General features: G+C 67.7%; 48 protein-coding genes and 4 pseudogenes (1 of these 52 only partly in view). 21 read left to right on the forward strand and 31 right to left on the reverse strand.

Annotated features, from left to right (window positions below; translation table 11 throughout):
• Positions 1-413, forward strand: partial view of a TetR/AcrR family transcriptional regulator gene (locus tag OZ403_RS10885; RefSeq protein ID WP_140789308.1) — the 3' portion only. The gene continues 139 nt to the left of window position 1, outside the view; only the last 413 of its 552 coding nucleotides appear in the window; its start codon lies off the left edge, out of view; the stop codon is at positions 411-413.
• Positions 414-718: 305 nt separating this feature from the next.
• On the opposite strand, the gene OZ403_RS10890 is transcribed toward OZ403_RS10885, so the two are convergent.
• Both OZ403_RS10890 and OZ403_RS10895 read right to left on the reverse strand, forming a co-directional pair.
• Positions 719-1,069 (reverse strand): BP74-related protein, encoded by a 351-nt coding sequence (locus OZ403_RS10890; protein WP_140789310.1) that lies wholly within the window; start codon positions 1,067-1,069, stop codon positions 719-721.
• Between the two features lie 294 nt (positions 1,070-1,363).
• On the reverse strand, positions 1,364-2,893 hold the full coding sequence (locus OZ403_RS10895; protein ID WP_268784142.1) for an ELWxxDGT repeat protein: 1,530 nt from the start codon (positions 2,891-2,893) through the stop codon (positions 1,364-1,366).
• 423 nt (positions 2,894-3,316) lie between these two features.
• Between OZ403_RS10895 and OZ403_RS10900 the strand changes: the two genes are divergently transcribed.
• The gene (locus OZ403_RS10900; RefSeq protein WP_268784143.1) at positions 3,317-5,986 is read left to right on the forward strand and encodes a DEAD/DEAH box helicase; all 2,670 of its coding nucleotides are present in this window, start codon (positions 3,317-3,319) and stop codon (positions 5,984-5,986) included.
• A 132-nt stretch (positions 5,987-6,118) separates the two neighbouring features.
• On the opposite strand, the gene OZ403_RS10905 is transcribed toward OZ403_RS10900, so the two are convergent.
• A complete protein-coding gene (locus OZ403_RS10905) occupies positions 6,119-7,093 on the reverse strand; it encodes an AraC family transcriptional regulator (protein WP_268784144.1) in 975 nt (324 codons plus the stop codon).
• Positions 7,094-7,152: 59 nt separating this feature from the next.
• Here OZ403_RS10905 and OZ403_RS10910 point away from each other — a divergent pair, with 59 nt between their 5' ends.
• The gene (locus tag OZ403_RS10910; protein WP_268784145.1) at positions 7,153-8,139 is read left to right on the forward strand and encodes a quinone oxidoreductase family protein; all 987 of its coding nucleotides are present in this window, start codon (positions 7,153-7,155) and stop codon (positions 8,137-8,139) included.
• A 290-nt stretch (positions 8,140-8,429) separates the two neighbouring features.
• Positions 8,430-8,897 carry a hypothetical protein gene (locus tag OZ403_RS10915; RefSeq protein ID WP_268784146.1) on the forward strand — a complete coding sequence of 156 codons (468 nt, stop codon included), beginning with the start codon at positions 8,430-8,432 and terminating at the stop codon, positions 8,895-8,897.
• A gap of 338 nt (positions 8,898-9,235) precedes the next feature.
• Here OZ403_RS10915 and OZ403_RS10925 read toward each other — a convergent pair whose 3' ends face one another.
• Complete coding sequence (locus OZ403_RS10925) at positions 9,236-9,484, reverse strand: hypothetical protein (RefSeq protein WP_140789324.1); 249 nt, start codon at positions 9,482-9,484, stop codon at positions 9,236-9,238.
• 346 nt (positions 9,485-9,830) lie between these two features.
• Positions 9,831-10,022 (reverse strand): hypothetical protein, encoded by a 192-nt coding sequence (locus OZ403_RS10930; protein ID WP_140853609.1) that lies wholly within the window; start codon positions 10,020-10,022, stop codon positions 9,831-9,833.
• A gap of 213 nt (positions 10,023-10,235) precedes the next feature.
• Between OZ403_RS10930 and OZ403_RS10935 the strand changes: the two genes are divergently transcribed.
• The 3 genes from OZ403_RS10935 to OZ403_RS10945 all read left to right on the forward strand — a co-directional run bounded on the left by OZ403_RS10935 (position 10,236) and on the right by OZ403_RS10945 (position 14,309).
• The gene (locus OZ403_RS10935) at positions 10,236-12,341 is read left to right on the forward strand and encodes a serine hydrolase (RefSeq protein ID WP_328285519.1); all 2,106 of its coding nucleotides are present in this window, start codon (positions 10,236-10,238) and stop codon (positions 12,339-12,341) included.
• A 325-nt stretch (positions 12,342-12,666) separates the two neighbouring features.
• A complete protein-coding gene (locus OZ403_RS10940; RefSeq protein ID WP_140853611.1) occupies positions 12,667-13,260 on the forward strand; it encodes a DUF2239 family protein in 594 nt (197 codons plus the stop codon).
• Positions 13,257-14,309 (forward strand): NADP-dependent oxidoreductase, encoded by a 1,053-nt coding sequence (locus OZ403_RS10945; protein ID WP_268784148.1) that lies wholly within the window; start codon positions 13,257-13,259, stop codon positions 14,307-14,309. Before OZ403_RS10940 ends, OZ403_RS10945 begins: the two co-directional genes overlap by 4 nt.
• A 108-nt stretch (positions 14,310-14,417) precedes the next feature.
• Here the strand turns inward: OZ403_RS10945 and OZ403_RS10950 are convergent, their stop codons facing one another.
• From OZ403_RS10950 to OZ403_RS10975, 6 genes are all read right to left on the reverse strand, one after another.
• Positions 14,418-15,299, reverse strand: coding sequence for an NAD(P)-dependent oxidoreductase (locus tag OZ403_RS10950; protein ID WP_268784149.1), 882 nt, complete (start codon positions 15,297-15,299; stop codon positions 14,418-14,420).
• Between the two features lie 61 nt (positions 15,300-15,360).
• On the reverse strand, positions 15,361-16,089 hold the full coding sequence (locus tag OZ403_RS10955) for a hypothetical protein (protein ID WP_140874064.1): 729 nt from the start codon (positions 16,087-16,089) through the stop codon (positions 15,361-15,363).
• Complete coding sequence (locus tag OZ403_RS10960; protein WP_268784150.1) at positions 16,086-17,987, reverse strand: serine/threonine-protein kinase; 1,902 nt, start codon at positions 17,985-17,987, stop codon at positions 16,086-16,088. The genes OZ403_RS10955 and OZ403_RS10960 overlap by 4 nt, the downstream gene beginning before the upstream one ends.
• Before the next feature lie 107 nt (positions 17,988-18,094).
• Positions 18,095-18,376, reverse strand: coding sequence for a hypothetical protein (locus OZ403_RS10965; protein ID WP_140789341.1), 282 nt, complete (start codon positions 18,374-18,376; stop codon positions 18,095-18,097).
• 864 nt (positions 18,377-19,240) lie between these two features.
• Complete coding sequence (locus tag OZ403_RS10970; protein ID WP_140878295.1) at positions 19,241-19,996, reverse strand: Dickkopf N-terminal cysteine-rich domain-containing protein; 756 nt, start codon at positions 19,994-19,996, stop codon at positions 19,241-19,243.
• A 192-nt stretch (positions 19,997-20,188) separates the two neighbouring features.
• On the reverse strand, positions 20,189-21,934 hold the full coding sequence (locus OZ403_RS10975) for a sigma 54-interacting transcriptional regulator (RefSeq protein WP_140789342.1): 1,746 nt from the start codon (positions 21,932-21,934) through the stop codon (positions 20,189-20,191).
• A 312-nt stretch (positions 21,935-22,246) separates the two neighbouring features.
• On the opposite strand from OZ403_RS10975, the gene OZ403_RS10980 reads away from it, so the two are divergent.
• The 3 genes from OZ403_RS10980 to OZ403_RS10990 all read left to right on the forward strand — a co-directional run bounded on the left by OZ403_RS10980 (position 22,247) and on the right by OZ403_RS10990 (position 26,489).
• A complete protein-coding gene (locus OZ403_RS10980) occupies positions 22,247-25,063 on the forward strand; it encodes a carboxypeptidase regulatory-like domain-containing protein (protein ID WP_268784151.1) in 2,817 nt (938 codons plus the stop codon).
• Between the two features lie 511 nt (positions 25,064-25,574).
• Positions 25,575-25,736: a hypothetical protein gene (locus tag OZ403_RS10985; RefSeq protein ID WP_161604872.1), complete on the forward strand. Its 162-nt coding sequence runs from the start codon at positions 25,575-25,577 to the stop codon at positions 25,734-25,736.
• 111 nt (positions 25,737-25,847) lie between these two features.
• Positions 25,848-26,489: a hypothetical protein gene (locus OZ403_RS10990; protein ID WP_140797786.1), complete on the forward strand. Its 642-nt coding sequence runs from the start codon at positions 25,848-25,850 to the stop codon at positions 26,487-26,489.
• A 139-nt stretch (positions 26,490-26,628) separates the two neighbouring features.
• On the opposite strand, the gene OZ403_RS10995 is transcribed toward OZ403_RS10990, so the two are convergent.
• The gene (locus tag OZ403_RS10995; RefSeq protein ID WP_268784152.1) at positions 26,629-27,789 is read right to left on the reverse strand and encodes an ankyrin repeat domain-containing protein; all 1,161 of its coding nucleotides are present in this window, start codon (positions 27,787-27,789) and stop codon (positions 26,629-26,631) included.
• A gap of 148 nt (positions 27,790-27,937) precedes the next feature.
• A complete protein-coding gene (locus OZ403_RS11000; RefSeq protein ID WP_268784153.1) occupies positions 27,938-28,360 on the reverse strand; it encodes a hypothetical protein in 423 nt (140 codons plus the stop codon).
• 103 nt (positions 28,361-28,463) lie between these two features.
• Here OZ403_RS11000 and OZ403_RS11005 point away from each other — a divergent pair, with 103 nt between their 5' ends.
• Positions 28,464-29,621: an IS4 family transposase gene (locus OZ403_RS11005; protein WP_268781588.1), complete on the forward strand. Its 1,158-nt coding sequence runs from the start codon at positions 28,464-28,466 to the stop codon at positions 29,619-29,621.
• Here OZ403_RS11005 and OZ403_RS11010 read toward each other — a convergent pair.
• The gene (locus OZ403_RS11010; protein WP_268784154.1) at positions 29,614-30,150 is read right to left on the reverse strand and encodes a ribosomal protein L7/L12; all 537 of its coding nucleotides are present in this window, start codon (positions 30,148-30,150) and stop codon (positions 29,614-29,616) included. The genes OZ403_RS11005 and OZ403_RS11010 overlap by 8 nt on opposite strands.
• Positions 30,151-30,199: 49 nt before the next feature.
• A complete protein-coding gene (locus OZ403_RS11015; protein WP_268784155.1) occupies positions 30,200-30,727 on the reverse strand; it encodes a DUF1993 domain-containing protein in 528 nt (175 codons plus the stop codon).
• 156 nt (positions 30,728-30,883) lie between these two features.
• On the opposite strand from OZ403_RS11015, the gene OZ403_RS11020 reads away from it, so the two are divergent.
• From OZ403_RS11020 to OZ403_RS11035, 4 genes and pseudogenes are all read left to right on the forward strand, one after another.
• Positions 30,884-31,249, forward strand: coding sequence for a PDZ domain-containing protein (locus OZ403_RS11020; RefSeq protein WP_268784156.1), 366 nt, complete (start codon positions 30,884-30,886; stop codon positions 31,247-31,249).
• Between the two features lie 486 nt (positions 31,250-31,735).
• Positions 31,736-31,909, forward strand: coding sequence for a hypothetical protein (locus OZ403_RS11025; protein ID WP_268784157.1), 174 nt, complete (start codon positions 31,736-31,738; stop codon positions 31,907-31,909).
• A gap of 4 nt (positions 31,910-31,913) precedes the next feature.
• Positions 31,914-32,099, forward strand: a pseudogene (locus tag OZ403_RS11030) (PAAR-like domain-containing protein); the annotation flags it as partial.
• Between the two features lie 70 nt (positions 32,100-32,169).
• A pseudogene (locus OZ403_RS11035) lies at positions 32,170-32,558 on the forward strand (transposase); the annotation flags it as partial.
• A gap of 804 nt (positions 32,559-33,362) precedes the next feature.
• Here OZ403_RS11035 and OZ403_RS11040 read toward each other — a convergent pair.
• Complete coding sequence (locus OZ403_RS11040; protein WP_140797788.1) at positions 33,363-34,394, reverse strand: oxygenase MpaB family protein; 1,032 nt, start codon at positions 34,392-34,394, stop codon at positions 33,363-33,365.
• Positions 34,395-35,005: 611 nt separating this feature from the next.
• Here OZ403_RS11040 and OZ403_RS39690 point away from each other — a divergent pair.
• Positions 35,006-35,128: pseudogene (locus OZ403_RS39690) on the forward strand (transposase zinc-binding domain-containing protein); the annotation flags it as partial.
• 208 nt (positions 35,129-35,336) lie between these two features.
• Here the strand turns inward: OZ403_RS39690 and OZ403_RS11045 are convergent.
• From OZ403_RS11045 to istA, 5 genes and pseudogenes are all read right to left on the reverse strand, one after another.
• Complete coding sequence (locus tag OZ403_RS11045; protein WP_268784158.1) at positions 35,337-35,930, reverse strand: hypothetical protein; 594 nt, start codon at positions 35,928-35,930, stop codon at positions 35,337-35,339.
• Between the two features lie 138 nt (positions 35,931-36,068).
• Positions 36,069-36,650: a hypothetical protein gene (locus OZ403_RS11050; protein WP_268784159.1), complete on the reverse strand. Its 582-nt coding sequence runs from the start codon at positions 36,648-36,650 to the stop codon at positions 36,069-36,071.
• Positions 36,651-36,798: 148 nt separating this feature from the next.
• A complete protein-coding gene (locus tag OZ403_RS11055; protein ID WP_268784160.1) occupies positions 36,799-37,926 on the reverse strand; it encodes a GAF domain-containing sensor histidine kinase in 1,128 nt (375 codons plus the stop codon).
• 141 nt (positions 37,927-38,067) lie between these two features.
• Positions 38,068-38,760 carry an ATP-binding protein gene (locus tag OZ403_RS11060; RefSeq protein WP_268784161.1) on the reverse strand — a complete coding sequence of 231 codons (693 nt, stop codon included), beginning with the start codon at positions 38,758-38,760 and terminating at the stop codon, positions 38,068-38,070.
• A 177-nt stretch (positions 38,761-38,937) separates the two neighbouring features.
• Positions 38,938-40,474 (reverse strand): annotated as a pseudogene (gene istA / locus OZ403_RS11065) (IS21 family transposase).
• Positions 40,475-40,618: 144 nt separating this feature from the next.
• On the opposite strand from istA, the gene OZ403_RS11070 reads away from it, so the two are divergent.
• Positions 40,619-40,993, forward strand: a complete 375-nt coding sequence (locus OZ403_RS11070; RefSeq protein ID WP_268784162.1) for a hypothetical protein — start codon at positions 40,619-40,621, stop codon at positions 40,991-40,993.
• 679 nt (positions 40,994-41,672) lie between these two features.
• On the opposite strand, the gene OZ403_RS11075 is transcribed toward OZ403_RS11070, so the two are convergent.
• Positions 41,673-43,673 (reverse strand): amidohydrolase, encoded by a 2,001-nt coding sequence (locus OZ403_RS11075; protein ID WP_268784163.1) that lies wholly within the window; start codon positions 43,671-43,673, stop codon positions 41,673-41,675.
• A gap of 260 nt (positions 43,674-43,933) precedes the next feature.
• Between OZ403_RS11075 and OZ403_RS11080 the strand changes: the two genes are divergently transcribed.
• A protein-coding gene (locus OZ403_RS11080; RefSeq protein WP_268784164.1) for an IS3 family transposase occupies positions 43,934-45,078 on the forward strand; the annotation gives its coding sequence in 2 pieces (ribosomal slippage) (positions 43,934-44,189 and positions 44,189-45,078; 1,146 coding nt in all).
• Between the two features lie 856 nt (positions 45,079-45,934).
• Here the strand turns inward: OZ403_RS11080 and OZ403_RS11085 are convergent.
• Positions 45,935-46,876, reverse strand: a complete 942-nt coding sequence (locus tag OZ403_RS11085) for a hypothetical protein (protein WP_268784165.1) — start codon at positions 46,874-46,876, stop codon at positions 45,935-45,937.
• A gap of 835 nt (positions 46,877-47,711) precedes the next feature.
• Positions 47,712-48,119 (reverse strand): ferredoxin, encoded by a 408-nt coding sequence (locus OZ403_RS39455; protein ID WP_328285521.1) that lies wholly within the window; start codon positions 48,117-48,119, stop codon positions 47,712-47,714.
• Between the two features lie 134 nt (positions 48,120-48,253).
• Here OZ403_RS39455 and OZ403_RS11090 point away from each other — a divergent pair, with 134 nt between their 5' ends.
• Positions 48,254-49,003 (forward strand): hypothetical protein, encoded by a 750-nt coding sequence (locus OZ403_RS11090; protein ID WP_268784166.1) that lies wholly within the window; start codon positions 48,254-48,256, stop codon positions 49,001-49,003.
• 111 nt (positions 49,004-49,114) lie between these two features.
• Here OZ403_RS11090 and OZ403_RS11095 read toward each other — a convergent pair whose 3' ends face one another.
• The 4 genes from OZ403_RS11095 to OZ403_RS11110 all read right to left on the reverse strand — a co-directional run bounded on the left by OZ403_RS11095 (position 49,115) and on the right by OZ403_RS11110 (position 52,335).
• Positions 49,115-49,795, reverse strand: coding sequence for an MFS transporter (locus tag OZ403_RS11095; protein WP_268784167.1), 681 nt, complete (start codon positions 49,793-49,795; stop codon positions 49,115-49,117).
• Positions 49,796-50,293: 498 nt separating this feature from the next.
• The gene (locus OZ403_RS11100) at positions 50,294-50,464 is read right to left on the reverse strand and encodes a hypothetical protein (RefSeq protein WP_268784168.1); all 171 of its coding nucleotides are present in this window, start codon (positions 50,462-50,464) and stop codon (positions 50,294-50,296) included.
• 113 nt (positions 50,465-50,577) lie between these two features.
• The gene (locus tag OZ403_RS11105; protein WP_268784169.1) at positions 50,578-51,723 is read right to left on the reverse strand and encodes a HEAT repeat domain-containing protein; all 1,146 of its coding nucleotides are present in this window, start codon (positions 51,721-51,723) and stop codon (positions 50,578-50,580) included.
• 84 nt (positions 51,724-51,807) lie between these two features.
• The gene (locus OZ403_RS11110) at positions 51,808-52,335 is read right to left on the reverse strand and encodes a hypothetical protein (protein WP_268784170.1); all 528 of its coding nucleotides are present in this window, start codon (positions 52,333-52,335) and stop codon (positions 51,808-51,810) included.
• Between the two features lie 378 nt (positions 52,336-52,713).
• Between OZ403_RS11110 and OZ403_RS11115 the strand changes: the two genes are divergently transcribed.
• Both OZ403_RS11115 and OZ403_RS11120 read left to right on the forward strand, forming a co-directional pair.
• Positions 52,714-53,271: a CRISPR-associated endonuclease Cas3'' gene (locus OZ403_RS11115; RefSeq protein ID WP_237081109.1), complete on the forward strand. Its 558-nt coding sequence runs from the start codon at positions 52,714-52,716 to the stop codon at positions 53,269-53,271.
• A gap of 173 nt (positions 53,272-53,444) precedes the next feature.
• Positions 53,445-54,059 carry a dihydrofolate reductase family protein gene (locus OZ403_RS11120; RefSeq protein ID WP_140789357.1) on the forward strand — a complete coding sequence of 205 codons (615 nt, stop codon included), beginning with the start codon at positions 53,445-53,447 and terminating at the stop codon, positions 54,057-54,059.
• Positions 54,060-54,144: 85 nt separating this feature from the next.
• Here the strand turns inward: OZ403_RS11120 and OZ403_RS11125 are convergent, their stop codons facing one another.
• The 3 genes from OZ403_RS11125 to OZ403_RS11135 all read right to left on the reverse strand — a co-directional run bounded on the left by OZ403_RS11125 (position 54,145) and on the right by OZ403_RS11135 (position 56,834).
• A complete protein-coding gene (locus OZ403_RS11125) occupies positions 54,145-54,894 on the reverse strand; it encodes a transposase zinc-binding domain-containing protein (protein ID WP_268784172.1) in 750 nt (249 codons plus the stop codon).
• Positions 54,895-55,281: 387 nt separating this feature from the next.
• Positions 55,282-55,872: a hypothetical protein gene (locus tag OZ403_RS11130; RefSeq protein ID WP_268784173.1), complete on the reverse strand. Its 591-nt coding sequence runs from the start codon at positions 55,870-55,872 to the stop codon at positions 55,282-55,284.
• A complete protein-coding gene (locus tag OZ403_RS11135; RefSeq protein WP_140789361.1) occupies positions 55,869-56,834 on the reverse strand; it encodes a 3-hydroxyacyl-CoA dehydrogenase family protein in 966 nt (321 codons plus the stop codon). The genes OZ403_RS11130 and OZ403_RS11135 overlap by 4 nt, the downstream gene beginning before the upstream one ends.
• Positions 56,835-56,898: the final 64 nt, after the last annotated feature.

Here is a 56,898-nt window from a genome sequence, read left to right on the forward strand (position 1 = left end):
CGACCCTGCACCGGCACTTTCCCTCGCGGCAGTCGCTGTTGGAGGCGGTATTCCGCGATGGCGTCGCGCAACTCTGTGCGCGGGCATCCTCGCAACCGGGAGAGGATCCCGCCGCCGAGTTGGCCGTCTGGCTCGAGGACTTGACGATCTACACGGCGACCCACCGCGGGCTTGCCGCAGCGCTGTTGACCGGCCCGGATGGCCTTACGGCTGAGGAGGTCTGCTCCACCGACAAGCTGCTCGATGTGTTGAGCGTTCTGGTGGCGCGGGCGTCATCGGCAGGCGCGATTCATGCTCGTGCCACGACGGAGGACCTGCTGATGCTGGCGAACGCGATTGCCGTCGCCAACGAAGACGATCCGCTCACTGCGAGCCGGGTGCTGCGCCTCGCGCTCACCGGCATCCGGCCGTGAAGGCAGGGAGCGCGGCGGTCTGGTCTCCCGCTTGAGGACGCCCTTCTCGGGGACGCCGGAGTGATTCTGTCGGCGGGTGGACAGGCCGCGTTGCCTTTTGGGGGGACACGCGGCCCTGTCCGCGCTCCCAGGCGGTGCGCGGCAGGAGCCTGGCTCGCTTGGCTGGGATAGCTCGAGCCTCAACACCACGCGGCCTGGGGCCAGCTCATCGAAGCGCGCGCAGAGTGAAAGGTCAGACGGTTGCGGCCTTGCGTGGCTTCTTCGGCCACGCAGGGCGCTCTGCTCGCGGACCTACCTGACGGGGATCAGGTGACTTCGCGCGTCAGCTTGGAGTCCCACGGGCACCAGTGACCGCCCGGGAGGAATGCACCGCCCGCCTCGTCGAGGTGGTCTTCCACATACGTCATGTTGGCATCGCAGACCTCGATGGCCATCGAGAAGAAGCGGATGGTGCTCGGGTCCAGGTGGAAGGAGAACTTCGGGTTGTAGGCCGCGGCCCGCTTGATGATTCGTCCGTGGACGTGGACTTCGTTCCGCTCCTCGCCAGAGAGAATCTTCCGTGCATGTGCAATCGTCTTCTCGTCAGCCAACTCGATGATGAACTCCAAGTTGGGCTGGGAGTGCTGCGTGAAGGCGAATCGTACCGTGTTTGCCATTGCAAGGCTCCTTGGGTAAGGGGGCCCCATATAGGCGATTGTCCTCACTCGCTTGTATCACCTGCCGGTAGCGGTGGTGTGTCTTGAATGCGGCATCGTGAGGTGTGTCATCTGAGGCAGTCGCATGGGGCGGGGTGTCAGCCTCGCGAGAAGGAGTTCGTGCTCGCGGCGTTGCGCTCCACCCTGGCGGCGAAGGCTCCGCGCTGCGATGGAGTGGGAGCGCCCGAGGCCTGGGCCGGGTTGGGGCGGCCTCCGAGAACCGGCAGGCCGCCTGCGCGATGGGTTGGCGAGGCGTCAGTGACTCGCGACCCGCGGCTTTGGCACGGGCAATACCCAGATCTCCCGGCCGAGTTGCCCATCCAGTGCCGTGAAGTAGATGAAGTTGCCCGCGCGCAGCAGGTCCTGCGGATAGGAAGAGGCGGGGCCCGGGACGATGTCCTGCAGGAGCTTGGTGCCGCTCGGCTGTCCGTTGCTCACCCAAAGCTCGTGGCCGTGCGCTTCATCGAAGGCGTAGAAGACGACGCGGTCGTCATCGGTGGGGACCGGCGTGGGCGGTCGGAGGTCCGGAGAGACGATGAGTGGCTGGTACAGCAGCTTCGTTCCCTGGGGGGTGGCATCGGTCCGCCACAGCTGGACGTCGAAGGGGGCGGGGCTGCCGATGTCGTAGAAGAGCGTGAAGTAGAGTTTTCTCTCGGTCGCCGTGGACGTGGCGACGAAGATGAAGAAATCGAAGGGAAGGTCGGCGTAGGGGTTGGGGATGCTCGCGACGAGATTCGAGCGCGGGTGGCAGGAGGGGTCCGGGTCGAGCTTGCGAATCTCCGTCACCGTGAAGCCCGGTGTGAAGGTGGCGAAGTAGAGGCGCTCCTTGAACAGGGCGAAGATTTGCGCTTCCGAGCCCTGGGGGCCGGGAACGGTGTCCTCGACCAGCTCCGTGCCCTTGGCCGTGCCATCGCTGCGCCACACTTCACGGCCGTGCACGCCGTCGTCCGCGGAGAAGTAGAGCACCCCCTCCGCTTGCGTCAGGCTCCGGGGGAACGAGGAGGCTGCACCCGGGTTGATGTCCTTGACGAGGCGGGTTCCGGAGGCGCTGCCGTCACTCACCCAGAGCTCCACTCCGGTGTCGGGCACCCCGAGGCTCATGAAGAGGCGGTTGCCCACGCTCGCCAGGTCAAAGGGCCCGTTCACGGTGTCCCTCGGTCCCAGGTTCTTCACGCGCACCGTGCCGGCCGAGGTGCCATCACTGCGCCACAGCTCCAGGTTCTCGGCGGCGATGAGGGTGGGCCGGACCGACCGGAAGAAGTAGAGCTTGTTGCCCACCGCGATGAAGTCCGCCAGGGAGGCGGTGCCGCCCTCCGGGGCGAGGTCCTTCACCTGACGCGTGCCCGCAGTGGTGCCATCACTCACCCACAGCTCCGCGCCGTGTTCCATGAATCCTTCGGTGAAGAAGAGCTGCTGGCCGACGACGGTCAGCCGTCCGGGAGAATCGTCCAGGTGCTTCACGGGGACAGTGCTCGCTGTCGTGCCCGCGCTCCGCCACAGCGCGCCCTGGTCCGCCTCGAAGTCGAAGGCCGAGAAGAAGAGCTTGCCGCGGAAGGACACCAGATCCGTTGGCGACGGGCCACCCAGCGGGTCCGGGAATGGCCCCGGGGGAGGCGGGTAGATGTCCTTCAACAGCGTGGCGGGCCCCAACTTCGGGAGTGGGGCATCCCAATGCGCGGTGGCCTCCTCGGGGACGTGTTCCTCGGAGAGCGATGCCTCTGGAAGAGGCCCACCGCATCCCGCGGTTGCCAGACAGACCCATGCCACTTGCCACCATGCACGCATGATTTCCCCTCGTTCTCGGGTGGGCGACAGCCCCGATGGCGATAAGTCCGGAGCAGAGCCGCGGCCAGGGGGAGCGCCGGGTTCCTGGTCGCAAATCTTCAGCAGGTCCAGTCGCGCTCACTTCCATCGCCTCGTGATGCTTCGTTGATGGATGAGAACGCGACGCAGGCTCCCGCATGCGGGCGACGGCTCCCGCGAGCATGTGTCCTTTGGACGGTGCGGTGCTCTCGGCCCGGACTACCGCGTCGTGGAGCTGGGCTTCCTCGCGCCGCAGGCCACGTTCACCGGGGGGGCGCTGGACTCGCTAGCCCGATGGCCGAGTACGTCATTCCCTGGCGCACACGGTTGCCTGCCTCCCCGGGGCCGGGCTTGCGCGGGCGAATCGCTTCCCCTGGACACCGCCCGTGCGTATCACTGGCCTTCGTGCGTACGCCCATCGACCGATACCTGCCGCCGCGCCCCGACACTTCCTCCGCCGTCACGCCCCAGCGTGGGCGGGTGGTGGTCATCGCGCCCACGCGCGCCGCGTGCGAAACCATCGAGCTGGCGCTCGGGTTGGAGCTGCGCACGTATCTGGAGGAGCACCACGGCGAGCGCCTCCGAGAGCTGGCCCGGAGCGGGCAGGGGTTTGGCATCGTCGCGGGCACTGGCACGGGCAAGACGCTCGCCATCCGCCCCATCGCGGAGGAGCTCGTGGGCCGGCGGCCCCTGCGGGTGGCGGTGGTCAACCGCGAGCGGGAGGCCACCGCGGAGGCGCCGCTCGCGGACGTGGTCATCGTCACCACCGGCATCGCGCGGCGCTGGTTCCAGGGCGGCGCCATCCGGCGCGAGGACACGCTCATCGTGGATGAGATCCACCAGACCTCCGCCGAACTGGAGCTGTGCCTGGCCCTGGGCAAGCGCGTGGGTTGCCGCTTCATCTGGCTGTCCGCCACCGTGGACCCGGCCTTCTACGCGCGCTACCTGGACAGCGCGGACGTGCTCCAGGTGTCCTCCTTCGACCCGAGGAAGGCGGCCCGGGTGGAGGTGGAGCGTCGTCAGCCGCTGTCCTTCCTCGACGAGGACTTCCTGCGGGACGTGCAGCAGCAGGGGCGCGGCGTGGGCGTGTTCCTGGCCACGCGCGCGGGCGTGGAGGAGGCGGCGGCCCACGTCCGCGCGAACGCGCCGGAGCTCCACGCGGCGCACTACCACGGCGGCGAACCGCTGCGCGCCATCCGTCCCTTCCTGGAGGGCACGGCGCCCCGGCCCTTCGTCCTCGCGATGACGGCGGCGGGGCAGAGCGCGCTCAACGTGCCAGGGCTGGACACGGTCGTCATCGACGACATGCGCTTCACGAACCTGGTCGAGCGCGGCCGCAACGTCCTCACCCGCGTGCACCTGGGCAACAACGAGCTCTTGCAGATGGCGGGGCGCGTGCACGGGCGGGTGGAGGGCGGGCGTGTCTTCATCATGAGCGACCGGCCGCTGCACTTCGCCTCGCTGCGGCCCACCGAACCCGAGTTCCAACTCGCGGGCGAGCCGGAGCGGGTGGCGCTCACCGCCGCGGCCCTGGGCGTGCGGGCGGATGAGTTGGACCTGCCCGTGCCGCTGGACCGCAATGCCTATCGCCGGGCGCTCGCGAAGTTGCAGGCGCGCAACATCGTGGACGCGGAAGGACGGCTGTCCGACTACGGCCGCGCGGTGGAGGCCCTGCCGGTGGAGCGTCCGTGGGCGGAGCTCATCGTCAACGCGGAGGACGCGCTGCTGCCGTTGCTCGCGGTGTGCAGCTCGGTGGAGTCGCTGCACCGGATGACGCGCGAGGAGCGGAACCTGGACGGGCTGCTCGTGCCCGGCAGCGACCACCTGACCGCGTACAACCTCTACGCCGAAGCCTTCCGTGAAGCGGGCACGGTGGGGGAGGTGCAGGGGCTGCCGCGCCACGTCTTCCATGCGGAGAAGCTCGCGGCCTGGGCGGAGGTGCGTGGGGTGCTGGTGAAGGCCCTGGAGGACGCGGCGCTCGCGATGGCGAGCGTGTACCGGAGCGTGGGGCTGGCGCTGCCCGCGCGCATGCCCTTCGCGAACCCGCGCGTCTCCCAGCGCTTCTGCGACCTGCTCGCACGCTTCATGCCCTTCGACCTGGTCATCGACGAGCGCACCGCCTGGGGCGAGGTCGCGCGCGTGTCGAAGACGAGCGTGTGTGGCAACCTGGGCGCGGTGGCGGGCACGCTGCGCTACTTCGCCGGCCGCAACGGCGACTCACAGGCCGGCATCGAAGGCACCCAGTTACCCCAGGCCCTGCTGCGCCGCTACGCACGCCGTCACTCGGCGGCGCCGGTGTACGACATGCGCTTCCGCTCGGTCGTGCTCGAAACGCGGGTGGACTACTTTGGCTTCGAGCTTGAACGGGAAGTGGAGGTGCTGCGCGCCTGGGGGCCGGAGCTCGCCAAGGCGGCCCGGCACGCGCTCGCCGAGGCGCTGGCGCAGGGCGAGGTACCCCATCCCGCGGTGGACCGTCACCGGGTCGCCATCGACGAGGTGCGCGAGCTGTGGCGACGCTCGGGAGGGACCACCGCGCCGCTGGGGTTGCCGGAGCTGACCGCGCTCTACGAGGCGCAACTGGAGGGGGTGGACACGCTCGACGACTTCAAGGCGCGCCCGCTGCGGCTCGAACTGGACGCGCTGGTGCCGCCCGCGACGCGCCAGGCGCTCCTGTCGCTCCCGGACGCCGTGGTGGTGCGCGAGCAGGAGGTGCCGCTCGAGTACGACGTGGAGATGCTGTCGGACGGAGCCCAGCGAGGCGTGGCGCGGCTGCACCTGCCGGAGAAGCTCGCGCGCACGCTGGTGGAGGAGGAGCTGCCGCTGCTCGACCGCCCCCAGCGCTTCAGCGTGGCCCGGGGCCGGCGGGGCGTGCTCGAGGCTCGCTCGCTCCTCGAACTCCAGGAGCTGCTCGACCGGCCCTGGATGCCGGACGAGATCGCCGAGGCCACCCGTGAGCGTCCACTCCCGCGACAGGACCGGGAGCGCGGCGCCCCCAGGCCTGGGGGGCACCGGGGCCATCACGGCAAGGCACCCAGGGATGGAAGACGGAAGGGCGGCGGCGGGCGGCGGCGCTGACCTGACGCACGGGCAGGGCGCTCACCACGCATGGCGGTCCGGCCAGCTCCGGACGGGGGATATCGCTCGTCGAGCACCTCATGGGTGAAGCGCATCTCGATGCCCTTCGGCTTGACGACGACATGGGCCGAGTCACTCACCCGCTCGCTGTCGGAACGCACCAGGCGTCACGCCCACGCTTCGCTTGAAGGCCTTGCCGAAGGAACTCTCCGTCTCGTAGCCCACGGCGCGCGCCACCTCCGCCATCGACCGGTGCCGCTCGCGCATCAGCCCCATGGCGCGATGCATCCGCCACTGGGTGAGGTACGCCAGCGGCGCTTCGCCCACCAGGGAGCGGAAGCGCTCCGCGAACACGGAGCGGGACATGCTGGCGATTCGAGCGAGTCCCTCCAGTGTCCACGGCGCTTCCGGCTTCTCGTGCATTCGCTGCAACACCGCGCCGATGCGCGGGTCCACCAGGGCGCGCAGCCAGCCGTTCTCGCCGGAGGACGACGCCATGTGCGCTCGGAGCGCCTGCACGAAGAGCACGTCTGCGAGCCGGCTGACCACCGTCTCGTAGCCTGGCTGCTTCGCCTCGACTTCAGCGGCCACGAAGCGCAGCGTGGGCTCCAGCCAGCGCGGCGTCGTCTCCGCGTCGCCCTTCACGTGCAGCAGCGTGGGTAGGTGCCTGACGAGCGGGCTGTGCGTCTCGCCCTCGAACGTGAACGAGCCCACCACCAGCGTCACCGCGGCGCCCCCTCCGCCGTAGTGGAGAATGCCCCCGCATCGCATAGGGCCGCGCGTCGCGTACACCTCCGCGATGGGGAGCGCCCGCGTGCCCTTCCTGTCTCGAAGCGCGAAGCGCACGCCCGCGGGGATGAACACGAAGTCTCCGCCCGCGAGGGACAGCTCCTGGTCGTCCGTGGACAGCAGGCAGTTGCCTCGCATCACCGCGTAGAAGAGCGGGAACGGGCACCCGTCGACGCGCATGCCCCATGGCGCGGTCATCTCGTAGCGGGCGTCCACGCGGCTTCGCAGCCGCACGCCGCGCAGCGCATCCGCGAGGACGTCCAGTCCCGGCAGCTGGGCTCCGGACGATTGGACGAGAGAAACGGACTTCTGGCGCATGTTCGTCCTTTCCACGAAGACTATAGGTTCAGGCGCATCCTCACAGGAGACACAGCGCCATGAAAGCCATCCAACTGCGTGAGTTCGGCGGCCCCGAGCAACTTCGTCTCGAAGAAGTGCCCATTCCGACGCCGGGCGACCACGAGGTCCGCCTCCGGGTCCATGTCGCCGGGCTCAACTTCACCGACCTGGGGCAGCGGGAGGGACGGCTGCTCGGCACGCCTCCACTGCCCTTCATTCCCGGGCTGGAGGCAGCGGGCGTCATCGACGCAGTGGGCAGCGCCGTCCAGGGCCTCGCGTCGGGGATGCGGGTCGTCGCGCTCCTGCCGAACCAGGGGGCCTTCGCGGAGTACGCGCTCGCACCCGCGTCGGCGCTGCTCCCGATTCCAGCGGCCGTGTCCTTCGAGCAGGCGGTGGCCCTGCCCTCGCAGGCGCCCACGGCTCTGCTCGGCCTGCGCGTGGGCGCGCGCCTCCAGGCGGGAGAGTCCGTCTTCATTCCCTCCGCTGCGGGCGGGGTGGGCACGCTGCTCGTGCAACTCGCCAGGACGCTGGGGGCCTCGCGGGTCATCGGCGGCGCGAGCAGCGAGCCCAAGCGCGCCCTCGTGACGAGGCTCGGCGCGGACGCGGCGGTGGACACCACGCAGCCGGACTGGCCCGCACGGGTGCGGGAAGCCACGGGCGGACGTGGAGCGGATGTCGTCTTCGTCTCCGGAGGGGCGGAGGCCGGCGCGCGTGGCCTCCAGGCCCTCGCGGCCCGGGGCCGGCTGGTGCTCTTCGGCGCGGAGAGCATGTTCGACTCCCAGTGGAGCCGAGAGCAGATGATGGGACTGGTCGCCCAGAACCAGTCCATCGTCGGCTTCGCCACCTTCACCCTCCCCCTGGAAGAACGTCAGGCGGCGCTGCGCGAGGCGCTCTCCCGCGTCGAGGCGGGAGCCCTGCGGGTCGTCGTCGGACAGACATTCCCCCTGGCGGACGTGGCGAGCGCCCATCAAGCCCTGGCGGCGAGGACGACCACCGGCAAGGCCATCATCCACGTCGGAGCATAGGAAGGATTGAAGGCCAGTTGAGAGGTGGCGGACTGGACCGCAAGGGCGGAGGAGGGCCGCAGACCGCGCCGCCCGAGTGGCTGTCCCTACGCTCCCTTCAATCGCAACGAGATATCGCTGACCGAAGTCGCCAACGGCGAGGTCCAGCCCATCATCTTCCAGCCATGCCCTCTGGAGTCCCTCCTTCATGGGACGATACCTCACGGCCGCGCTGGAGATCCGCTCCACCGCGCGGCACGGACTGCTGCTAACTTCGCTGATGGGCCCACTACCTCCAGGACAGACCGCTGATGGCACATCGTCCCTCCAGACCTGGGTTCGCTCGGCCGACGGAGGTGCTGGAACTCCTCGCACGGCAGGGCGAGCTCGCGCGGAATCCCAAGCAGTGCTTCCAGTTCATGGCGGGATGCTGTGCCCTCATCCAGGCGTGGCTCCCACCCGTCGCACAACAGGCCCTCCAGGTCGCCAGGCGCTACTGGAACCAGCAGACCAGTGAAGCCGAGCTGACCGCCGCACGCGTCCGTTGCTGGAGGCACCTCGACGCGAGCAAGGCGGGCTCCGACCTCCTCGACCGGAAGACCTGCGCGGTTCGGGCCGTGATTTGCTGCCTCTATCCCTTGACGACAGACGAATATATCACGGAGGTGCTGCGGACCTTCCTGGAGTTCTTCGACACGGTCGAACAGCATCGAACCGAACAGGTCCGCATCCTGGAAGAGGTGTTCGCCGAGCAGCTCGCGTACCACGACTGGCTTTGACCCTAACAGCCTCTAACAAATGTCAGGACAGAGGCGACGCAGGAGCATGAGGCAGCAGCCGAGGACGAGGAAGCCGAAGTGGACGTCGTCCCTGCGCTCGTCGCGGACTCGAAGTCGGCGGAGCTGGTTATTCCAGGCCAGAGTGCTGCGCTCCACCACTTATCGGTAGCGCCCGAGCCGCTCTTTGGACTCAATACCCGGACGTGTGATGCGCGGGGCGATGCAGGCTGGCGGGGCTCCCTTCGGTTCTTCCTGGAGGCCGTGGTCCGGAGTAACGAAGGGCCCTGTCAGGAGGAAGTGTCCGAGGCGGTGAATTTCCGTGACATGTTTTGGAGTCACTACTGCCGCTTCAGTTCATCCGCACGGAGGGTCGCCTCAAGCGCATCCGCCAATGGGCAGTCTACGACTCCAGCTTCCTTCGCGGCATCACGGAGCACCTTGGCCTTATCCTGGGGGTTGATATTTACAATAGCAGCCCAGAACATCTGGCCATCCGAAGTCCGGGCGCGCTCGGCAGCCCACGAGGCCGCCCTTGTCAGGATCTCCTCCTCGGCAATTGGAAGCTCGCGCGCCTTCGAGCGCTCCACTGCATGACACGCATCCTCCATGTCTCGCTTGTAGCTACCACATGCAGTGACAAGCGCGACGGCAAGCCCCCCAAGGAGCGGTCGAAACATCATTCGAAAGTTCATAGCCACGCAGGCTAACAGCACGTCCACTCCAGATAAATAGCATCACATCCGCCCCCCGCGTCGTGCGCGAGTGGAGCCATGGCACACGGTCCTGGTGGAGCGGCGCGACAGCCTCCGGGTGGGATTGGCGACCGCGCCAGGGGACGCCTCAATCGAGGCCGCGGTGGCCACCGACTTGCTGAAGCTATTTTGAGCCCACAACCGATGAAGCAATGAGAGGCGGCTTCTGGGCCGCGACAACTCAGCAGAGCCGAATGCTTGCAGTAGGCGGATTGGTTTCCGCGATTGTGATGACGATGATGGTGCTGATTCCACCTGCCACACCCTCTATCTGCCGAAAGTCGGCCTCTTGGAGGGTTCGGAGCGTCTCACGCTGGAGGCTGAGCTTGCGCATGGGTTCTGTGGCCTTCTGCTTCTTCTTCGACTCGACCATGGAGACACCTCCGAGAGAGCAGGGGTTGATGATGGAGCACGCCGCATTCTTCCCTGATTGACACTCCGAGAACAGAGCATGGGAAGGATGGAAGGCCTGTTGAGAGGAGGCGGAGTGGAGCGCAGCGGTGGAGGACGCTGGGGGCGGCGCGATGTGGGCCCGCCTGCTGAAATGCATGTGGGTTTGGCGCTACGCGCGAGGGGGGCTCTATTTTTGCTGTCCGCGGCTGAGGGGAAATGCGCTCTGGATTCGTTCCCTGTGGGCAGTACCAACGTCAAGCAGGAGCTCTCGAGCATGAAACCTTTCAGAATGAGGCCGCTACTGGCAGTCCTGTCAGTGCTGGTCGTATCCCTCGTGGGATGCGGGGTGCCAGAGGAAGAGTCCCGCGCCTCTTCTAGCGCCGAGTCCCAGGCACTGGCCGGTCCATATGATGCCTGGATTGCCCGCCACGGGCTCACCACCGCCCAATATCAGACGGAGTTCAATACGTGGGTGGGGCAGGGCTATCGTCTCTCCTATGTCAGCGGTTACGAAGAGGGGGGCAGTGCCCGTTACGCGGCCATCTGGGAGCAGACGAGCGGCCCGGCCTGGCGGGCCTTCCACGGGCTGACTTCCGCGCAGTATCAAACCACCGTCGTCAATCAAAATGCGCAGGGATACCGACCGGTGGTGGTCAACGGGTACAGCGTCGGAGGCGTGGCCTACTTCGCGGTCATCTTCCACGTGGACAGTGGTGCCGCGTGGGTGGCCCGCCATGACCTGAGCGCGTCCCAGTACCAGACGGAGTTCAACACCTGGGCAGGGCAGGGCTACCGGCTCGTGCACGTGAGTGGCTACACGTCCGGTGGCGCGGAGCGCTACGCGGCCATCTGGGAGCAGACGAGCGGTCCGGCCTGGCGGGCCTACCACGGGCTGACCGCGTCCCAGTACCAGTCCACGTTCAATACCAACGCGGCCCAGGGTTACCAGCTCGCGAAGGTCAGCGGCTACAACGTGGGCGGCACGGACCGGTACGCGGCCATCTTCCATGTTTCATCGGGGATTCCGACCGCCGCGCGTCATGGGCTCTCCGCCGCCGCGTATCAACAGGCCGTGACGGACCTCAAGAACCAGGGATATCGCCCCGTCCTGGTGGCGGCGCACAACAATGGGAGCCAGCCCGAGTTCGCCCTGATCTGGCAGAACCTGACGTTCAGCGCGGCCGACCTGCAGCACATTGACGATACCGTCCAGCAGGCGATGACCAGCACGAACACCGTCGGGCTGTCGCTGGCCATCACCCGCCACGGACGCCTCGTGTTCGCCAAGGGGTATGGCCTGGCCGACCGAACCAGCAGCACCCCGGTCAACACCTCCCACCGCTTCCGCGTCGCCAGTGTGTCCAAGCCGATGACATCCATCGGCATCATGCGGCTGATTGAAAGCGGCCAGATCCGGCTGACGGACCGAGTCTTCGGCAGGGGTGGATTGCTCGGTGAGACGTTCGGCGCGCAGAGCACCTACGCGGACAACCGCGTCCTGAACATCACGGTCCAGCACCTGCTCGAGCACACCGCGGGCGCATGGGACAATGACGGCGCCGACGGCACGGGCGACCCCATGTTCATGAACACGGGCATGACGCACGCCCAGCTCATCCAATGGGTGTTGCAGAACGTGCCGCTCGAGTTCGCGCCTGGGACGACGTACCAGTATTCGAACTTCGGCTACAGCGTCCTCGGCCGCATCATCGAGCGGGTCACGGGCATGACCTATGACGCCTATATGCGCGCCAACGTGTTCGCGCCCAGCGGCGCCATCAGCTTCGCCGTGGGGGGCGATACGTTGAGCGCGCGTCTGCCGAACGAGCCCGTCTACTACCAGCTTGGCACGGGGGCCTTCAGCCCGTATGGCATGCCGGTGCGTCGCATGGATGCGCACGGTGGCTGGGTCGCCACGCCCATCGATTTGCTGCGTGTCGCCGTGCGCGCGGATGGGTTCTCCACCGTTTCGGACCTGCTGAGCGCGAGCTCACTCACCACGATGACCACACGCACGACGGCGCTCGACACCTTGGGCAACTCCGTCAACTACGCCAAGGGCTGGTCGGTGAACAGCCTCCCCAACTGGTGGCACGGCGGCTACATCCCGGGCACCCGGGCCCTGTTGGTGCGCACCGATGACCGCTATGGGCCCAGCCGCTCCGAGGAGTTCACCTGGTCCGTCATGACCAACTCCAACAATAGCTCCGGCTCGGGTACGCCCGACATCAACCTCGACAGCCTCATGTGGAACGTCGTGAACGGCGTCGGCGCCTGGCCCGCGCACGACCTGTTCTAATCAGGGCCTCCACCGGATTTTCCGGGAGGGCTCGTAGGACCGGCGGGGCTCGCAAAGGCCTCCGCCGGTCCGTGATGCAGCTCACTGCCAATCCCGCATGCAGCCGACCTCGAAGCCCTGTCGCTTCTGACCACGCGCCTCGTGGAGACGGGGAAGCGGAAGAGGCGCGCGAGCGGATGGACGGAGCACCAAGACCGCCGCGACGGGAGACTGAGAAGCAAGACTCCCCGGCAGCGCGCGCCAGCGGATGATTTCATCCGGGTAGAATTGACTTGGGTTTTCACCCGGGTAATATCTGGCCATTCTCGAACCTCCGGCACCTGGGATGACCACGCCTTCGACCACCTGGACCGCCTTCGCGGGACAGCGCCTGATTGCCTCCGGCCCTCCGGCTGACGTCATCCTCGCGGCCCGCCGCGCGCTGGACACCGGGGAGTCCGCGCCCCTGTTGCTCTTCGACGACACCACGGGCCGGACCGTGGACTTCCACCTGCGTGGCTCGCGCGAGGAGCTACTGGCCCGCCTTCAGCCCGCGCCTGCCCCCACGGAAGAAGACACCGGGCCTCGGAGCCCCGGCAGGCCGAGACTGGGCGTGGTGGCGCGCGAGGTGACCCTGCTTCCACGGCACTGGGAGTGGTTGGCCACGCAACCGGGTGGTGCCTCCGTCGCGCTGCGCAAGTTGGTGGAGGCCGCGCGCGCGAGCAGCGGCGACACCGACCGGCGCCGTCAGGCCCAAGTCGCGGCGGACCGCTTCATGACCACGATGGCCGGCAACCTGCCCGGCTACGAGGAGGCCGCCCGTGCGCTCTACGCCGGGCACCGCGCCCGGTTCAATCAGTGGACGCGAAGCTGGCCGGACGACCTCAGGAATCACGCGCGCCGGCTGGCCGCGCCCGCGTTCGGAAAGGTGACGCCATGAGCACGACGTCCAATCGCCAGTGGGTGCTGAAGACCCGTCCTCGGGAAGCGGTGTCCGACGACTGCTTCGAGTGGCGCGAGGGCCCCGTGCCCACGCCAGGCCCGGGTGAGGCGCTGGTCCGCGTCACCTGGCTCGCCATCGAGCCCACCCAGCGCACCTGGCTCAATGCGAATGCGACGTACATCCAGCCCGTCGCGCTCGGCGAGGTGATGCGGGGCGCAGGCGTGGGCATGGTCATCGCGTCCCGAACTGAGCGGCTGGCGGTGGGTGACTGGGTGGCGGGGCTCACCGGCTGGCAGGACTACGTACTGACCGGCGACGCGGGGCTCTTCGGCCTCAACAAGGTACCGGACGGCGTCGCTCCGAAGGCGATGCTGAACCTCTATGGCGCGAGCGGGCTGACGGCGTACTTCGGCATCACCGACGTGGGCCGCGTTGCGCCGGGAGAGACAGTCCTGGTGTCCGCCGCCGCGGGCAGCGTGGGCTCCATCGCGGGTCAGGTGGCCCGGCTCCGGGGCTGCCGTGTCATTGGCATCGCGGGAGGGCCGCACAAAGCCGAATGGGTCACCCGCACCGCGCGCTTCGATGCCTGCATCGACTACAAGTCTGAAGACATCCAGGCGCGGCTTCGCGCCCTGGCGCCCCAAGGCGTGGACGTCGTCTTCGACAACGTGGGTGGCCACGTCCTGGAAGCCGCGCTAGACCACCTTGCCCGAGGCGCGCGGGTGGTGCTCTCCGGCAGCGTGGCCTCGGGATACAAGGACGGTGACTACGGCACCGCGCCGCGCAACTACATGCAGCTCGGCTTCAAGCGAGCGCGGATGGAGGGCTTCATCTTCCTCGACTACGTCTCGCGCTTTCCTGAGGCTTTTCGCGAGCTGGCGGCTTGGGATGCCCAGGGCGCGCTCCATTGCGCGGAGTCCATCGCGGAAGGCTTGGAGCAGGCCCCCTCTGCCCTGCGAGGACTCTTCGAAGGCCGCAACGTGGGCAAGCAGCTCGTGCGCGTCACCTCAATTCCCTGTTCGAGCTCGCCCCCCCGCGCTCGATGAGACCGGAGGCAACTCGCAGGCTGCTGAATCAGCAGTCTGCGTTGGGGCTTTCTCAGGGGCAGCCCGCGGTGGCGGGCGGTCCTCGCGGCCTGTGCGGAGGCGCGAGCGTCACTCCTGGGTCAGGGTTCGGAACACGGCCGGCAGCTCCTGGTCCCCCAGCCCCGCGCTGACGGCTCGCTTGTAGTTGTCGAGCAGTTCCTTCGGGAAGCGTGCGCTGATGCGGGCGTCCTGGCTCAGCCGGACGATGTGTTCGATTGCGGCGGCGTGGGTGTTGAGACTGCACTGGTCGCCTGAGAAGTCATTCTTCTCGACCATTCCCTGCGCGGCGTCGGCGGTGACGGAAATCAGGCCGAGAAAGGAGTTCTTCTGGGCGAAGAAAGCCTTCGGGTCCAGGCCTTCCGCCTTGCACATGGCCGCCGCGTGCAGGAACGCCAGGGAGCCGCCGTAATAGGCCTCGAGAATCGCGCAGTCGAGCGTCGCGGCAGCGCCAATCTTCTCGTCGACGTACACGGAGTTCTTGGCAATCGCCTGGAGGGTCTCGGCGTGCCGGTCGAAGACGCCGCGTGACCCGGCGTAATAGACGGTCGCGTACTCGGTGGCGACGAAACTCGGGTAGGCGAGGATCGCGGCATCCAGGTAGTCCACGCCGTGGGCCTGGGCCCACGCCAGCCCCTCGCGCGCGTCCGCGGGTGAGCCGCTGGTGAGCTGAACGAGCGTCGTTCCAGCCAGTGCCGCCGCGACGCCCTTCTCGGAGAACACCTCGGCGGCGGCGGCGTAGTTGGAGAGGGAGACGACGACGAGCTCGCGTCCCGAGACGGCCTCGACGAGGCTGTCGAAGGCACGGGTGCCACCACCGACAGCGGTGGCCTTGCTGGGAGTCCTGTTCCAGACCGCGACGTCGTGGCCCGCCGAAGCGAAGGCTCGCGCCAGTGCGCTTCCCATGAGACCACAACCCACCACCGCCATCTTCGCTGAACGAATCGAGTGCATGTGCAAGCTCGTTTTGACTCCAGGTTGTACGGCACCCCGAAACGTGAAGCCCGCCCATCCCTCAAGGAACCGGGCGAACTGGTGGAGCGGGCGTCAACACCAACCCATCCAGGACACCATACGCATAGGCCACCGCGAAGGCATAGGCTCCCACCAGGTACGTCACGTTGAGCGTCCGCGCCGTCCCCGCGTCGCTCGCGCGATACCGGCCGTCCGGCCCGCGCAGCGAGAGCGAGGTCCCCAGGGAGACTCCCGCCGCCGCGAGTCCCAGCCCCTGCGTCACCGCCAGCACCGTGCCCATCCCCGAGCGCCCGTGCTTGAAGTGCCCTACGCCCAAGGGCGCCAGATACCAGGCACGGCTCAGCGCCGGCGAGGTGGGCACCTCGTCTTTGCGGATGGGGTCGACGATGGGGGAGGGCGACGGAAACAGCCGAGGACTCCGCTGGGCACGCAGTTCCCCGATGCGTGTCTGGTGTTGGGCACGCGCGCGCTCGACGAAGGCGAGGAAGTCCGGTGGATACAGCAGCGGGTCCAGCGCCGAGTCGCCGTGAACGGCCAGCCCTCGCACCACCTCGTCCTCCGCGCGGGCCAGCTCCTCCTGTGCGTGATAGGTGGCTGCGAGCAGCAGGTGCGCTTCTGCTTCCAACGCCTCTCCGTCGAGCCGCAGCGGATAGAGCAGGGACTCCAACTCGGCGCGGGCCTTGGGCAGCTCGCCGGATTGGTAGGCACCGCGCGCGCTGTCGAGCGGGGACGCCGCGAGCACCATCAGCATCAAGGCCGCGCCCATCATGGTGTCACGTCCAGCGCCACTTCGAGCCGACGACCCGCGACCACGTCCACCTCTCGCACCAAGGGAGGTTCACCCGCGCGGCGTGCCGTCACCGTGTGTCGTCCATGTTCGACCATCACCGGACCGGACAGGGGGGCGACGCCCACCTCCCGGCCGTCCACGAAGAGCCGCGCGCCCACGGGAGCGTGGATGCGCACCTCCGCCTTGCGTGGTGACAACACCACGTCGCGCGTCACGGTCTCCCCCGGCGCGAGCGTCACCTCCTGCTCGACCTCGTCGCACAGAGGGTTGACGAAGCGCAGCCGGTGGGTCCCCGCTGGCAGCGAGAGTTCACGCACCCGAGGTGTGTAGCCGTGGCTCTCGCCGTTCACGAACACCTCCGCCCACGGGCGCGCCGTCACCTTCAACACGGCGGGACGCGCGGGGAGGGTGGTTCCCACGTCCGGGCCTGGCGCCGGCACCAAGGGCCGCGCGGCCCCTGTGCTCTCGGCTCCCGCCGAGTGCCCTGCCGGCAGGGCCGATACGGCCCGCTTCGCCGAATCCATTCCTCCCGAACGCCCTGTCGAAACGGATGGCCGAGCCGGCTTCGCCCCGGCACCGTCCGCCGAGCGTTCTGTCGGCACGAATGCCCCAGCCAGATTCGTGGTGTCACTTCCGGCCGAAGGCCCCGGTTCCCGCGAAGCGTCCAACCTGCCGGGTTCCGTCCCCGGGGCAGGCATCTCCTGGCCCGGGGGCGTGGGCGCATGAAGGCGTTCACCGGTAGCTGCGCTGTCAACGGAGGTCGTCTCAGGGGGCGCCTTCCCTGACGAGGACTCCGTGTCACGCGGCGTCTTCACGCCTTCGATGTCCTGGTGCGACCACACCCACCCCGCTGCCGCGCAGAGCACGAGCCCCGCGCCCGCGGCGCCAGCCCTCCACGCGGAACGCCTCGGCCGCTGACGCAACAGCGCCACCACCTCGGCGGACGTCGGCTCCAGCGACAGCGCGGCGTTGAGGACCTTCGCGGCCCGCGCCCCCTCGCCGCGCGCCAGCAGTCCGCGCCCCTCCTCCAGCAACCGCTCGAAGCGCGCCCGGCGCCATCGACTGGCACGGGCCACCGGGTCTCCCAAGAACTCCCGCGCCACGTCGGCAGGCGGGCCGACCTCTCGTTGGAGCAGCTCCTCCAACGCCAACGCCAGCGCGGCCCCATCGCGCGGTCTATCCCGCGCATCCTTCGCCAGACACCGCGCGACCAGCGCTGACAAGGGCTCGGGCGTGCCCGGCACCACCTCCGTCAGCGGCGGCGCATCCTTCGTCATCACCGACGCGGCCAGATGCGCCGCGCCCTTGCCCGCGTGCGGCGTGGCGCCCGAGCACAGCTCGAACAGGATGACACCCACTGCATACACATCCGAGGCAGGGGAGTACGCGCCCGTGTCGATGCGCTCGGGCGCCATGTATGGCAACGAGCCCGTCACCGCCCCGGTGCTCGTGAGGCGCTCCTGGTCCTCCAGCGCGGCGAGTCCAAAGTCCGCCAGCTTCAGCGGCCCGCCTTCCGCCACCAGCACGTTGTCGGGCTTCACGTCGCGGTGGACGATGCCGTGTGCGTGCGCCGCTGCCAGCGCCCGGGCGAGCTCCCAGCCCAACACCATCACCGCCTCGGGAGGCACCGGCGAGAGCCTCCCCGCCAGCGCGCGGAGGTCCTCGCCCCGCACCCACTCGCAGACGAGGAACGGGCCATGGGCCTCATCCTCGCCGTAGTCGTGGACCTCCAGGACGTTGGGATGATGGAGCGAGGCGGCCAGCTCGGCCTCCCGCCGGAAGCGCTCCGCGCGGCCCGTGCCGCCTCCCGGGTGCATCCGCTTTAGCGCTACCGGGCGCGACAGCCGCACGTCCGTGGCCAGGAAGACCGTGGCCATTCCCCCACGCCCCAGCTCCCGCTCGAGTCGGTACCGGCCCGCAAGCACTTCACCCGTCATCACCCAGGCATTCTCCGGGAGCGCGCTCCCGCGAGCAACCTGGTAGATTACAGCGACAGCCGACAGGCCTTCGTGTCCCCCACCTGCTCGCAGGCGCCCGTCGCCCCCCCGGGGCAGTCCCGGTCCAGCCGGCACGGCTGCCGGCACCGCAGCTCCGTCCCCGACGACAGGCACACGCTACAGGGCGCGCAGTCCAGCGAGTTCTCGCAGACCTCTCCCACCGAGGCCGGGGTACCCGAGCACTCCTTCACGCACAGCCCGTCCGGAGCGCATTGGTAGCCCGCCTCGCAGAGAGTGCCCCCCGGGTTGCAGCTCTCCTCGCACCGCATTCGCTCCCTGGGGCAATGGGCGAAGTCGGAGCACTCGAATGTGTCCCTGCACGCCTCTCCAATCCGAGGCCCCACGACGCATCGCGCACTGGTGCACCGTCGCCCGTCACGACACGTGAAGTCCGTCGAGCACGTCAGCGTGCACGTCCCGCCGACACAAGCCGCCGCTGCATCCGCGCACTCGCATGGCTGCGTGCACGCTCCTCCCTCCTCCACCGTGCTCGCGCATCCCGCGTCCGGCGTCCCGCATCCCGTGCCTGTGCAGCCGGCATCCGGCGTCCCGCATCCCGTGCCTGTGCAGCCGGCATCCGGCGTCCCGCATCCCGTGCCCGTGCAGCCCCCATCCGTCGGCGTCGTCACCGGCACACATGCGCTCAGGGGGCCGGACGCGTCGGGCACGGGCCCACAGCCGTACCCTGGCCGAGCACAGGCCTCGCCACAGGTCCGCAGGCATTGCCCCAGCCCCGTCGCGCACACGCTTCCTTGCGGGCACGGTGTCGACTCGGAGCACGCCAGCAGGCAATACCCGCCCGGAAAGCCCGTGCCACAGGTGAGCCCTGGGGCGCATTCGGCATCCGCGCCACAGGCCTCTCCAATCCGCTCCGTGCCCATGGGCTCGCAGTCACCTCGCACGCAGACCTGCCCCTGGGGACAGCCGTCGGGCTCGTCACAGCGGATTCGGATGTCGAGCGGACAGCCCGGCGCGACGAGCAGCACCAGCGCGGGCAACAACGAGAGCAGGAGGAGTCGGCGCATCACCAAGGCCCGGGCGACTCTAGGCGCAGGGAGGCTCGAAGCGCACCCCCCAACAACGCCAGAGGCCCCGTGCTCCCCGACTGGGGAACACGGGGCCGTCTTCGCCAGCTACATGCAGGTGCCCATGACGCCCGGCGCGCCGAAGCACTGGCCGCTCTTGCAGTGGCTGTTCTCCGCGCACGGGAAGCCGAAGGCGCCCGGGCTGCAGAACCCGAGGACCGCGCCGGAGAAGGGCTTCACGCAGCTCCACTGCGAGGGGCAGTTCGAGTTGTCACTGCAGAGCCCCTGCATGCAGAAGCGGCCCTTGTTGGGCAGGTAGCCGTCGTTGCACACCGCGCCGCCCAGGCCCGTGGGGCACACGCCATCCTCGGGGCAGGGCGCGAAGCTGGCGCAGTACGGCTGCTGCGAGCCCTGGTCCGCTGCGTCCAGGCACACCGCATAGGTGTCGCAGCCGTCCTTGAAGTCGCTGGTGTTCGGGTTGCACGAGGGCGGGTTTGCCGGAGGCGCCAGGCTGCACAGGCCCTCGATGCAGACCTGGTTGCTCAGGCACTGGCTGTTGGAGCTGCAGGTCGGCACCTTCTTGTTCTTGCAAAAGGAGACGGCCATGCCCGTGTCCTCGAGGTCGCAGTACTGGTCCGCCGCGCAGTCCCCGTTCGACTGACAGCCGATGGCACACAGGCCGTTGAAGCAGAACTGCCCGGAAGGACATGCCTTGCTCGCGCTGCACAGCCCCGCGCCCTGCTCGCTGGGGTTGCCGTCGGGCCCCTCGCCGTCATCGTCCTTCGTGCTGCCGCAGCCCATGACCGTCAGCGCCAGGAACAATCCCATCACCACATGCTTCATCGTCGTCTCCGTCAGGTTCATCTGCACCGTGGCGGCTCTCCGCCTTCGTGCGATGGGCAACACCAGAGCAACGTGCGTGCCCAAGCCTCGCGAGACATCGAATCGCCCCGATTCCACGGGGTTGCATGACGCCCCTGGCCCTCCGAGCGCCTGCCGCCGGGGGAAACGTGCCAGGACTGGCACGCGGACTGGCCCTCCAGAGGAGGCGGCCTGTCAGTCCCCTTCGCCCAGGTAGCGAAACAGCGAGCGAAGGCCGATGCCCAGCGCCGCCGCCGCGTCCTTCTTGCTGCCGCCGCAACGGGCAATGGCCTCCCGCACGTAGCGCTGGACGAACGCCTCCCGCGCCTCCTCCAGGGGAATCATGGGCGCTGCGTCGCCGCCCAGCTCCAGGTCTTCGGGGCGCAACAACTCGTCCGTCGCCAACACCGCGGCGCGGCGCACGCGCGACGCCAGCTCTCGCACGTTGCCAGGGAAGGGGTGCCCCCGCAGCGCCTCCGAGGCCTTCTGCGTGAAGCCTCGCGCCTTGCGCGCCTCTTGCGTCAGCACATGGTGGGCGATGAGCAGCACGTCCTCACCACGCGCTCTCAGCGGCGGCACGTCCACACGCACCTCTTCTAGCCGGAAGCGCAGGTCCGCGCGGAAGGTGCCCCGCCGCACCGCTTCCTCCAGGGCCACGTGTGTCGCGGACACCACGCGCACGTCCACCTTGCGCGGCTGGTGTTCGCCCAGGCGGGTGACTTCGCGCTCCTGCACCACGCGCAGCAAACGCGTCTGGAGCGACAGCGGCATGTCCCCAATCTCATCCAGGAAGAGGGTGCCACCGTCGGCCGCCTCCACCAGTCCCGCCCGCTCCGTGCCCGCGCCGGTGAACGCGCCACGCGCATGGCCGAACAGTTCGCGTTCGATGAGGCTCTCCGGCAGCGCCGCGCAGTTGATGGCCACCAGCCGGCCGCGCCGGCCACTGCGCCGGTGGAGTGCCCGCGCCACCAACTCCTTGCCCGTCCCTGTCTCGCCTGTGACGAGGACGTTGAGCGGCGTGGGCCCCAGTCGCTCCACCTGCCGGTACAGGGCGCGCATCGACGGGGATTCGCCGATGAGCCCCTCGAACGTCGCGGCTTCGATGCGGCGGGTGAGGCCCTCCACCTGCGCGCGCAGCTCCGTCAATTCGCGCCGGGTCGACAGGAGCAGCGCCGTCAGCGCGGAGAGCGCCATGGCCTCCTCCAGCGCCACCGCTGAAAAGGCCGGAGCACCCAACCTCCGTCCCAGGTACACCACGGACAGCGGCACCGGCTCCACGCGCAGCGGCACCACCAGCGCGGAGCCCAGCCGCAGTGCTTCCATGCTGGGCGCCCGGGCCAGCGCCGCGTCCGCCTCTACGTCGGCCACCCGCACCGGGGCACCCGAGGTCAGCACCCGGTCCACGAGGCTGTCCACCACCGCCGCGTCGGGTCTGGCGCCCGTGGAACACAGCACGCGCCGAGGGCCCTCCCGAGAGTCCGCGGCGACGAGGAAGCCCACGTCCGCGCCCACCACGTCGGCGAGCCCCCGCATCGCCACCTCCAGCAGCTCCAGGGGGGGACGCTGCACCAGCAGCCGCGAGGACAGCTCCGCCAGCACCGCCACCAGCCGGCCGTCCTGTCGCCGGGGGGCCACCTCCGCCGCATCACCCGCGACGGACTCCACCGCTTCGATGAGCTCCAGCTCCACCGTGCCTACGCGGAAGCGGTCCCCGGGCTCCAGGGGCGCCAGGTCCACGCGCCGCCCTCGCACCTTGATGTCACAGCCCTTGCCCGCCGGGGACACGCTCCAGCCTCGCGCGTCGCGGAACAGCAGCGCGTGGCTCGGCTTCACGCCGGGCGCAAGGAGCACGGCGTCACAAGTGGCGTCGGAGCCTACGGAGACGACGGGCTTGTCCAAGGGGAGACGGCGGCCGTCGGGGAGGACCAGAAGCTGGGGCATGGCGGGAGCGGACGACACAGTCGCATATCAGGAATGCGGCGGCGTGCGCATGCGGGGCCCGGAAGGGGCGTGCCGAAGAGGGGGCCCCGTGCCGTCGCCAATCGCCTGTGCTTCGACGTGTCCGAGTTCCACGGCGCCAAGGGCTACCTGAGCGCGCCAGGGTGGAATGCCGTCGCGGGGCAGACGCGCCCCCCACCACACGCCTGCCGCGGCCACTCCATTCCACGGAACCGTAGAATCCATGTACCGTCAGGAGCTTCGCCGTTCCCTGGCAGTCCTTCCCATTCCCGGTTCCTCTGAGTGGCACTCCCCATGCGCCTCATACGCCCTTCCTGGCTCTGGGCCCTCTTGTTGGCCCTCTCCGCCTGTTCCTCGACCTCCACGACCCCCTCCGACGCGGGGACTCAGCCCGATTCGGGGACGCAGGGCGGGCGCATCGAAGGCCAAGCCATTCTGGAGGGGGCCTCGTCCCACGCGGGCATCAGCGTCTCCGTGGAAGGCGCTTCGCTGAGCGCCACCACGGCCACTGACGGCCGCTTCACCCTGGAGAACGTCGCCCCGGGCACGCACATCGTGGTGGCGAAAATGCCCGGCTACTCGGAGGCTCGGCAGTCCGTCACGGTCGCCACGGGAGCAACGGCCTCCGTGAGGCTCGATCTCGTGCGTGGACGGGGTTCAATCCTCGGCAATGTCAAGGTGGAGGGCGTCCTGGATGCCTCGGGCGTCAACGTCACCCTGGTGGAGACGGGCGCCAAAACGACCACGGACGCGACGGGGCTCTTCACCTTCTCCGACCTGGCCCAGGGCACCTACACGGTGGCGCTCCAGAAGACGAACTACCTGGCGACGCAGCAGACGGTGGAGGTGCGGGGCACGGGCTCAACCCTGGTCAATTTCTCCCTGTCGCGCGAGCGGAGCAGCGTGACCGGCGTCATCCAGCTCGAAGGCTCAAGCAACCACGCCGGCGCCGTCGTCACCCTGGTGGAAGCGTCCCTCACCGCGACCACGAATGCCGAGGGACAGTTCAACATCCAGAACGTGATGACGGGCACGTACACCCTGCGAGTGCGGCGGGAGAACTACGTGGACGCGCAGCAGACCGTGGAGGTCCGCGCGAACCAGCCGAGCCAGGTCAACCTGACGTTGTTGCTCGTACGCGGGGACGTGGCGGGCACCGTCCAACTGTCGGACGGAGCCACCCCCTCGGGTGTCACCATCACCGTGACGCAGACGGGTGCCAATACGATGACGAACGCGCAAGGCCAGTTCACTTTCACCGGGCTTCCGCTGGGCACCTACACCCTGACCGCCCAGAAGGAGGGCTACGCGGTGGTGCAGCAATCCGTCACGGTGCGCACGGGCGCTGCGGCCACGGTTGCCTTCTCGCTGGTGCGAGCCCAGGGCCGAGTGGAGGGCACGGCCCTGCTCGAGGGCGCGAGCAGCCACGGCGGCATCACCGTCACGCTGGCGGAGACGGGGGCCACCACGACCACGAACGGCCAGGGCCGCTTCGCCTTCAGCAGCGTGGCCGCGGGCACGTACACGGTGGAAGCGCGGTTGAGCGGCTACGCCGTGGCGCGCGAGTCCGTCCAGGTGCAGGAGAACCAGGCGGCCACCGTCTCGCTCTCGCTGACGCGCGAGCGGGGCAACGTGGCCGGTGTCATCCAGCTCGAGGGCGGGGGCGCGCCGGTGGACGTCAACATCACCCTGGCGGGGACGGCCTTCAGCACGCGCACGAACACCGCGGGCCAGTTCTCCCTCACTGGCGTCCCCACGGGCTCCTACACCTTGGAGGCCCAGAAGGACGGCTTCGCCACGGGCCAACGTACCGTGGAGGTTCGCGCCGGCGAGCAGGCCCAGGTCAGCCTGACGCTGTCCCGCGCTCGCGGGAACATCTCGGGCGTGGTCCTGCTGGAGGACGCCAACACCACCTCGGGCATCTCGGTGGCGCTGGTGGAGAGCAACGCCTCCGTGTTGACGGACGCCCAGGGCCGCTTCTCCTTCAGTGGCCTCATCGTGGGGACGTACACGCTGTCCGCCTATTGGACGGGTTATGAGATTCAAGAGCGGAGCGTGGTGGTGCGGAATCAGGAGACCACGGTGGTCAACATCACGCTGCGGCGCAGGCCCGGCGTGGTGACGGGCACCATCCAACTCGAAGGCGAAAGCCACCACGAGGGTGTCACCGTGTCGCTCTCCGGCCATGGCGCCACCGCGACGACAGATGCCCAGGGGCACTTCGTCCTCGAGGACGTGCCCCAGGGGCGCCATACCCTGGCGGCCAGCAAGGCGAACTACGCGAAGGCGGAGGCCGCGCTGGACGTGCGCGAAGGCGAGCCCCAGCCGGTCAGCCTGTCCCTGTCGCGGCTGGGCGCGCTCGAAGTCTCCGCGCCCAAGCTGGCGGTCCAGGGGGGACACCTGACCTTGACGGGCTCCGGCTTCGGCGCCGAGCGCGGCCCCTTCACCGTCACGGTGGGAGGAGAAGCCGTCACCGACTTCATCTCCTGGTCCGACACGGAGGTGGTGGCGCGGGTGGCGCACCACGTCGTTCCGGGCGAGCACGACATCGTCGTGACGCCCGGGGTGCCCTGGCGGCGGCACACCACCACCTCCGTGTGGGTGGTGCCCCAGAAGACCGTCGCCTACGGGGAGCATTGGGGCGTGGGCGTCCTTGCTTCCAATCACGTCTCCGTCTGGGGTGGGCCCTCCCTGGCCGACATCCACCCGATTCCGGCGGGGCTCACCGACGTGGTGAGCGTGGCCACGTCGCGAACGACTGCCTTCGCCCTCCAGGCGGATGGCACCGTGGTGGCGTGGGGCGGTGACCTTCCCTCGGACCTGAGCGTCCCCTCCGACCTCTCGGAGGTCGTGGCCATCGCGGGAGGTGACTCCTTCGTCCTGGCATTGAAGGCGGATGGCACCGTCGTGGCCTGGGGCGACAGCGCCATCGCTCCGTCCTCCAACGTGAGGGACGTGGTAGGCATTGCCGCCACGAGCAACGCCAGCCAGGCCTTCCTCGCTGACGGCACCGTGGTGACGTGGGGACAGGAGAACGAGGGCCAGGCAATGCCTACCGAGTACCTCTACCTGCCGCCGCACGACCTGGTCCTGCGCGTCCCGGCTCGCTAGCCCCGTCGCAACGTCGCGGCTCCGTCCCGCCGTTCGGGGACGGAGTTGACCGCACAGGCCGCGTGAGAAAGCGCCCGAGCCGTCGTCACAGGCTCGCCTCCGCATCCACTCTTCCCGAGACGGGGCGCTCACTGGCGCGCGCACGTCACGCGCTGGCATCCGCTGGATGTCCCACGACTGCTCGCGGGGTTCGTCGAGGACGCGAAGCGGACACTGCCCGATGCGGTGCAGGAAGAACTGGAGACGCTTCTGCGGTGGCCTCGCGATCCGAGGCTCCTTCCCGCGCTGCTGGCCCTCGGCCAGTTGCCCATGCGCCACCTGGGGCTGTCGAAAGGTCACGGGACCAGCGACGCCGCGTTGTTCGATGCGCTGGCGGAGCTGCCCCAACTCTCTCAGCTGGAGCTGGCGGACGCCACGGCGCTTCAAGTGACCGCGTGTGCCCAGTCCCAGCTTGCGCCCAGGCTGGAGCGCTTCGCGGCCGGGCTCAGGCGCTCCAGTCCAGGCCACCCTCGTGAGCCCGAGCGGGGCGAGGGTGCTCGCGGAGGCCCTCCGCGCCGCCGCGGAGCTTGGCACCCGGGAACTCGTCCTTCGTGGCACGGGACAGCTCTCCACCCCTGCCATGGCGCACCTTCGTGCGGCCTCCACCGTCTACGCGCGCGTCGAGTGGCTGTGAACCCCTGAAACACGCAGGTGGGTTCTGCGTCCACGTTGGATGACCCATGTCGCTGCATCCGGGCACCGGGGAAGCGGCAAGCGCCGGCAGACCCGAGTAGAAGACAAATCCATGAATCTTGACGACCCGTCGTCCATTCTCCTGCACCTCGGCATCGTCGTGGCCGCGATTGCCTTTGGCTTCTTCTTTTGGCAGGCCCACAAGCGGCGCCTTCAGGCATGGAGGGACTTCGCGGACAGGCACGGCTGGGGATTCACCGATTCCATGGCGTCGTACAAGGTCGGGGGACTCCATCGGGGAAGGCCCTTCTCGATGCACACGGAGCATCGCCGCAGTGGAAAGAGCTCGCAGCTCTACACTGTGGTGCGGCTGGAACTCGGCACGGCGCTTCCTCCCGACCTGCGCATCGGTCCCGAGGGATTCGGGGACAAGCTCCTCAAGGTCTTCGGCAAGCGGGACGACGAAGTCGGCGACGCGGAGCTGGATGCGGCGCTCGACATGAAGAACCTGACCGACGAGGCCCGGGACACCCTGCGTGCTCCGCGCGTGCGCGAACAACTCCTGTTGCTGCGGCAACGCTGCGCCAACTTCTCCATCGAAAATGAGGAACTCCAGGCGGAGCAGCGCGGGATGCCCGACAGCGTCGACACGCTGGAGTCCTTGGTGGCTCCAGCCCTGGACCTGGGGGATGCGCTGCAAGAAGCCGCCTCGAAGGCGCGCACGCGCCGGAGCGGCGAAGGGGCACCGTGGTGACTTCGAGGCTCGTGCTCCGGCGCTTGCACGCCGCGGTCCCAGAATCGCTTGCGCCCGTGATGCTCCCTGCGCGTACGCGGCCATCGCACGCGATAGCGGCCTGCAGTACGCACCCGCCTGAAGGGCAGACAGCGGTCGCTCAGTCGGCAGCCCGTCCCTTGCGCGCCGTCTCCAGCAACTCGCGGATGGCATCGGCGTGCTTGCCATCGGTTGGCGCCCAGTCGGCGGGCATGCGGCCGGCGCGGTCGCGTATGAACGGGTCGGCACCGGCTTCGATCAAGGCCTGCACGAGCGCCGGCACCGCATGCGCCAATGCGCGTTGCAGCGGTCGCTGTCCTTCATCGTCGGGCACATTGGGATCGGCACCCGCCACCAAAAGGCTGCGAATGATGGGGCCGTGCACGCGTGCTGACGGATTGAACAGCGCCATGTGCAGCGCGGTGAGTCCCTTGTCCGTACGGTGATTCACATTGGCGCGGCGTGCGAGCAGGAGGTTCACCGCACCCAGTTCTCCACTGCGCGCGGCCAGCATCAGTGCCGTCGGGTTGCCCTTGAACTGCGTCCAGTCAGGGTCGAGGCCGGCGTCCAGCATCCGCCCCACCAGTTCGAGGTTGCCGGCAGCGGCCACCGAAGGGAAGTCCTGGGTCGCCCACTGGCTGCGCGCAATGCCGCCAGAGAACGTCCATTCGGGTTCGGCAGCAGCCGCGCCACTGACGTCCTTGTCCGTGGCTCTGTCGACAACCTGTGCGCGCCGTGCCTCCGCCGCTTGCCGCGCGCGCTTCTTGCTGCCGCGCCAGAAGGCATGCGTGGCTGGGTAACTCGCCGGATCGTTCAGGTAGTTCGACAGCGCGACATGGCCATTCTCCAACGCCATGATGGAGGGCAACTTGCCGTCGTTGTCCGCCTGCTCGCGATCCGCGCCGGCTTCCACCAGGCATCGTGCGATGTCGGCAAAGCCATTCGCGGCGGCTGTCCACAGCGCGCTGGCACCGGTTTCGTCCCCCGCGTTCACATCTGCGCCGGCCTTCACCAGCAAGGTCACAAGAGTTGCGAAGCCATGCGCAGTGGCCGCGACCAGCGGCGGCTGGAAGGCCGCTGCATTCGGGGCGGCCTTCGCGTCCAGCAGCGCGCGCACGGCAGCCTCGTCACCGTGACTGCAGGCATACGCCAATGGCGTGGCCTGGTAGCCGTGGAGGTCGACTTCGTCGGGGTCGGCCCCTTTCGCCAGCAGGTCCTCCACTGCGAAGACATCGCACTGCTCGATGGCAGCAAACAGGTTTTGGGGCTTGTCGAGCTTCATGAGCGCTCACTGATGGAGTCGTGGCGTGGGGCTGGACGCCGGAGCATCGCAGCCTACCTACATCCAGCATCCGTGTGCGCGCCATGCCTTGCCCGTCGTACAGCCAGCGTCGAAGAACGTCGGGGCATCCGCGTCATGACCCGGGACGTCAAGGGCCTGGAACACCACATCGAGCGGGTGCGGTAGTCACGGCGGGCGCCGACCCTGCCGGAAGTGGGAGGAGCCGCGAGTCGGCCCTCCGCGCCGCGTCACGAAGGGACTCCAGGCCTGGCTCGAGCGCCGGGAACGGCGGCAGGTTCAGGATGGTGAGCGCCTCCTCGAAGCGCTCCAGCTCGCGCAGCAGTTCCGCGTGCATCCACCTGTGCTCGGCGTCGTCCAGTGCGCACAGGGTCATGAGGGCCTCGGCGTTGTCGCGGACCTGGGGCGTGCGCTGGGAGAGCGGCACCCACGGCGCGTCGCGACGATAGGCCTTGTTCCCCTGCCACCAGGCCCACTGTCGCAGCTCGCGCTCCTCGTCGGAGGTTGTCGCGAGCCCCTCGCGAAGCGCATCCAGGAAGAGCGCTTCACTCACGTCCTGTACCTGAGCGATCCCCTCATTTCAGCGAGCTGCTCACCAGCCGCCTGCCAGCCGGCTCCGTGCGAGGTGGGGGTGGTGGGAGGCAGAAGGAGAGGCCATGCTGGTACGCAAGGTGGCCATCAACGAAGAGCAGGTGCGGACGTTCCTGTCGAACTTGTTCGAGGAGGACCTGCACGCCAAGCGGGTGTTGTCGCTGTCGCACGCGACGTTGGGCGTGGTGCACGCGGCCTCCTTGTCGGTGCACGCCATTGGCCAAGCGCTGGCATGGGCACGGGGCGGCGTGCAGAAGCACGGCATCAAGCAGGTGGACCGGCTGCTGTCCAACGAAGCCGTGGACGTGTGGAAGTTGGCGGCCGCATGGGTGCCGTACGTGCTGGCCGAGCGCGACGAGGCGCTGGTGGCGCTGGACTGGACGGACTTCGACGCCGATGACCACACCAGCCTGGTGGCCAGCCTCGTCACCTCGCATGGGCGCGCCACGCCCTTGTTGTGGCTGACGCTTCAGAAGAGCGCCCTGGCGGGCAACCGGGCCCAGGCGGAGGATGAGTTGCTGCTGCGGCTCAAGGAGTGCGTGCCCGACGGGGTGAAGGTGACGGTGCTGGCGGACCGGGGCTTCGCGGACCAGCGGCTGTACGCCTTCTTGGCGCAAGCGGGCTTCGAGTACGTGGTGCGTTTTCGCAAGAACGTGCAGGTGGAGGTAGCCGGCGGCTCGCGGTGTCCGGCGGTCGAGTGGATGCCCACCAGCGGGCACGCGAAGAAGCTGACGAATGTGCACGTCACGGCGGACCGAATGCCGGTGCCGGCGGTGGTGCTGGTGCACCAGAAGGGCATGAAGGAGCCGTGGTGTCTGGCCACCAGCCTGGGCAGTGCCAGCGCGCGCCAGGTGGTGGACCTCTACTCCCGACGCTTCTCGTGTGAGGAGACGTTCCGGGACGTCAAGGATTTGAGATTCGGCATGGGGCTGTCCGCGGTGCGCGTGAAGAGTCCCGAGCGGCGCGACAGGCTGCTGCTGGTGAGCGCACTGGCTCAGGTCCTGCTGACACTGCTGGGCGCCGCCGGAGAGAGCCTTGGCATGGAGAAGGGATTGAAGGCCAACACGGCCAAGACGCGCACCTACTCACTCTTCCGTCAGGGCTGCATGTATTACCAGGCCATCCCCATGATGAGGGAGGAGCGACTGCTTCCGCTCGTCGAGCGCTTCGCCGAACTCCTTCACCGCCACCCCGTCTTCCAGGAAACTCTCGGCTTCATATGAGGGGATGGCTCAGGTCCTGTACCTGCGGGGCTTCAGTCCATTCCCTGGGGGGCTTGGGCACGTCGGGCTGGGTGACGATGCGCGTCGAGCTGACACGAGCGCCCAGCTCCTCGAAGCGGTCGGCGATGTGTCGGGCCGTGCCCAGGTGGTCGTATTCCCCGAGGCGCGCGGGGAGCTGGGCGACGAAGTGCTTCACTTCCTGGAGTCCCATCCCCAGGTCGCTCCGCAGGCGCTGCATGACCTCGATGCGACGCGCCCCAGTGCTCTCCAGGGTGAGGGTGGTGAGTGTCTCACCGCACTGGGAGGTGACGCGGTCCACGTGCCCCAGCTCGACGGCGCGCGCGACCCAGAAGAATGCATGGCAGCCCATGCAGCGCGCAACCAAGGGGGGCAGCGGCCGCATGGGGGCTTCGAACCAGCCATCACTCCAGAGCACGGCACCGAACGTATTGCCGGAGGCCAGGGACCAGCGCCTGTGGAGGGCGCCACAGCGCGGACAGCCAATGACCACGTCGGGACCGGGAATCATGACGGTGGACTCAGGGCTCCTTCAGTCATTGAAACCCGATGCCTCCGACTCAGGCCGCTGGCTGGCGCAGGTAAGCGAACATGTGCTGGACGTAGTCGGCCTTGCCAAGCTGCACACCGTTGTGCCGCAGAATGTTGTAGGCCGTGACCAGGTGAAAGTAGAACTGCGGTGTCACCCAGTTCCGCGCGTATTCGCTGCCGGTCATGTCGAAGGCCATGCCATTGGGCAACTCGATGGACAGTTGGCGTTGTGCGCCTTCCTCTATCCGCGCCCTGTCCGCGCTCGACAGCAGTTGTAGCGTGCGCTCAATCAAGGCGTTCGCCTGCTCCATGTCAGCCGGCGCGTCAAGCGGCGACAGCGGTTGCTGGCCAAGCCGCAGCACCGCTTCCTGCGCCTGGGTACAGACAAACTGCACCTGGCTGGCCAGGTTGTGCATGTCGGGAGCCAGCCGCGACTGAAGCAGGTTCTTCGGGTCACAGCCCAGCTCGCGAGCACGAGCCTCCCCCTTCTGCAGGAAAACCAGCAGCGCACGCAGCATCTGCGCGAAGCAGGGAACGGTCGTTTCGTAGATCGACATCGGTGCCTCCTCCTTGAATGACTCAACCCTAGCAGGTTTGATTTGGACGACGCGCGCGGATGTGAACAGCGACACGTCATGGTGACAGCGCCGGGCAGTCCCCACGCGTGACGCCGGGACGGCCCTCCTGCAATGCTGTGGTCAGGAGGGCGTTCCATGTTCCTGGCCTTCATGACATCCGCGCTCACGAGCGCATGGCTGCTCACGGCAGCCCCCGTGTTCGTCACCGTGGAGCCCCTCGGCTTCACCGTCCGGTCGGACGGAGAGAAAGTAACGGTAACGCGAGTCAAGCGGGGGAGTGTCGCCGCCCGTGTGGGACTCGAGCCTGGGATGCGAATCGAGCGCATCGACGCGCCTCGGCGGAGGTTCGCGCGCGGGCCCATCGCGAAGCTCTCCCAGGTCGACCTGCACGATGCGCTCATTCCCACGTGGGATGAGCCGCTCCTGCTGCAGGTCTGGGCGGACACTGCGGATCACGGGGCGGCCCGAACAGTGGAAATCATGGGTGTCGACACTGGCTGAAGACCTCTACATGGCGGTCAGGCAGGGCGGGGAATTGCTTGTCAGTAAGCTCGCTTTGACGAAGAAGACGCGCGGTTAGTCGATTGTCGCGGAGGTGGTGTGTGTATTATAGGTTGGATGCGAGGTATGATTTTGCTGCACATGGCGTCGAGGGTGTTGCCTTGGATGAGTCGCCCGACGTCGACGTCCCTTGGACCATGGGCATCCGTTATCCGGACCCCGTACAAGAGCCCATCCCGTGCTATCTCGACCCGCGCAGCGGTCCCGTGATGCCGGACTCATCATCGACGTCCCTCTTTTTCCCAGCGCCTCATTGAGGTGCTCAAGGGGGCGGGAGTTCGCAATCTCGACCTGTATGACGCGGAGGTCATTGATCGGGAGCGAGAGAAGACCTATTCACACTACAAGGCAGTCAACATCGTTGGTCTGGTGAGTTGTGCGGATTTGCCCAGATCGGAGTGTCTTCCTGGTTACAAACCGCCCCTGATGAAGTTCACGAAGCTCCGCGTCGACGAATCGAGGACCCTGGGGCTGCCGCTGTTTCGGCTTGCCGAGGACTCACTGGTCATTCTCGTGTCGGAGGCCGTGAAGCAAGCCGTCGAGGCCGCGAAGTTGGTGGGAGTCCGGGTGGTATCGCTCGAAGAGCCGTCCGCATACTGAGGGGATGATGGGAACGAAAGTCTTTGCTGACGGGCGCGGTATTTCCGCTGAGGACAGTGGTGGACAGAGCGTTGTCTTCCCCGACGTCTGCAAGACGCCGAGCCCGGGTGGACCAGTGCCCTTGCCTTATCCCAACCTGGGCAAGTCCTCGGACGCCTCGAATGGGCCGAAGAAAGTCACCGTCAATGGGTGGTCTGCTCCCCAATTTTCGGACCAGTTGAAGAGTGAGAGAGTCCTCGCGGCCAGGAGGTGGGTCGGTCGTGAGGAAGAGCAGGTTTACCGAGGAGCAGATGATCCGCATCCTGAGGGAGGCGGAGGCGCCTGGGGCCAGCGTGGTGGAGGTGGCCCGGAAGCACGGCGTCGTCGAGCAGACGCTCTACCGGTGGCGGCAGAAGTTCGGCGGCATGGAGGCAGTCGAGGCGACGCGGCTCAGGGAGTTGGAGAAGGAGAACGCGCGTCTGAAGAAGCTGCTGGCCGAGAGGGACCTCGAAATCGAGGTCATGAAGGAAATCTCCACAAGAAAATGGTGAGCGCGCCCGTCGGCCGTCGGCAGGTGCGGTACGCCATGGGAAAAGGCGTGTCGCAGCGCCGGGCGTGCGCGCTACTACAGGTGTCCCGCAGTAGCCTGGGCTACGCCAGTCGCAAGGAGTGTTGGCGGTCATCAAAGAGCGCGGGATTCTGGTCATCGACGCGGTCAGCACGCGGCGAAAGGGTTGCCCGTTCCACTCCGGGAAATCCTCCACACGCTGCTGAGGCGCAACCCCGCTGAGCGCTTCGCCACGGCCGCCGAGCTGGAAAACCGTCATGCGCGCGCGGCTGGCCCAGTTGGGGCCTTACGCGGGCGAAGACGTGGTGAGGGAAGTTCAGCAGGCGCTCATAGAAGCAGGTGACAGGCTCTGGGACTTGGAAGTACCGGAAGACGAGGGCGGCATTACTCCGCCGCTTGCCGAGGCCGCCAGCGAGGACGAGCTTTCGACACAGACCGAGCCCCCAATGGCGCGCGGGCGATTGCCTCTTCGACGCGCCATCCGGACGAGGTGACGACCGTGCCCGGTGGAGGGCCGCATCACTCGAGTAAACAGACGCCAAGGAAAGATGGGGGCCCTGGTGGAGATGGGGGCGGTGCCCGAACCCCAAGCGGTGCCTTTTAGCGATTCCCACTGCGATTCATCAGCACGGGAACTTTCCTGCCTTGTGCGCGCCTCGCTCACGCGCCTTGAGGCACTGCCCACTGTGACCTTTACGCGCCCATGACGCAGCGACCGAGTTTTGGGTAGACACAGGGTGTCGGTCCGTTCTCCTCGCCCCATGTCCGGTCAACACCGGACGGCCCCGACCTATTTGCAGACACGACGTGGGCGTTGTTTGGCTCAAGGGACTTCTCACAGCCCAGAATGACGTAGGCCCGGGAAGACTTGACCGCATTGGCGTTGCTGAGCGCCCAAGTCGGTTCTCAATCCTTATCCGCTGGGGCCTTCGCCGCGACCGGCCGGATGCTGAACGGCACGTCGACGTAGGCGTCGATGGTGTTCAGCACCCGGGCCATGATCGTCGGCCGTTCTCCCCGAGCCATGGCCAGCCGCATCTGGGCCTGATGCCAGGCCGTGACGTAGCGGAGCTTTGGCGGGGTGAGGTGGATTCCCCGATGCATCGAGCCCTTCAGGAGCTTCCACGTGAGCCGCTGTCCCGGCCCCCAAGGCAGCCTGTACGCCACGCGCCAGCGCTCCGGTAGGAGGCCGGCGGTGAGCACCTCATCGAGCTGTCCTCGGGTGAACGGCGAATTGAAGAGCAGGCCTGCCAGCTCAAGCGCAGTGTCTCCCACGCTCAGCCGCTCCCCCGCCAGCTCCCCGTTGTACCACTCGTAGAAGGCCTCGAGCGTGGGTGGCATCTGCTCCGGTAGGAGCCCGAAGTACGCCGCGGCGAGCAGCGTCTCCTGATAGTAGCGGCGCTTCTCCTCGACGCTGAGCGGCCGCACGAATGTGTCGAAGATCAGCATGGCGGTGTCGATGAGGGTAGCGTGCACCCAACGCAGCAGCGAAGGATCGTTCGCGCGATAGGGGCCGGAGCCCTGCGGGCCGGCACCGTCCGGAAGTGCGCCGTAGACGCGGCTGTGCACGCTGTGGATCCGCTTCGCGGCGCCCGTCGCCTCCGAGAGGCCACCAAACTTGAGCTGGTACATCGCCGTATAGGTGCGTCGCGCACGGCCGAGCAGGTCATTCCGGAAGTTGCTGTTCTGGGCGATACCGTAGGCCACTGCCGGATGGGCGAGTTGCAGCAGGATGGCGCGCAGTCCGCCGAGAAGGATCACCGGCTCGCGATAGAGCACCCAGGTCACGCTGTTGGGGCCGTAAACGCCCTCGACCTCGCCTGCCGCGTGTTCCCGCATGTAGTCGAGACACTTGCGGAAACGCTCGCGGTCCAGGTTGATCTGCTGCTCCACTTCCGGAGGGGGCGGCCACCGCCTCGGGTTCGTCTGCGTATTCATGAATCTATCCCCATCATGATTGTCACAGCAGTTGCTCCGCTAGCAGGTCGGGCCCTATCACGTCCGCGCGCCATCTCCCCGCGACACCGGAGTATATCAATTGGGCCGCCAGCGCGCGCGAGTGCAGCCCGAAGCCGCGGCCCTCCATGTGCGTGGTGAATCCGTGAACGTATAGGCGGGATAGAGGCCCTGTTGAGGGTGAGGGCTGGAGCGGAGGGGCCGAGGAGGGCCGCTGACGGGGCCGCCCGAGCGATGCTCCCGTTCGGTGGACAGCTGCCGCCACTTGGTCCCGAACCAAGGCCGGGGAAGCGGTCCAGGGTTCACCCCTCCTGACGCGCTGTCCTGGTCGCGCCTCGAACCACCCGAGCAGCAAGGGGCTCCACGGAAGCCCGTGGGAGCCCCTCCGTAGCGTGAGCCCTGGCGAGGTGTGGCTGGGGGAGGGGCAGGTGGAGGAGCGCGGGTGGGAGTACCGGCGGAGGCAGCCGGAGGGGACGGTGCTGTACGAGGCGGTGAGGGACAACCTCGCCACGCTGCTGGCGGAGGCAGGTGAGCTGGGACGCGGCCTGCCCCGGTACGTGGAGCGGGACTTCGCCAAGTACCTGGAATGCGGAGTGCTGGCACACGGCTTCGCGCGGGTGCGCTGCGAGAGTTGTAAGGACGAACTGCTCGTCGCCTTCTCGTGCAAGGGGCGAGGGGTGTGCCCCTCCTGTAACGCGAAGCGGGCGCAGGTAACGGCGGTGCATCTGGTGGAGCAGGTGCTGCCGCGCGTGCCCTACCGGCAGTGGACGCTGTCCTTTCCGCATCGGGTGCGGTGGGCGCTGCTCAAGGACGTAAGACTGCTCTCGGACGTCCTCACCGTCTTCCTGCGCGCGGTGTTCGCCCTACAACGTCGGCGAGCGCGGAGGCAGGGCATCCGTCATGGGCAGGTCGGGGCCGTCTCTTTCATCCAGTTCTTCGGCTCGGCCTTGCAGGTGACGCCGCACTTCCACTCGCTGGTGTCGGACGGCGTCTTCGTGCCAGAAGCATGCAGAGCTGGGCCTGGAGCCTGCGAAGCTCCTTTTCATAGGCCTTGCGCTTCATGGGTTCCGTATGGGTGTCTGGTTGCCATGACCTCGTGCCCCGGTAGGAGAAGAGGGGGGCTTCACTCCACGGGGGGGCCATGCCCGGGCACTGGCCCGGCGTCAGCTTCCCGGCGGTCTCGTGGATCTCCGCGCGCAGTCGCTCTCCATCCGAGGGGTCCACGGCTTTGTAGGCGATGGTGACGCCCTGGGGAGTGTCCTCCACGCGGGCGTAGGTCGGTACGCTCGGAGCCCCCGCAGAACCCGGGAGCCCGCTACCGCCCATGGCCTCGTAGTCGATGCCGGGAGGCTGCTCGAGGCCGCGGCGCCCCGATACGCCGTGCTCCGCCTGCCGCTGCATCATGTTGCGGCCACGCTGCCGGAGGTTCGACACCTGGTCCTCCTCGGAGGTGGTGAAGACGAGGGCCACGCCGTCGGGCGTGTCCTCCGCCCGCGTCTGAGCGCCGGGGACCGTCATGCAATGCGGCCTCACGTGCCCGCCCCTCCCTCGCGTTGGAGCGGGCGCTCCACCCCACCCCTTTCAAGGAGTTGGGAGCATGTCACCTTGCGCGGGGGGGCAAGAGCCCTGGGGACAGGGCTCTTGCGGACCGGCCTGTCACGGTGAGCGGTCAATCTCCTCGGTGATGCCCACGTCCGTCACGGAACATGCGCCGCCGCTGCTCTCCACGAGGAGGAAGGACTCCGCCGGGAAGACGTTGACGCCGTGCAGGTACGAGCACTCAATGAGGGCGTTCATGTCCCGGCTGCTGCTGTAGGTGAAGACGCGGGCGGGCGCGCTGAAGTCACCGTCACCGCCCGGCGAGGTCGCCACCGCCGTGTTGGGCTTGAAGTCCCAGGACTTCACCTTCACCTGCCAGTGGTCGCCTGGGATGCAGCAGTCCGCCACCTTGACGTCGAGCTGCTTCGTGCCCGGGCAGCTCACGGCGTAGCGCTGGATCTGGCCGGGACGCGACAGAAGGCAGGAGAGGAGAATCTGCTGCCCGCCATCGGACCGCTGGGTGATTTGGGGCTGGCGCTGGCCCGTGGAGCGGTAGTTGAGCTCGCCCGCGCGCGGCGCCGCCTCCGCGGGCTCGCCGGCGGCTGGCGGCTCCGCGGATGCGAGCGGCGAGACGCCGAGCGCGGCGCAATACAGGACGAGAGAAGCGAGCCTCCGGAGCTTCATGAAGGAAGCGGTCATGACGTATCTTTCTGTTGGCGCGAGAGAAGGACCTGCGCTCCAGGTAGCGCCCCGCCTGAGAGCAGCGGGGAAATAGGCATACGGAGCCGGGCCGGGCAGTGTTTCCGAGGGGCATGCATGCGTTCATGTCGTGAAAGCCAGCGTCTCCTCACGCCTGCGACTCTCCCGCGGCCTCCTTCAGGGGCTGGCACGGAAGCACCACCGTGAACCTCGAGCCCAGGCCCGGCGTGCTGCCCACGCGCACCGTGCCGCCCATGGCCTCCGTGAGGCTCCGAACGATGTAGAGGCCGAGCCCGAATCCGCCGTAGTGCCGGGTGGGCACCGCGCGCTCGAACCGCTCGAAGATGTGGAGCAGGCGCTCGGGCGGGATTCCGATGCCGTGGTCCTCCACCACGAGCTCGGCCGTCCCCTCCCCGCGTGAGAGCGAAATCTCGATGGGCCTGCCCTCGCCGAACTTGAGGGCATTGCCGAGGAGGTTCGCCACCACCTGGTCCAGCCTGCTCCGGTCCCACATCCCCTCGACGGGCCCTTCGGCGCGCATGTCCACCCGCGACCCGGTTCGGGCGGCGGTCTCGATGAACCGCTCCACGACCTCGCCCACGACGGCCAGGAGGTCCACGCGCTCCAGGTGGAGCTCGAGCCGCCCGGCGTGCAGCCGCGAGACATCCAGCACGTCGTCCACCAGGCGCATGAGGCGCTGCACCTGCCTCTCGGCCGACTCGAGGGCCTGCATGAGCCGCTCTGCGGAGGGGCGCTCGTTTCGTCTCCGCAGCACCGACTGAAGCACGATGTTCATGGAGGTGATGGGCGTCTTCAGCTCGTGCGCCGCGACACCGAGGAACTCCTCACGGACGCGGATGCCCTCCTGGGCCTCCTGGTAGAGGTGGGCATTGTCGATGGCCATGGCCGCCCGGTGGGCCAGTTCCTCCATGAGCGCCAGGTCCGATGGCCCGAAGGGGCGCATCGGGTCCGTGCGGCCCATGGAGATGGCCCCCAGCGTCCGTCCGCGCGCCATGAGCGGCACGGCCATGCCGCTCCGGGTCCCCAGCTCGCGGATGAGCCGGGCATTCTCGGCGTCGAGGCTGTAGTCGTGCATATCGGGCTCCGAGAGCTCGGAGCGCAGGAAGGGCTTGCCGGACCATGACGCGGATGGCCGGCTGGAGCGAGCCCCAGTGGGGCGGATAGCGCTCCCCCAGCTCGCGCAGGACCCTCTGCTTCGCGGGGTCGGAGTGAAACCCGGCCACCCGGCGAATCCTGCCGTCCGCTTCGGCCACATCGACGATGCACCAGTCGGCGAACGTTGGCGCGACGAGGCGAGCCAGGCGCTGGAGCGTGGTCGGATAGTCGAGCGACTCGGCGAGCAGCGCGCTCGCGTCGGACAGGAAGCGCACGGCCTTCTCCGCGCGCATGCGCTCCCTCAAGCAGGTGCGCAGGAGGCGAGCGTGGGGCTTGAGGCGGCGGCCAGCACGGAGCCGATGAAGGAGAAGACGCCGCGAGTGGACTGGGCCGAGTTGCTCAGCAGGACGTTCGACGTCGACGTGTTCGCCTGCATGAGGTGTGGAGGCAGGCGGCGAGTGCTGGCGTACGTGAAGGGGGCGGAAGGGGTGCGAGCGATTCTGGAGCACCTGGGCCTTGGCCAGGCGATTGAGTACGTGCGCAAAGTTTCATCAGCGCGCGCCTGGGCGAGCTCATCGAAGAGACGTGAGGCCCGGCGGTACACCACCGAGTAGCCATCCCGGCACGCCTTCTGTCCCAGCGCGCATGCGAGGAAGGACTTGCCGACGCCCGTGGGCCCGGTGAGGAGCACATTCTGCTTGTCCGCCGCCCACTTCGAGGTGGACAGCTCCATCACCTGCGTCTTGGCGAGCCCGCGTGCGTGCCCGTAGTCGATGTCCTCCACGGCCGCGGCCTGTCGCAGGCGCGCGGCGCTCAGCCGAGAGGAGAGCTTCTTGTTCTCTCGGTGCATCCACTCCGCGTCGGCCAAGAGGCCCACCAGGTCGGCAGGGCTGACGTCTCGCTCCCCTGGCCTCGCCAGCCAGTCGCGTAGGTACGAGGCCATCCCGTGCAGCTTCATCCCGTTGAGTTTCTCCAGCGTCTGTTCCACCAGCATCGGGTTTGTTCCTCATGTCGGTCATGTGGGGGCTTGCCCGCGCGCGCTTCTCAGCGCGCGGGCCCCTTCCGAGTGCGGGGGACCGAGGCCTCGCACCAGACGGGAAGTGCCCGCGCACCCAAGGGGCTCCACCGCGGCAGGTGGCGGCGGTGCTCCTCTCTGCGTGCGCGAGGTACGTCAGTGGTAGTAGTGGGGGCCTCGCACGTTCTCATGGGCGGGCAGGGGCGGCTTCTCTTCGCGCTCCTCCCGTGCGTCCTCCAGGTGGTGCTGGAGGATGGCGGCCACGGACTTGTAGCTGTAGGCCCGGTGGCGCACGGCCCTGGCGCACGCCTTCTCCAGCCGCGCCTCGCCGTACTTGTCCTTCAATCGCATGACACCCAAGGCCCCGCGGAAGCCCTGCTCCGGATGGGGTTTTCGCTCCATGAGGCCTTGCACCAATGCGGCCGTGGAGGGGCCCGTCTTCTCCGCCCACGTCAGTAGCCGCTCGGGCGTCCACTCCGCGTGGGCCCGGTGGCTGGTGGGCATGTGCTCCTTCAGCGTGGTGTAGCCCTTGGCGTGCTTGCGGACGTGGCTCGCTACCCGACGCCCCCCGAGGAACACCTCGACGCTTCCCTCCGTGTAGCGGGCCTCCACCTGCTTGTGCGCCAGCGAGTACGGCACCTGTACAGGTGCCCCTCCACCTCGACGTGGTAGTCCGGGTGGACGCGCGCCTTCTTCCAGAAGGCCAGCTCGTAGGCATGTACCGGCAAGGCCTTCAGTACGGGCTTCTCGAGTTCCTCGTACAACTGGCGACGCGAGCGCCCCACATGTCGCATCAGGCGCTCATTCAGCTTCTCGAGCAACGGCCGTATGGCCTCGCGTACCTCGTGCAGGCCACTGAAGCGGCGGTTGCGCAGGACGGCCAGAATCCACCGCTCCGCCACCAGCACCGCCGCCTCTACCTTCGCCTTGTCACGCGGGCGACGAGGACGTGCCGGCAGAATGGCGAAGCCGTAGTGACGGGCCAGGTCCGCATACGTGGGGTTCTCTTCCGGCTCGTAGCGGTGCGCACGTGTGACTCCTGACTTCAGGTTGTCCGGCACCACCAACTCCGGGACTCCGCCAAAGAAGGCCATGGCGCGCACGTGGCAGCCCACCCAGGTGGCCAAGCCCTCGGAGTAGACGGGCTCGACGTACGTGTAGCTGCTGGCCCCCAACGTGGCGACGAAGAGCTTCGCGACCCGCACCTCTCCGCTGTCGCCGTCCACTACTTCGACTCCATCCCCGCTGAAGTCCACGAAGAGCTTCTCGCCCGCCCGGTGCTCCTGTCTCATGGTGACGCCGAGGACGGACTGCCAGCGCCCATACCGCTCGCAGAACTGGCTGTACTGGTACCCACCCGGGTTGGCCGCCAGGTACTCCTCCCACAACAGCAGCTTGGTAACTCCCTTGCGCTTGAGCTCTCGATGCACCTGCGCCCAGTCCGGCTCCGGCCGGTGCGCAATCGCCTTGCCCTCGTCTGGGAAGAACAGCGCGGTGAGCGCCCGTCATCGTCCAGTTCCGCCGGCAACGGCCAACCTCCCACTCCTGCTATCCGCGCTCGCCCCAGGTACTCGCACACCGTCCCATTCCCGATGCCCAGACTCGTGGCGATGTTTCTCGTCGACAGCTTCGACGCGAACCGCAATCGCAACACCTCTCTCAACTTGCGCACCGCCAGCCTCTCTTGGGCCATCTCCACCTCCTCGAAGGAGATGGAGGCGAGACCCTGCTGCCCAGTGCCGTCAACTCTCCGTGTGTCGCCTCCTCCCGTGCTCACCATGCCCGGAACGGGTGCTCACCTTGGGCCGGAACAGGTGCTCACCTTGGACCGGAATCGGTGCTCACCATGGTCCGGTACACGCAGCTGCTGTTTCGTCGCAGCCCAGTGGACGGGAAGGTGGCCTTCTACATTGCCCATGCACGACGCAATGCCTCGCTTGCCTCGCTCGTACGGGCGGCGGGTAGCCGGTGGGCCATTGAGGAAGATTTCGAGTCCGCCAAGGGCGAGGTGGGCCTGGCGGACTACGAGGTGCGTACCTGGACGGCCTGGCATCGACACATGTCGCTGTGCCTCGTCGCGCACGTTTTCCTGGCCAGCGCACGGGCCATGGCCAACCTCGAGCCACGGGAGGGACTGCCCCCAAAAGCGCTCGGCCTGCCGACTCGAAGAAACCCCATGCGGGCGTTTCTCGTCCGGCGCGGCCTTCACTGACAACCTTCGTCCGCTACTCCGTCCAGGAGGTACGAAGACTGCTGCTGGCGCTTTGGTGGCGCACACTGCCCTCAGTCGCCTACCTCCTCTCGTGGAGTCACTGGCGACGCCATCACCAGGCCGTCGCCATGCGCTGTCACTACCGCGCACGTGGTGCGCGGCTCAAACTACAACTGTAGGACTAAACCAACGGTCATGATTCTCGGCCGACCTCAGGCGGAGCGCCTGAGGTCGGCCCGGCGCAGGGATGGACTGGCGGAGCGCTGCGCCTCATCACCGCTGTCGCCCTGGAAGTCACTGGAGTCTGGGACGACCGCGGCTCCCTCGACATGTCCCTGCTGAAATCATCCCCTGTCACTTCCGCTGCCTGATGCCGCCAAGGAGCCTTCCTCCCCCGAACCCCCTCCGAACCAACTACACAAGATTCGGGACTTGACCCTGCCGAATTGTGCCCATGCCTTCTGATGATGTCGGCTGTTTTCGTCGTGGTGATAGCCGTACCAGCACCTCGCTCACCCGACTTGACGCACCCCTGAAGTAGGCTTGACGCACCATGATGCGGCGACCGGATTTTGGATAGGCACAGATGCTGCTCTGGCTCAACCAGCCCCATCATCCGGAAGCCTTCTGAACGGGGTGTCCTCGACAGGCGGACAGACTGGCCGGGGACAAACCAGGATCAGGGTTTCGCCGCGTAGACCTTAACGCCGCCCTTCCACGTCGACAGCACCGTGATGGCGCGCATGTTCTGGTAGATGGCCTCAACGGGCGGCAGTTCTTGCTCCGTCCTCGCCACATCGTGGCCATGGCCACGCCCGGGCAGCTTCTTCCCCATGCTCAGTGGGTCCTGCGCCAGGATCACGAAGTCGGCAAGGTGGCCGGGCGTCAGCGACCCGACCCAGTTTTCGGCCCGGCAATGCCATGCTGCATCATAGGTGACGGCGCACAGAGCCTGTTCCGGCGTCAGGCATTCGTCCTCGTTCAGGACGCCCTTGTCCGGATCGGCTTCCATGATCCGGGTAATCGCCTGCTCCATCTGCCGCAGCGGCCCGAGCGGGGTGACGCCGTAGTCGGAGTGCAGGCTGATGCGCAGCCCCTTGTCTAACGCCGACTTGCACAGGTCGAGGGTTTGGGCCTTCTTCTCCTCGAAAATCACCTTGTTGAAGGCATAGCCCCAGTAACCGACGTGACCGATGAGGAAGCTGGGGGAGATGCCCCATCTGTGCATGGTATCCAGTTGCCCGGGACTGAGCAGCGAGCAATGCTCAATCCGGTCGCGGCGGTCGTCCCGTTGCTGCGGCGTCAGGGACTTCAACGCGTTGACATAGGCCTGCGTCGTGAGCTCATTGGCCCTGTCGCCGTTGGCGTGGATCATCAGCGACCAGTTCTTCTTGGCCGCCGTCTGTACCAGGGTCGCGAAGTCCGGAGGCTTGGTGGAGCCCGACTGCGAGCCCCCTGCATCGGTGAAGTTGAAGATGCCGCGGTTCTCCGGCGGGTTGCAGCAATAGTACTCCTGCTGGTATCCGGTCAGGCCCTGGTTCGATCCGTCGGAAATCACCTTGAGGTGCCCGATATAGAGATCTTCGTAATCAGTCATCGGCTCGTACGGTTTCAGAGCATCCTCGACATCCTCCTGGGCTTTGATGAGCTTTGCCCCGCCAATGCGGACACGCGGTTTATACACCTTCAGGTATGCCTTCAACACCTCAAGTTGGTCCTCGTCCAGGCCAGCGTCATAGATCATGGTCACGCCCCGTTCCACCGCCGTTTCGAACAGCCGCGTCAGGTTCGGAACGGCTTTGGCCTTTATTTCCAATATCTGGTGTTTGGGAATGGCTAGCAGTGCCGGCTGCATGGCCGGAATTTCCTGAAGCTGGCCCTTGTTGGTGGTCTTGTAATTCTCGAACGTACCGAAATCCCTCTGCAAGTCAGGGCTGTTGTTATAAGTATGCCTCAGGGCCGCCGTGTTCAGGTAAGCGGTGTGCATCGACGCGCTCAGCAGCAGGACTGGCACGTCGGCGACATACTGGTCGAGAAAGTCGGCATCGATTGTCACCAGGTTGTTCAGTTTGCCTGGCGGGTTCACCGTGAACGGCATCAGTGCCGGATCGACCTCGCGCCCCAGGACCCAGGCATAGGGCTTGATGCCGGTGGGAATGATGTGCGCCTCCGGCCCGAACTGTACCATCGAATTTACGTTGCGGATGGTGGCCGCCTCATCCTGGATCTTTGTTGTCAGCCACTTCTCGTTGTAGTCGGGCCGCAGGGACTGCCCGTCGAAGGCGCCCATGTCGGTGAACCCCGCAGACACTGCCGATGCCACAATGTGCATGTGCGGTTCGATCAGCCCGGGCAACAGTGCCTCAGTGGCTTTCAGTTCGAGCGTCTTGAACGGGATGCCACGTGTCCGCATCGCCGCCTCGACCGTCGCGAACTTGCCGGTGGCGACGACCTTGCCCTGATGGATGCCAATGGCCTCCACCTCCTCCGCCGAGCCTTTGATCATCGGGCGGATGGTGCCCCCTCGGATCAGCAGGCTTTCCGGAGCTTCCGGCTCATGCGCGGCATGTTCCACCGGCACGCGGCTGAAGACATCCGGGGTCAGCAGCTCTTTGCAAAGAGTATCCATCAAGGGGTTGTTGCAACCACAATGGGTGCAGGTCGGATGGGAGTGGTGCATGGCTTGCGTCTCGTGCCTACGGGTGAGTTCGAGGTGTGCCACCGTGTGCGGAGGCGCCTCGGTGCAAGGCGTTTGCAGTGGGCGTGCCGGGCCCCCAGGAAGGGCCCCTCTCTCGGAAAGCAGAGATTGGAGACCTCGCCTTGCGTCCCCCGTGACGTGTCAGCCCTCCGCGCTGACACGTCAGCGCGTGTGGTCTGCTCCCCAATTTTCGGACCAGTTGAAGAGTGAGAGAGTCCTCGCGGCCAGGAGGTAGGTCGGTCGTGAGGAAGAGCAGGTTTACCGAGGAGCAGATGGTCCGCATCCTGAGGGAGGCGGAGGCGCCTGGGGCTAGCGTGGTGGAGGTGGCCCGGAAGCACGGCGTCGCCGAGCAGACGCTCTACCGGTGGCGGCAGAAGTTCGGCGGCATGGAGGCAGGCGACGCGACGCGGCTCAAGGAGCTGGAGAAGGAGAACGCGCGGCTGAAGAAGCTGCTGGCCGAGAGGGACCTCGAAATCGAGGTCATGAAGGAAATCTCCACAAAAAAATGGTGAGCGCGTCCGTCCGTCGCCGGCAGGTGAGGTACGCCGAGGAGCGAGGCGTGTCGCAGCGCCGGGCGTGCGCGCTACTGCAGGTGGCCCGCAGCAGTCTGGGCTACGTCCGTCGCAAGGAGGCGAAGGACGCGGCGCTGGTGGAGAAGCTGCGAGGTATCGCTCGGGCACGTCCCCGGTACGGCTACCGGCGGGCCTGGGCGCTGCTGCGGCGCGAAGGGCCTATGGTCAACGTGAAGCGAGTGCATCGGCTCTGGAAGAAGGAGGGGCTGGCTCTCACTCGAAGGAGGCCGAGAAAGCGCCTTCGGCTCGGACGGCCGCGGCAGCCGAAGCCCGAGGGCGTCAACTCGGTATGGGCCTGGGACTTCGTGCACGACGCATGCGCCAACGGGCAGAAGCTCAAGTGCCTCACTGTCGTGGACGAGCACAGCCGCGAATGCCTGGCCATCGACGTGGCGGGGCGCATCAACTCCAGACGAGTCATCGAGGTACTCTCGCGCCTGGTGGCGGTGCACGGTCCGCCGAAGTACCTCAGAAGCGACAACGGCCCGGAGTTCATCGCCAAGGCCCTGCGAGGGTGGCTGGAGGCCAGCGGCATCCAGACGGCCTACAGCGACCCGGGCAAGCCCTGGCAGAACGGTACCAACGAGAGCTTCAACGGCCGCTTTCGCGACGAGTGCCTGTCCGCGGAGTGGTTTGCCAACAGGAGGGAGGCTGTCGTCCTCATTGAGGCGTGGCGGTACGACTACAACGAGAAGCGTCCGCACAGCAGTCTGGGCTACAAGACACCCGCGGAGGTCGGAGCTCGCCGTGCCCATGCCGACCCCGCCGCATCATCCCCCGAGCACGGTATCAACAGCGCCGCAGGACTCTCGTAACTCGTGGTCCGAAGAACGGGGGCAGATCAAGATCACGTGCGCTAACCTTCCGTGGGGCCGTGTGACGGGGGAACTGTCAGCCTTTCGCGGAGGGGCGAGTGCCCGGCGAAGAGGCGGCGGCTGTGGTCGGCTCAGAAGCCTCCTGCGACAGCCCTCACTTCAGGGGCGAGCCAGGAGGGCCCCCTTTCAGTACCGCGAGCCAAAATCCCTTGAGATTCAGGGGCTTGAGCATGAAGGCCCCGCGATTTTCATCGCGAGGCCCGTGTAAAACAAAAGGGCCTTACCGGTTCTCCCCGAATGAAACTCTGCGCGAACTCGTTCTCGGCATTCTCTCCAGAGACTGCGACGGAAAACACGAGAGACATCATGGGTTACGCGAAGTCGGGAAAATTCGGGGTCCGATTGAGTCTCCGCAAACTTCGTCGCCTTTGTTCCCGATTGTCGCGGATTGAGGAGGGCGCCCACCATCCTCCAGAAGGAGACGATGTGGGGCGCCACGTGGGTTGATGGGGCGGACGGGGCCTCGTGCCCCCATGGTCTGAGGCCACGAACTCTCGTATCCGGACCCGCCCGTGAGCCCTGGCCGAGAGCACTGCTGCGCTGGTCGCCTGGGCACGCGGTTGTCCTCGATGGGCTGGCGGTCGGCAGGGCCGGCTTGGCGCTCCCTTCATCACGAGTGCTCAGCCTTTGATTGCGCGGGACGGCGTGGGCGGTGTCACGATGATTCCGACCCCACTTTCACTGCTACAGGAACTCGCCGGCCCGCGCGCGCCTCGCTTGCTCACCTCAACGCGCTCATGACGCAGCGAGCGAATTTTGGGCAGGCACAAAGGGTTGACGTTGCGGGGACGGATGTTCAGGCGTGGAGCTGCTGCTGGAGCCAGGCGGGGAAGCTGCTGACCTTCGCGGCGAGCTCGTCACCGCTCAGGTCCCGCTTCTCCTTGAGGAACACGTCGCTCAGGGAGCCCTCGATGGAGACACCGCCGCTGGCGCGCCCCGCGTCCAGCGACAGCTTCCCGGTGAAGCCGGCCGTCGCCGCGAACTCTCCCTCCACGGTGACGGGCACCTTCCCCAGGTTCTTCGCCTGCGGCCCGAAGTCACCGTTGGCCAGGGCCTCGCGCGCCTTGGGGTCCGCCAGCGCGGCGGCGACGGCCACCGTCTTCCCCGTGAGCTTCAGCTTGCCGGACACTCCGGTGTCGCCCTTGAGGCTGGCCTCCGTCTGCGTGCCTCCCGGAGTGGCCAGGCCCACGCCACCCTTGCCGGAGACGCCCACCTCGGCGGAGAGCGTGGAGTCCACGAGGTTGACCTTGAGCCCGGGGGAGCCGCCCTGCAGCGCCGCCTCCAGGTCCAGCTTCCCGTTGACCTCGAACTTGTTCTGAAAGGCGAGCTTGATGGCCCCCTTGCCCTCGCCTGTCTTCGTCAAGAAGGTGCCGCTGTCGACGGAGCCCTTGCCCTCGAGCTGTCCGGACTGCTCCACGGTGATGGTGGGCTTCTGGCCGTTCTTGCCGAATTCGATGTCGACCTTCGTCTCGAGCTGTCCCTTGAGCTCGCCCGCGAGCGCGCGGTTGGGCAGTTCCAGTTTCCCCGCGAGCTTCCCGGCCAGGGTGCCCTTCACCGACAATCCCTTCAGGTGGTCTACGAGGAACGTCTGCGCGTCCGTGCTGACGTACGAGTCCAGCTTCCGGTTTGCGTCACCCGCCTTGTCGAAGGAGTTGCCGAGGCCGTCGGCGCCCACCGCCTTGGCTGCGCCCGCCAGGAAGCCGTAGGCCTTGTCATTGACCTTGGCGCCGGCATCCACGGCGTTCCCTCAAGCGGGGGCGGAGCCGGGGCTGGAGGAGGAGAGCCCGACCCAGGCTGCGACGTTGGAGTCGACGATGGAGCGCACGCCGCGATGGGATTGGGCGGGACTGGTGCGCCGGACGTTCGCGCTGGATGTCTTCGCCTGCTCTCGGTGTGGAGGCCGCAGGAGGGTGCTGGCATACCTGACGGCCCCCGGTGGGGGGCGCGCCATTCTGGAGCACCTGGCATTGCCCTCGCGGCTTGCGAAGCTGGCCCCGGCACAGGGTCCACCCCAGAGCGCGTGGTGTTGAGCCCAAGCACCCACAGTGACCTGGAAGCCCACGCCCCTGCGGCCTGGATGGGCCGCTTGGGCCGGCATGTGTCCCGAGGGGCGGCACAGCCTCTGCTCCGGCACGGCGCACAGCCCGCGTGTCACCCTCCAGCGGCCCTTCTTGGCCCCTCTTCACCAGCCCGCCGCCCTCAACAGGGCTCCTATCCGTCCTATACTTTCGTGGAGGTCGCACCGCGCTGCTGACCGGTGTGCGCCGGGGAGCTGGCGCCCGCAGGCTGTGCGTCGCATTACCAGGGGTGGGCCTGGCCCGGAAGGCCACGTTCCCACTCCTCCTGCGAGTACCACTGCACCGCGCCCAGTTCACCTGCGCCCTTCAGCCACTCCGCGATGATCTCGGACACCGGGATATTTCCTGCATGTTGGAGGAGCCACCGGCCTGGTACGTCGCCGATGGGGTTGGCCGTCACTTCGTGGAACCCATTCTCGGTCCAGGAGAACGAAAAGGAGGCGCTGGAGGCGCTCCTCTTGATGTGAGTGGTTCGATAGTTGGGTTGTTGGCCCGTCAGCCAAAGACGGAAGCGCTCAAGCACAGCCGCTGACTCCCAAGCGCGAGTATCGAGACGCTGTGCTTCGACGGAGACGTGGTTCCGCAAGACAGGGCGGATCCCTGCGGGCAGAGGCGCATCGCACTGGTCGCCTTCCCCCGCTTCAGTGAGTCGGCGCAGGATGACGGGGTGGGTCCCCCGGTACCGAACGCATCCGAACTCCTGGCAGCGAACGACCATGAGCGCGCGGTCGACCTCTTCGGGGTGGTGGGCTGTCTCTGGACGTAGCAGTCGCCGCCAAGTCGTTCGGTCGCGAACGTCTCTGGCGCAATGTGTGTGGGAACGCCGCATGCGGTGCAGCACTGGTCCACGACATAGAAGTCGCCAGGCACGTTCATGGGATGGGGCTCGTGCTGCTTCGACATGCGGTTCTCCTTGAGAGCGAGCCTACCTGGGCGCCGGGCTCAGGCGCTGTGCGATTCACGGAGAGACAAGGCTCTCGTTCCTTCAAGATTCGTCTACACTCTCCGCGAATCCATCCTTTCACGGAGATGTCACGATGTTCAGCGCCTTCTCGCGCACCCTGCGAACGTTCACTGCAACCACCGCGCTCCTGGCCCTCACTGGCTGCGGTGAAGATACGCAGGACCCGCTTCCGGGTCCTCCCGAGGAACTCGCCTGCGATTCACAGACCTATGCGGAGGCCGTCCGCAACGCGGCCGAACCCACGGTGGCGGACATCTCCACGGAGCTGTGGGCCATCAGCCCGTCGAATCCGCGGCTCATCTGGAACGAGTCCCGGACGGCCGTGCGCATGGCCATCTGGACCACGTTCGCTGGCTACACGCTGGGCGAGAACACGCTCTCCCGTGAGGTCTGGGTCACACCCGCGCCTCAGCTCCAGACGTTCTGCAAGACGGTACCCGAAGAGAAGCTCGTGGGTCGCCTCAACCAGTACCTGGGATTGCCCCCGGCCACGGAGAACGACAACGCTCGCTACGTCGTCGAGCTGTGGGTCCGGCCCGAGAACCTGTTCCGGCCCTGCCCGGACGCGGAGATTGACGACGCCTCGTGCGGTCTTCAGTTCCCTGCCTCCGCCACCTCCGAGCACAGGAATTGGATCAACGCCTACTACGCCTCCAGCTATGGGTTCTGGCAGAGCACGCACTACCCCTGGACCGGGTTGGGCTACACGTATGATTGGTGCAACGCCGACACGCGTGTGGGTGCCAGTGAGTACGTGGTTCGCGCTGACTCCATCGTCGAAGTGACGGGCAAGTTCGAGCGCGCCATCTACTGCGCGCCGTAGCGAACCACACCGGAGCCCGGGCACGCGGGCCACCTCGTCAGTGAGGGCCCGCGTGTCTGGTCGCGGAAACGGGGCACGACTGGTCTCTTTCTCCGAGCCATGAACAGGCCCTCAACTGGCCAGGTCCTGGGACTCGACTGGGGGACGCTTGGGCTCGCCGAAGGACATCAGCCGGCGGTGGAGCGGCGCGAGCAGCCCGAGGAAGATCACCAGCACGCCGGTGATCTGCAGGAGCCGCTCGATGGAGACCACTTCTGCCAGGGGGCCGAAGAGCAGCATGGATAGCGGCATCCGCGCGGTGGAGAGCATGGTCATCACGCTGAAGACTCGGCCCAGGTAAGCCGGCTCCACGCGCTCCTGGAGCATCACCGTGGCGGGCGTGTTGTAGAGCGGCAGTGCCACGCCGAAGATCCCCATGGCCGCCAGGTACACCCCCAAGTGGGGCACCACGCCGAGGGCCACGGTGCACGCGCCCATGATGAGGTTGGACACGACCATTGTCCGCATGCGGCTGTCGAAACCGCCCCACGCCGCGAGCGCTGCGCCCCCCACCATCATGCCCACCGAGAAGACCATCTCGATGGCCGTCAGCCGCCACACCTCGTCCCCGAAGCTTCGCGCCGTCTGCAAGGGCGTGAGGAATGCGGCCAGGGTGATGAGGACCATGATGAATCCCAGGTAGCCGAAGAACGGCACCAGGTGCGTGTGGCCGCGGATGTATTGGAATCCGTCGCGGATCTCCGTCAGCTGCGAGGCTCCCTCCTGCGCTGGTTCGCGGGGGCGTGGTGCCACCCGGACGAAGAGCTCCCTCAAGCGGGGGCGGAGCCGGGGCTGGAGGAGGAGAGCCCGGCCCAGGCTGCGAGGTTGGAGTCGACGATGGAGCGCACGCCGCGATGGGATTGGGCGGGACTGGTGCGCCGGACGTTCGCGCTGGATGTCTTCGCCTGCTCTCGGTGTGGAGGCCGCAGGCGGGTGCTGGCATACCTGACGGCCCCCGGTGGGGGGGCGCGCCATTCTGGAGCACCTGGCATTGCCCTCGCGGCTTGCGAAGCTGGCCCCGGCACAGGGTCCACCCCAGAGCGGGTGGTGTTGAGCCCAAGCACCCACAGTGACCTGGAAGCCCACGCCCCTGCGGCCTGACGCCTGGATGGGTCGCTTGGGCCGGAATGTGCCCCGAGGGGCGACACAGCCTCTGCTCCGGCACGGCGCACAGCCCGCGTGTCACCCTCCAGCGGCCCTTCTTGGCCCCTCTTCACCAGCCCGCCGCCCTCAACAGGGCTCCTATCCGTCCTATACTTCGCGGTCGGCGATGGCGCCGATGAGGCCGAAGTCCTCGGCCTGGAAGAAGCGGCCCTTGCTCGTGGGCAGCAGGAGCACGGGCTCGCCTGAGTGGCCGAAGACAAGCAGCTCCATGTCGCGGTGCAGCCGTTCGCTGTACCAGCGGTGGTATTCGCGGTTCATGGCGTGCAACTTAACCGCAACGCGGCAACGGCTGCGACCGGGGTGCAATGGCCTTTCGGCAGACAGCCGGGAGTGAGCACCCGGGTGGCTGTCTGGCTTTACCGAGTCGACGGTTACCCGCCCGGCGGTTCGTTGCAGTTCATACGGTCTCCGCGCCGCGCCAGGTGATGTGTCCACTGTTCTTCGAGTTGGAGGGTGCATCCCAGCCGCACGCCCGCGTCGAGCAGGGCGGAGAGGTCTTCGTCCGTGCCGAGCCGGGAGAGCGCTTCGATGGCCGCCTCGACCTCGGGGGAGAAGACAGCTGGGAGGCAGGGGCAGCAAGGGCAGCCGTGGCTGTCGCCCTTGGGGGAGGGCGCGCTGGCGAGCACCTGGAGGAACAGCGCCCGGCTGGCGTTTCCGTCCAGCAGGCCGAGCCAGCGGAGGGCCTCGGCGCGCAGGAAAGGGGTGGGCGCGTCCAAGGTCAGTTGCTGGAGCGGCGTCAGCCATTCGCGCTGGCCTTGCTGGACCAGTCCCGCGGCGGCGGGGATGCGGACCTCGGGATGAGGCTCGTGGGCCAGGGAGAGGAGCCGGTCGACCCACGCCGGGCCAGACTCCCCGAGCGCGAGCAGACCTTCGATGGCCAGGCCCCGAATCCTCGCGTCCGGGTTTCGCAGCGCGGACAGGAGCAGCGGGCGGTCTTCGGGCGTGGGTGTGTTGAGCGCGGCATGCTGGACGACGGTGCCAATGAGTGGTGCGTTGCCGGGATATCTCTCAGCGGCCCGCGCCCAGCGGACGGCTGCGGGGCGGTCATGGTCCGACAGGTGTTCCAGCAGGTGGCTCCGAACCTGCGAGGCCACATCGGCGTCACACAGGAGTGGGTACAACACGCGGCGCCGGGCCACGTCCCATTGAAACAGCAGGTCATTGGCCCAGTGGAAGGCAGGGTGGTGCTTCACGAGGTTGTAGGGCACCTTGCATGCGACGCTCTCCGCGCGCACGACGCGTTCGAGCCGATGCAGCAGTCTCTCTTCGCCCCAGTGCGCAATCAGGTCTGGCAGGGGGAGCAGTAAGGCTTCCGCGGCACGGTGGTGGAGCGCCGGATGGGTGCGCGTGATTCGAGCCAGTTCGTCGCGAGAGACGCCCCAGTCCACTCGAATCAAGTCTCTTTCCAGTTCCTCCGCGCTCATGTCCTGACACCACTCGGTGAGCAAGCGCCAGGCTTCGGGCCGCTCCTTCCACGTGAGGGCGATGCAGAGGTTGAGCTGTTCGTAGGGGTCCACCTCCTCGCGAATGGCGTGACGGTCGGAGTGGTACCAGCGTTCGAACAGCCATTCCGCGAGCGCGTACGGCTGAGCAACGACGCCTTACTCGGGGAAGGGGAAGCGAAAGGGATGAAAGGGATGGCGGTCGAGCCGGGCCTTACTCGCGCGTTGCGCCTGTGTGCGTTCCGGGGACTGCGGGGCGCTGTGGCCGCGCCGCTGCGCGATGAGCAGTCTGCCGCGGGGGCGGGGAGGCAGCTGGAGGAGCGCCGCCTCCAGGTCTGGACTGAACGTCGCCAGCCTCGCGAAGGAGATGAGGTCGACCAGGGTGAAGCCTGGACCCATGCGTTCGCGATGGTCCTCATCGAGTTGGATGAACTCCCGTGGGGAGAGTTGGAGTCCGTGCCTCGCGCCCGCGCGTAGTGCGAGGTCCTGGACGTTGAAGTCCTCGTTCGGGTCGAACAGGAGGGCGCGGAAGAGGGGGAGTTGCTCGACGCCGCCGAAGCTGCCGAGCATCCAGACGATTCGGCGCCGGGTGTCGAAGTGCTCGGGCGGCGTTGCCTTCAGGAGGGAAATCAACTGCGCGCAGATGTTCTCGCGCGAGGACCACACCAGACTGGGAGACGAGGGCAATTCAGACGCCGAGTTGGGTCCGGCTGGCGACACCGGCTGCGAACACGCAGGAAGTTCAGGAGAGCCTAGCGACGGTTCTGCCCACGCGCAATCCCGCGGCCTGCGGGGGGTGACGCGCGCGGACGGTTCGACGCCGTGAGTCAGTCTGCCCTCACTCTCCACGCTCGGACATACCACCCGGGAGGGAGAGCGCATCTGGAGCGTTCGTAGGACAAGGCGCCTTGTGCCTGTCACTCGACGGCACCCAGAATCCAACCACACGCGTCTGTTCGAGAGAGCGGGCTCGTGCGCGGTGGGGGGAGTGCGATGACCAAGGATCCGGAGCGTCCTGGGGCGCCATCACGGCCACGCGTGGTCACGAATGAGCCATTGGCTCACGTGACGGAAGACTGTCGACCTCACCTGTTGCGCGAGCACCTGGAAGCCGTAGGGCAATGGGCCGCTCGACTGGCGCCTCGTGAGGACTTGCGCGCGCCTGCCCTGGCCACGGGACGGTGGCATGACCTGGGCAAGTACACCCGGGACTTCCAGATACGCATCCGCAAGGAAAACGGCTTCGAGGCGCACCTGGAGAAGGAAGGGGCGCTGGAGCGGGACCACTCGACGGCGGGAGCACTCTGGGCGTTGAGCCGGGATCGTCGGCTGCTCCCGCTGGCGCTGGCGATCGCCGGGCATCACGCGGGCCTGCCCGACTTGCCGAAGTTCAAGGAGCGGGTGGGGCGCGATGAGAAGCAGGCGCTGCTCGCGGACGCGCGGGCCCGCTGCGACAGCCCTTCTCTTCTGGATGAATCGCTGGGCTTCTCTCCGGAGACGCTCGTGAAACGTATAGGCGGGATAGAGGCCCTGTTGAGGGTGAGGGCTGGAGCGGAGGGGCCGAGGAGGGCCGCTGACGGGGCCTCCCGAGCGATGCTCCCGGCCGGAGGACAGACCGATTGAACCCCCTTGGGGTCCACGCCTGCCCAGGCCTCGCTCCCATCAGGTGCGTGGCAGGGGCCGCCGGCCTAAGACGGCCGAGCCCAGCACCTCCGGGGGCAGGCGGAGGATCGTCTCGACCGACAAGCGCAGGCGACGGGATATCCGCAAGCGATTGTATGGCTTAGACTCGCCGCATGGGACTCTTGACCTTCAGCATCAACGTCACCCTGGACGGCTGCGTCGACCACCAGGAGGGAATCGCCGACGACGAGACACACGCCTTCTTCACCCGCCTCATGGACGAGGGCGGGGCGATGCTGTGGGGCCGCGTCACCTACGAGATGATGGAGAGCTACTGGCCGGCGGTCGCCCGCGGCGACGCGGAGGCGCCGCCGGCGATGCGCGAGTGGGCGGTCAAGCTGGAGGCCAAGCCGAAGTACGTGGTGTCGTCGACGCGCAAGGACTTCCCGTGGACCAACAGCCACCACATCGCCGGCGACCTGCGCACGGGCGTGCAGAAGCTCAAGGACGCGACCCCGGCTGGCGTGCTCCTCGGAAGCGGCACGCTCGCGACCGAGCTGGACCGGCTGGATCTGATCGACGAGTACAAGTTCCTCGTCCACCCCAGGATCGCCGGCCACGGCCCGACCCTGTACCAGAGTGGGCTGCCCAGCACGCGGCGGCTCGAACTGGTCTCGGCGAAGCCGCTCCGCAGCGGCGTGGTCGCCATGCACTACCGAACGTATAGGCGGGATAGAGGCGCTGTTGAGGGTGAGGGCTGGAGCGGAGGGGCCGAGGAGGGCCGCTGACGGGGCCTCCCGAGCGATGCTCCCGGCCGGTGGACAGACCGATTGAACCCCCTTGGGGTCCACGCCTGCCCAGGCCGCGCTCCCATCAGGTGCGTGGCAGGGGCCGCCGGCCTGGTTGCAGCGCGTCCTCAGGCCCTTGCGCGGGCAGGGCCCCTCTTTTCTCCAGCAGGCGCAGCACCCGGTGACGCACCACCCTCAGCAGCCGCTCCACATCAACTTGCGTGGGCGGCGGCAACGCCTCGAAGCGCACGCCGCCCTCCCCCGGCACGAAGACGCCTTCCGGCACCAGCGCATGGTAGTGAGGCGTTACTTGCGAGGCCGAGCCGAAAAATTGGAGAAAAGAGACGGCCCCGGTCTGTCCACCGCGGACGCCCTGCCGCCGTGCCCTGCGACGTTGCAGGGCAAACACCGCTCGCAGGAAAAGGGTGAGGACGTCCGAGAGCAGCCCCTTCTCCTTCAGCAGTACCCATCGCATCCGATGCGGAAAGGACAGCGTCCACTGCCGGCAGGGCACGCGCGGCAGCACCTGCTCCACCAGATGCACCGCCGTTACCTGCGCCCGCTTCGCGTTGCAGGAGGGGCACACCCCTCGCCCCTTGCACGAGAAGGCGACGAGCAGTTCGTCCTTACAACTCTCGCAGCGCACCCGCGCGAAGCCGTGCCCCAGCACGCCGCACTCCAGGTACCTGGCGAAGTCCCGCTCCACGTACCGGGGCACGCCGCGCCCCACGTCGCGCGCCTCCGCCAGCAGCGTGGCAAGGTTCTCCCTCACCGCCTCGTACAGCACCGTCCCCTCCGGCTGCCTCCGCCGGTACGCCCACCCCCGCTCCTCCACCTGCCCCTCCCCAGCCCCACCTCGCCAGGGCACTCGCTACCGTCAGCCTCCCACGGGCTTCTCGTGAGCACTGCGAGACTGGGGAACTCGGGCCGCTCGCATCCGTGAGCGGGTTGACCCTGTGTGGCCGCATGTGCCCCCAGTGTGCCCCTCATGCGGGGATGAGAACGGGACAAGACGGGGGAAGACGGGATAGGGCGGTACAACGAACCGACGTGAGATCAAGGCGATAGTGGGTAACAGCGCGTCCTGCCTGGGGTTTCCTATCGCCTTGCCCGTGGGTTCGATTCCCGCCGCCTCCACTGTGAAGCCCAGCCATCCCACCCTGCGGTGTCTCTGTCCGGTTCGGTCTGGAGCCGGGGCGTCGGCTGGTCGATTTGCACCGGTTCACCGCTCTGGAGTCTCCATGCGGATGGCCAGCGCGCGACAGCCCGCGCCGGCCTCCAGGCCATCGGGCGGAGCCCACGCTCCGACCGAGTGATAGAGTCGGCCCTCTCGCCTCTCCAGGTAGAGAATCATGTTGAGCGGCCATCCGCTGCCCTGGAAGAGGTGGCGGTCCATGGGCGTGGGCTCCTGGCTGACTCGCAGGCCGCGCTCGTGGAGCGGGCCGATGCGGTGCCAGTCCGGGTGCAGGTGGATGGAGCCGAGCACGTCCAGTCCCTGGGCCGCGGCCTCGGTGGTGATGCGCAGCAACTCCCGCGGCTCGCACCAGAAGCCACGACGCCCGTTGGCGTAGCAGGCGCCGAAGCGGGGGATGATGGTGGTGTCGAACTCCTGGAGCACGCGCTCATTCGTCTCGCGGATGTTGGTGGCGAAGCGAACACGCTCCACGCGCATGGCGTCGCCGGCGACGCGCCCCAGCAGCACGGCCCAGCTCCTGGGCGGAAGCTCCGGGGTGCACGTGGTGTACTCGCGGATGGCGTCCACCAGGAAGTCCGACAGCACCGCCGAATCCAGCAGGACGGCCTCCGTCCTCATTCCTCCAGCTCCGCCGTGGGAGTGCGGAGGCGGCCCGCCGCCCGGTCCTCACGAAGCTGGGTGACGAGGTGGCGGGCCATGCGCTCCTCGTAGGCGGCGGTGGACTCGGGCGTCCAGGAGTAGAAGCCCTGGCCCACCTTCTGGCCCAACTCGCCCCGCTCCACCTTCTGCGCGAGCACGGGCGGCACGGGGCGGCCGGTGCCGCGGAGGAGGGCCGTCATGAAGTCCAGCCCCACCAGGTCCAGTCGGTCGAAGACACCCGAAGCGCCCAGGCGCCGTCCGACGCCCTGGGTGAGCACGCGGTCCACCATCTCCGGCGTGGCCACGCCCTCGTGCACCAGCCGGATGGCCTCGCCAATGAGGGCCTGCTGCAGGCGCGGGCCCACCGAGCCCGGCACGTCCCTGGAGAACACCACCGGCGACTTGCCCAGCTCTTCGAGGAACCGCCGCACCGTCTCCACCGCGTCGGGGGACGTCTTCTCGCCGGGGATGACGTCCACCAGCGGGATGAGGTGCGCGGGCAGGTAGTAGTGGGCGGAGAGGACGCGCTCGGGCCGCGTGCAGTCCTGGGCGATGGCCGTCACGCTCAGCGCGGTGGTGTTGGTGGCGAGGAGGGTGTCGGGGGCCGCGAGCCGGTCCAGTTCGCGGAAGAGCTGCTGCTTGAGGGCGAGGTCCTCGGGGATGGACTCGATGACCAGGTCCTGCTCCACGGCGGCCTCGGCGAGCACTGTGGTGCGGCGAATGCGTCCGAGCGCGGCGGGGGCCTGCTGTGGGGCGAGCAGGCCTGTCTCCACCAGCAGCGCCGCGTCTCGCTCCAGCTTCGCGCGCGCCCGCTCGCTGCTGTCGGCGCGCGTGTTGTAGAGCACCACCTGCCTGCCGGCGATGGCGAGCTCGAGCGCGATACCGCACCCCATGGCGCCCCCGCCCACCATGCCAATCCTCTTCAGCCGCTTGTGTGTCATGGGACGCAGCCTTGCCAGCCCGCGCGACAGAGACAACCCCTTGATGTGTTGCTGTAATTGTTCA

This window comes from Myxococcus sp. NMCA1 (assembly GCF_026810205.1).
GTDB lineage: Bacteria > Myxococcota > Myxococcia > Myxococcales > Myxococcaceae > Myxococcus > Myxococcus xanthus_A.

Bases quoted from the DNA above. Each gene is read 5' to 3' on its own strand.
- OZ403_RS10890 (WP_140789310.1), bottom strand. From the start codon at position 1,069: ATGGCAAACACGGTACGATTCGCCTTCACGCAGCACTCCCAGCCCAAC.
- OZ403_RS10895 (WP_268784142.1), bottom strand. From the start codon at position 2,893: ATGCGTGCATGGTGGCAAGTGGCATGGGTCTGTCTGGCAACCGCGGGA.
- OZ403_RS10905 (WP_268784144.1), bottom strand. From the start codon at position 7,093: ATGCGCCAGAAGTCCGTTTCTCTCGTCCAATCGTCCGGAGCCCAGCTG.
- OZ403_RS10910 (WP_268784145.1), top strand. From the start codon at position 7,153: ATGAAAGCCATCCAACTGCGTGAGTTCGGCGGCCCCGAGCAACTTCGT.
- OZ403_RS10915 (WP_268784146.1), top strand. From the start codon at position 8,430: ATGGCACATCGTCCCTCCAGACCTGGGTTCGCTCGGCCGACGGAGGTG.
- OZ403_RS10930 (WP_140853609.1), bottom strand. From the start codon at position 10,022: ATGGTCGAGTCGAAGAAGAAGCAGAAGGCCACAGAACCCATGCGCAAG.
- OZ403_RS10940 (WP_140853611.1), top strand. From the start codon at position 12,667: ATGACCACGCCTTCGACCACCTGGACCGCCTTCGCGGGACAGCGCCTG.
- OZ403_RS10945 (WP_268784148.1), top strand. From the start codon at position 13,257: ATGAGCACGACGTCCAATCGCCAGTGGGTGCTGAAGACCCGTCCTCGG.
- OZ403_RS10950 (WP_268784149.1), bottom strand. From the start codon at position 15,299: ATGCACTCGATTCGTTCAGCGAAGATGGCGGTGGTGGGTTGTGGTCTC.
- OZ403_RS10955 (WP_140874064.1), bottom strand. From the start codon at position 16,089: ATGATGGGCGCGGCCTTGATGCTGATGGTGCTCGCGGCGTCCCCGCTC.
- OZ403_RS10960 (WP_268784150.1), bottom strand. From the start codon at position 17,987: ATGGCCACGGTCTTCCTGGCCACGGACGTGCGGCTGTCGCGCCCGGTA.
- OZ403_RS10965 (WP_140789341.1), bottom strand. From the start codon at position 18,376: ATGCGGTGCGAGGAGAGCTGCAACCCGGGGGGCACTCTCTGCGAGGCG.
- OZ403_RS10970 (WP_140878295.1), bottom strand. From the start codon at position 19,996: ATGAACCTGACGGAGACGACGATGAAGCATGTGGTGATGGGATTGTTC.
- OZ403_RS10975 (WP_140789342.1), bottom strand. From the start codon at position 21,934: ATGCCCCAGCTTCTGGTCCTCCCCGACGGCCGCCGTCTCCCCTTGGAC.
- OZ403_RS10980 (WP_268784151.1), top strand. From the start codon at position 22,247: ATGCGCCTCATACGCCCTTCCTGGCTCTGGGCCCTCTTGTTGGCCCTC.
- OZ403_RS10990 (WP_140797786.1), top strand. From the start codon at position 25,848: ATGAATCTTGACGACCCGTCGTCCATTCTCCTGCACCTCGGCATCGTC.
- OZ403_RS10995 (WP_268784152.1), bottom strand. From the start codon at position 27,789: ATGAAGCTCGACAAGCCCCAAAACCTGTTTGCTGCCATCGAGCAGTGC.
- OZ403_RS11005 (WP_268781588.1), top strand. From the start codon at position 28,464: ATGCTGGTACGCAAGGTGGCCATCAACGAAGAGCAGGTGCGGACGTTC.
- OZ403_RS11010 (WP_268784154.1), bottom strand. From the start codon at position 30,150: ATGATTCCCGGTCCCGACGTGGTCATTGGCTGTCCGCGCTGTGGCGCC.
- OZ403_RS11015 (WP_268784155.1), bottom strand. From the start codon at position 30,727: ATGTCGATCTACGAAACGACCGTTCCCTGCTTCGCGCAGATGCTGCGT.
- OZ403_RS11020 (WP_268784156.1), top strand. From the start codon at position 30,884: ATGTTCCTGGCCTTCATGACATCCGCGCTCACGAGCGCATGGCTGCTC.
- OZ403_RS11025 (WP_268784157.1), top strand. From the start codon at position 31,736: ATGAAGTTCACGAAGCTCCGCGTCGACGAATCGAGGACCCTGGGGCTG.
- OZ403_RS11040 (WP_140797788.1), bottom strand. From the start codon at position 34,394: ATGAATACGCAGACGAACCCGAGGCGGTGGCCGCCCCCTCCGGAAGTG.
- OZ403_RS11045 (WP_268784158.1), bottom strand. From the start codon at position 35,930: ATGACGGTCCCCGGCGCTCAGACGCGGGCGGAGGACACGCCCGACGGC.
- OZ403_RS11050 (WP_268784159.1), bottom strand. From the start codon at position 36,650: ATGACCGCTTCCTTCATGAAGCTCCGGAGGCTCGCTTCTCTCGTCCTG.
- OZ403_RS11055 (WP_268784160.1), bottom strand. From the start codon at position 37,926: ATGTGGCCGAAGCGGACGGCAGGATTCGCCGGGTGGCCGGGTTTCACT.
- OZ403_RS11060 (WP_268784161.1), bottom strand. From the start codon at position 38,760: ATGCTGGTGGAACAGACGCTGGAGAAACTCAACGGGATGAAGCTGCAC.
- OZ403_RS11075 (WP_268784163.1), bottom strand. From the start codon at position 43,673: ATGCACCACTCCCATCCGACCTGCACCCATTGTGGTTGCAACAACCCC.
- OZ403_RS39455 (WP_328285521.1), bottom strand. From the start codon at position 48,119: ATGTCGAAGCAGCACGAGCCCCATCCCATGAACGTGCCTGGCGACTTC.
- OZ403_RS11090 (WP_268784166.1), top strand. From the start codon at position 48,254: ATGTTCAGCGCCTTCTCGCGCACCCTGCGAACGTTCACTGCAACCACC.
- OZ403_RS11100 (WP_268784168.1), bottom strand. From the start codon at position 50,464: ATGAACCGCGAATACCACCGCTGGTACAGCGAACGGCTGCACCGCGAC.
- OZ403_RS11120 (WP_140789357.1), top strand. From the start codon at position 53,445: ATGGGACTCTTGACCTTCAGCATCAACGTCACCCTGGACGGCTGCGTC.
- OZ403_RS11130 (WP_268784173.1), bottom strand. From the start codon at position 55,872: ATGAGGACGGAGGCCGTCCTGCTGGATTCGGCGGTGCTGTCGGACTTC.
- OZ403_RS11135 (WP_140789361.1), bottom strand. From the start codon at position 56,834: ATGACACACAAGCGGCTGAAGAGGATTGGCATGGTGGGCGGGGGCGCC.